Source organism: Mariniluteicoccus flavus, from assembly GCF_054776655.1.
This window is the reverse complement of the sequence record NZ_BAAHBN010000002.1, coordinates 397477-452838: the sequence shown is the minus strand read 5'-3', so window position 1 is coordinate 452838 and position 55362 is coordinate 397477. Positions and strand designations below refer to the sequence as shown.

General features: G+C 71.1%; 61 protein-coding genes, 1 tRNA gene and 1 riboswitch (3 of these 63 running past the window's edge). Of the genes, 11 read left to right on the top strand and 51 right to left on the bottom strand.

Annotation, left to right across the window (positions count from 1 at the left end):
* The 17 genes from ACYVAG_RS06120 to ACYVAG_RS06040 form a co-directional block, all read right to left on the bottom strand.
* Positions 1–455: the 5' portion of a TrmH family RNA methyltransferase gene (locus ACYVAG_RS06120; protein ID WP_460767956.1), read on the bottom strand. Its footprint begins 424 nt before the window's first position; only the first 455 of its 879 coding nucleotides appear in the window; it begins with the start codon at positions 453–455; the stop codon falls past the left edge of the window.
* A gap of 10 nt (positions 456–465) precedes the next feature.
* Entirely contained in the window at positions 466–837 is a 372-nt protein-coding gene (rplT, locus tag ACYVAG_RS06115; protein ID WP_460767953.1) for a 50S ribosomal protein L20, read from the bottom strand.
* A gap of 173 nt (positions 838–1010) precedes the next feature.
* Complete coding sequence (gene rpmI, locus ACYVAG_RS06110; RefSeq protein WP_460767950.1) at positions 1011–1205, bottom strand: 50S ribosomal protein L35; 195 nt, start codon at positions 1203–1205, stop codon at positions 1011–1013.
* A gap of 128 nt (positions 1206–1333) precedes the next feature.
* A complete protein-coding gene (infC, locus tag ACYVAG_RS06105; protein ID WP_460768047.1) occupies positions 1334–2005 on the bottom strand; it encodes a translation initiation factor IF-3 in 672 nt (223 codons plus the stop codon).
* A 292-nt stretch (positions 2006–2297) separates the two neighbouring features.
* Positions 2298–2846: an SseB family protein gene (locus ACYVAG_RS06100; RefSeq protein WP_460767947.1), complete on the bottom strand. Its 549-nt coding sequence runs from the start codon at positions 2844–2846 to the stop codon at positions 2298–2300.
* A gap of 61 nt (positions 2847–2907) precedes the next feature.
* Positions 2908–3381, bottom strand: a complete 474-nt coding sequence (locus ACYVAG_RS06095) for a hypothetical protein (protein WP_460767944.1) — start codon at positions 3379–3381, stop codon at positions 2908–2910.
* Between the two features lie 52 nt (positions 3382–3433).
* Positions 3434–3901: a PH domain-containing protein gene (locus ACYVAG_RS06090; protein WP_460767941.1), complete on the bottom strand. Its 468-nt coding sequence runs from the start codon at positions 3899–3901 to the stop codon at positions 3434–3436.
* Positions 3898–4758: an ATP phosphoribosyltransferase gene (gene hisG, locus ACYVAG_RS06085; protein ID WP_460767938.1), complete on the bottom strand. Its 861-nt coding sequence runs from the start codon at positions 4756–4758 to the stop codon at positions 3898–3900. Before hisG ends, ACYVAG_RS06090 begins: the two co-directional genes overlap by 4 nt.
* 43 nt (positions 4759–4801) lie before the next feature.
* Positions 4802–5065: a phosphoribosyl-ATP diphosphatase gene (locus ACYVAG_RS06080; RefSeq protein WP_460767935.1), complete on the bottom strand. Its 264-nt coding sequence runs from the start codon at positions 5063–5065 to the stop codon at positions 4802–4804.
* 34 nt (positions 5066–5099) lie between these two features.
* Complete coding sequence (locus tag ACYVAG_RS06075; protein ID WP_460767932.1) at positions 5100–6104, bottom strand: ABC transporter substrate-binding protein; 1005 nt, start codon at positions 6102–6104, stop codon at positions 5100–5102.
* A gap of 36 nt (positions 6105–6140) precedes the next feature.
* Entirely contained in the window at positions 6141–6905 is a 765-nt protein-coding gene (locus tag ACYVAG_RS06070; RefSeq protein ID WP_460767929.1) for an ABC transporter permease, read from the bottom strand.
* Positions 6906–7000: 95 nt separating this feature from the next.
* A riboswitch (FMN riboswitch) is annotated at positions 7001–7128 on the bottom strand.
* An 80-nt stretch (positions 7129–7208) separates the two neighbouring features.
* Entirely contained in the window at positions 7209–8516 is a 1308-nt protein-coding gene (locus ACYVAG_RS06065; protein WP_460767926.1) for an AI-2E family transporter, read from the bottom strand.
* Between the two features lie 66 nt (positions 8517–8582).
* Positions 8583–9821: a cysteine--1-D-myo-inosityl 2-amino-2-deoxy-alpha-D-glucopyranoside ligase gene (mshC, locus tag ACYVAG_RS06060; protein WP_460767923.1), complete on the bottom strand. Its 1239-nt coding sequence runs from the start codon at positions 9819–9821 to the stop codon at positions 8583–8585.
* A gap of 88 nt (positions 9822–9909) precedes the next feature.
* On the bottom strand, positions 9910–10716 hold the full coding sequence (locus tag ACYVAG_RS06055) for an SCO1664 family protein (RefSeq protein WP_460767920.1): 807 nt from the start codon (positions 10714–10716) through the stop codon (positions 9910–9912).
* The gene (locus ACYVAG_RS06050) at positions 10691–11287 is read right to left on the bottom strand and encodes a DUF3090 domain-containing protein (RefSeq protein WP_460767916.1); all 597 of its coding nucleotides are present in this window, start codon (positions 11285–11287) and stop codon (positions 10691–10693) included. Before ACYVAG_RS06050 ends, ACYVAG_RS06055 begins: the two co-directional genes overlap by 26 nt.
* A gap of 10 nt (positions 11288–11297) precedes the next feature.
* On the bottom strand, positions 11298–12053 hold the full coding sequence (locus tag ACYVAG_RS06045; protein ID WP_460767913.1) for an MSMEG_4193 family putative phosphomutase: 756 nt from the start codon (positions 12051–12053) through the stop codon (positions 11298–11300).
* Positions 12054–12066: 13 nt separating this feature from the next.
* Complete coding sequence (locus ACYVAG_RS06040) at positions 12067–12597, bottom strand: flavin reductase family protein (RefSeq protein WP_460767910.1); 531 nt, start codon at positions 12595–12597, stop codon at positions 12067–12069.
* A gap of 82 nt (positions 12598–12679) precedes the next feature.
* Between ACYVAG_RS06040 and ACYVAG_RS06035 the strand changes: the two genes are divergently transcribed.
* The gene (locus tag ACYVAG_RS06035) at positions 12680–13516 is read left to right on the top strand and encodes an undecaprenyl-diphosphate phosphatase (RefSeq protein WP_460767907.1); all 837 of its coding nucleotides are present in this window, start codon (positions 12680–12682) and stop codon (positions 13514–13516) included.
* A gap of 107 nt (positions 13517–13623) precedes the next feature.
* Here the strand turns inward: ACYVAG_RS06035 and ACYVAG_RS06030 are convergent, their stop codons facing one another.
* Positions 13624–14664, bottom strand: coding sequence for an LLM class F420-dependent oxidoreductase (locus tag ACYVAG_RS06030; protein ID WP_460767904.1), 1041 nt, complete (start codon positions 14662–14664; stop codon positions 13624–13626).
* A gap of 63 nt (positions 14665–14727) precedes the next feature.
* Between ACYVAG_RS06030 and ACYVAG_RS06025 the strand changes: the two genes are divergently transcribed.
* The gene (locus tag ACYVAG_RS06025) at positions 14728–15693 is read left to right on the top strand and encodes an aldo/keto reductase (protein WP_460767901.1); all 966 of its coding nucleotides are present in this window, start codon (positions 14728–14730) and stop codon (positions 15691–15693) included.
* 19 nt (positions 15694–15712) lie between these two features.
* On the opposite strand, the gene ACYVAG_RS06020 is transcribed toward ACYVAG_RS06025, so the two are convergent.
* Positions 15713–15955 (bottom strand): DUF5703 family protein, encoded by a 243-nt coding sequence (locus ACYVAG_RS06020; RefSeq protein WP_460767898.1) that lies wholly within the window; start codon positions 15953–15955, stop codon positions 15713–15715.
* A 13-nt stretch (positions 15956–15968) separates the two neighbouring features.
* The gene (locus tag ACYVAG_RS06015) at positions 15969–16976 is read right to left on the bottom strand and encodes a zinc-binding dehydrogenase (protein ID WP_460767896.1); all 1008 of its coding nucleotides are present in this window, start codon (positions 16974–16976) and stop codon (positions 15969–15971) included.
* 127 nt (positions 16977–17103) lie between these two features.
* Here ACYVAG_RS06015 and ACYVAG_RS06010 point away from each other — a divergent pair.
* Positions 17104–17189, top strand: a tRNA-Leu gene (locus tag ACYVAG_RS06010).
* Between the two features lie 214 nt (positions 17190–17403).
* Here ACYVAG_RS06010 and ACYVAG_RS06005 read toward each other — a convergent pair.
* From ACYVAG_RS06005 to ACYVAG_RS05995, 3 genes are all read right to left on the bottom strand, one after another.
* A complete protein-coding gene (locus ACYVAG_RS06005) occupies positions 17404–18924 on the bottom strand; it encodes a flotillin family protein (RefSeq protein WP_460767892.1) in 1521 nt (506 codons plus the stop codon).
* Positions 18925–18967: 43 nt separating this feature from the next.
* Entirely contained in the window at positions 18968–19468 is a 501-nt protein-coding gene (locus ACYVAG_RS06000; protein ID WP_460767889.1) for an NfeD family protein, read from the bottom strand.
* Between the two features lie 102 nt (positions 19469–19570).
* A complete protein-coding gene (locus tag ACYVAG_RS05995; protein ID WP_460767886.1) occupies positions 19571–19906 on the bottom strand; it encodes a putative quinol monooxygenase in 336 nt (111 codons plus the stop codon).
* Between the two features lie 89 nt (positions 19907–19995).
* On the opposite strand from ACYVAG_RS05995, the gene ACYVAG_RS05990 reads away from it, so the two are divergent.
* From ACYVAG_RS05990 to ACYVAG_RS05975, 4 genes are all read left to right on the top strand, one after another.
* Complete coding sequence (locus ACYVAG_RS05990; protein ID WP_460767883.1) at positions 19996–21273, top strand: NAD(P)/FAD-dependent oxidoreductase; 1278 nt, start codon at positions 19996–19998, stop codon at positions 21271–21273.
* 138 nt (positions 21274–21411) lie between these two features.
* Entirely contained in the window at positions 21412–21840 is a 429-nt protein-coding gene (locus ACYVAG_RS05985; protein ID WP_460767880.1) for a MarR family winged helix-turn-helix transcriptional regulator, read from the top strand.
* Between the two features lie 2 nt (positions 21841–21842).
* Positions 21843–23123, top strand: a complete 1281-nt coding sequence (locus tag ACYVAG_RS05980; protein ID WP_460768046.1) for an MFS transporter — start codon at positions 21843–21845, stop codon at positions 23121–23123.
* Between the two features lie 23 nt (positions 23124–23146).
* On the top strand, positions 23147–24550 hold the full coding sequence (locus ACYVAG_RS05975; RefSeq protein WP_460767877.1) for a glycoside hydrolase family 3 protein: 1404 nt from the start codon (positions 23147–23149) through the stop codon (positions 24548–24550).
* A 9-nt stretch (positions 24551–24559) separates the two neighbouring features.
* On the opposite strand, the gene ACYVAG_RS05970 is transcribed toward ACYVAG_RS05975, so the two are convergent.
* On the bottom strand, positions 24560–25417 hold the full coding sequence (locus tag ACYVAG_RS05970; protein ID WP_460767874.1) for a MurR/RpiR family transcriptional regulator: 858 nt from the start codon (positions 25415–25417) through the stop codon (positions 24560–24562).
* A 31-nt stretch (positions 25418–25448) separates the two neighbouring features.
* Between ACYVAG_RS05970 and ACYVAG_RS05965 the strand changes: the two genes are divergently transcribed.
* Together ACYVAG_RS05965 and ACYVAG_RS05960 are read left to right on the top strand one after the other, a co-directional pair.
* Positions 25449–26441 (top strand): BadF/BadG/BcrA/BcrD ATPase family protein, encoded by a 993-nt coding sequence (locus ACYVAG_RS05965; RefSeq protein ID WP_460767871.1) that lies wholly within the window; start codon positions 25449–25451, stop codon positions 26439–26441.
* Between the two features lie 102 nt (positions 26442–26543).
* Positions 26544–28673 (top strand): N-acetylmuramoyl-L-alanine amidase, encoded by a 2130-nt coding sequence (locus tag ACYVAG_RS05960; protein WP_460767868.1) that lies wholly within the window; start codon positions 26544–26546, stop codon positions 28671–28673.
* Between the two features lie 7 nt (positions 28674–28680).
* On the opposite strand, the gene ACYVAG_RS05955 is transcribed toward ACYVAG_RS05960, so the two are convergent.
* The 8 genes from ACYVAG_RS05955 to rplS form a co-directional block, all read right to left on the bottom strand.
* Complete coding sequence (locus ACYVAG_RS05955; protein ID WP_460767865.1) at positions 28681–29292, bottom strand: hypothetical protein; 612 nt, start codon at positions 29290–29292, stop codon at positions 28681–28683.
* 19 nt (positions 29293–29311) lie between these two features.
* Positions 29312–30430, bottom strand: a complete 1119-nt coding sequence (locus ACYVAG_RS05950; protein WP_460767862.1) for a DNA-processing protein DprA — start codon at positions 30428–30430, stop codon at positions 29312–29314.
* Positions 30427–31971: a YifB family Mg chelatase-like AAA ATPase gene (locus tag ACYVAG_RS05945; protein ID WP_460767859.1), complete on the bottom strand. Its 1545-nt coding sequence runs from the start codon at positions 31969–31971 to the stop codon at positions 30427–30429. Before ACYVAG_RS05945 ends, ACYVAG_RS05950 begins: the two co-directional genes overlap by 4 nt.
* The gene (locus tag ACYVAG_RS05940) at positions 31968–32363 is read right to left on the bottom strand and encodes a YraN family protein (RefSeq protein ID WP_460767855.1); all 396 of its coding nucleotides are present in this window, start codon (positions 32361–32363) and stop codon (positions 31968–31970) included. Before ACYVAG_RS05940 ends, ACYVAG_RS05945 begins: the two co-directional genes overlap by 4 nt.
* Before the next feature lie 106 nt (positions 32364–32469).
* On the bottom strand, positions 32470–32781 hold the full coding sequence (locus ACYVAG_RS05935) for a DUF2469 domain-containing protein (RefSeq protein ID WP_460767851.1): 312 nt from the start codon (positions 32779–32781) through the stop codon (positions 32470–32472).
* Positions 32782–32793: 12 nt separating this feature from the next.
* Positions 32794–33450, bottom strand: a complete 657-nt coding sequence (locus ACYVAG_RS05930; protein WP_460767848.1) for a ribonuclease HII — start codon at positions 33448–33450, stop codon at positions 32794–32796.
* Positions 33450–34850: a signal peptidase I gene (gene lepB / locus ACYVAG_RS05925; protein ID WP_460767845.1), complete on the bottom strand. Its 1401-nt coding sequence runs from the start codon at positions 34848–34850 to the stop codon at positions 33450–33452. The genes ACYVAG_RS05930 and lepB overlap by 1 nt, the downstream gene beginning before the upstream one ends.
* Positions 34851–35027: 177 nt before the next feature.
* Positions 35028–35378 (bottom strand): 50S ribosomal protein L19, encoded by a 351-nt coding sequence (rplS, locus tag ACYVAG_RS05920; protein ID WP_460767842.1) that lies wholly within the window; start codon positions 35376–35378, stop codon positions 35028–35030.
* 169 nt (positions 35379–35547) lie between these two features.
* On the opposite strand from rplS, the gene ACYVAG_RS05915 reads away from it, so the two are divergent.
* Positions 35548–36261, top strand: coding sequence for a hypothetical protein (locus ACYVAG_RS05915; RefSeq protein WP_460767840.1), 714 nt, complete (start codon positions 35548–35550; stop codon positions 36259–36261).
* Between the two features lie 37 nt (positions 36262–36298).
* Here the strand turns inward: ACYVAG_RS05915 and ACYVAG_RS05910 are convergent, their stop codons facing one another.
* The 18 genes from ACYVAG_RS05910 to ACYVAG_RS05825 form a co-directional block, all read right to left on the bottom strand.
* A complete protein-coding gene (locus ACYVAG_RS05910) occupies positions 36299–36874 on the bottom strand; it encodes a uridine kinase (RefSeq protein ID WP_460767837.1) in 576 nt (191 codons plus the stop codon).
* Between the two features lie 116 nt (positions 36875–36990).
* Positions 36991–37743, bottom strand: coding sequence for a succinate dehydrogenase/fumarate reductase iron-sulfur subunit (locus ACYVAG_RS05905; RefSeq protein ID WP_460767834.1), 753 nt, complete (start codon positions 37741–37743; stop codon positions 36991–36993).
* Positions 37740–39755, bottom strand: a complete 2016-nt coding sequence (locus ACYVAG_RS05900) for a fumarate reductase/succinate dehydrogenase flavoprotein subunit (protein ID WP_460768044.1) — start codon at positions 39753–39755, stop codon at positions 37740–37742. The genes ACYVAG_RS05905 and ACYVAG_RS05900 overlap by 4 nt, the downstream gene beginning before the upstream one ends.
* Before the next feature lie 59 nt (positions 39756–39814).
* Positions 39815–40501, bottom strand: a complete 687-nt coding sequence (locus ACYVAG_RS05895) for a succinate dehydrogenase cytochrome b subunit (RefSeq protein WP_460767831.1) — start codon at positions 40499–40501, stop codon at positions 39815–39817.
* 168 nt (positions 40502–40669) lie between these two features.
* Complete coding sequence (locus tag ACYVAG_RS05890; RefSeq protein ID WP_460767828.1) at positions 40670–42232, bottom strand: polysaccharide deacetylase family protein; 1563 nt, start codon at positions 42230–42232, stop codon at positions 40670–40672.
* A gap of 139 nt (positions 42233–42371) precedes the next feature.
* Entirely contained in the window at positions 42372–43361 is a 990-nt protein-coding gene (locus ACYVAG_RS05885) for an ABC transporter ATP-binding protein (protein WP_460767825.1), read from the bottom strand.
* Positions 43358–44401, bottom strand: a complete 1044-nt coding sequence (locus ACYVAG_RS05880) for an ABC transporter ATP-binding protein (RefSeq protein WP_460767822.1) — start codon at positions 44399–44401, stop codon at positions 43358–43360. Before ACYVAG_RS05880 ends, ACYVAG_RS05885 begins: the two co-directional genes overlap by 4 nt.
* Complete coding sequence (locus ACYVAG_RS05875) at positions 44401–45321, bottom strand: ABC transporter permease (RefSeq protein WP_460767819.1); 921 nt, start codon at positions 45319–45321, stop codon at positions 44401–44403. The genes ACYVAG_RS05880 and ACYVAG_RS05875 overlap by 1 nt, the downstream gene beginning before the upstream one ends.
* An 8-nt stretch (positions 45322–45329) precedes the next feature.
* Positions 45330–46295: an ABC transporter permease gene (locus ACYVAG_RS05870; protein WP_460767816.1), complete on the bottom strand. Its 966-nt coding sequence runs from the start codon at positions 46293–46295 to the stop codon at positions 45330–45332.
* 3 nt (positions 46296–46298) lie between these two features.
* The gene (locus tag ACYVAG_RS05865; protein ID WP_460767813.1) at positions 46299–47918 is read right to left on the bottom strand and encodes an ABC transporter substrate-binding protein; all 1620 of its coding nucleotides are present in this window, start codon (positions 47916–47918) and stop codon (positions 46299–46301) included.
* A 198-nt stretch (positions 47919–48116) separates the two neighbouring features.
* On the bottom strand, positions 48117–49700 hold the full coding sequence (locus ACYVAG_RS05860) for an ABC transporter substrate-binding protein (protein WP_460767810.1): 1584 nt from the start codon (positions 49698–49700) through the stop codon (positions 48117–48119).
* A complete protein-coding gene (gene trmD, locus ACYVAG_RS05855; protein ID WP_460767807.1) occupies positions 49697–50449 on the bottom strand; it encodes a tRNA (guanosine(37)-N1)-methyltransferase TrmD in 753 nt (250 codons plus the stop codon). Before trmD ends, ACYVAG_RS05860 begins: the two co-directional genes overlap by 4 nt.
* On the bottom strand, positions 50446–51009 hold the full coding sequence (rimM, locus tag ACYVAG_RS05850) for a ribosome maturation factor RimM (RefSeq protein WP_460767804.1): 564 nt from the start codon (positions 51007–51009) through the stop codon (positions 50446–50448). The genes trmD and rimM overlap by 4 nt, the downstream gene beginning before the upstream one ends.
* Positions 51010–51101: 92 nt before the next feature.
* Positions 51102–51362, bottom strand: coding sequence for an RNA-binding protein (locus ACYVAG_RS05845; RefSeq protein ID WP_460767801.1), 261 nt, complete (start codon positions 51360–51362; stop codon positions 51102–51104).
* A 2-nt stretch (positions 51363–51364) separates the two neighbouring features.
* Positions 51365–51886, bottom strand: coding sequence for a 30S ribosomal protein S16 (gene rpsP, locus ACYVAG_RS05840; RefSeq protein WP_460767798.1), 522 nt, complete (start codon positions 51884–51886; stop codon positions 51365–51367).
* Positions 51887–52098: 212 nt separating this feature from the next.
* Positions 52099–52644: a hypothetical protein gene (locus tag ACYVAG_RS05835; protein WP_460767795.1), complete on the bottom strand. Its 546-nt coding sequence runs from the start codon at positions 52642–52644 to the stop codon at positions 52099–52101.
* On the bottom strand, positions 52641–53291 hold the full coding sequence (locus tag ACYVAG_RS05830; RefSeq protein ID WP_460767792.1) for a hypothetical protein: 651 nt from the start codon (positions 53289–53291) through the stop codon (positions 52641–52643). The genes ACYVAG_RS05835 and ACYVAG_RS05830 overlap by 4 nt, the downstream gene beginning before the upstream one ends.
* Positions 53292–53347: 56 nt before the next feature.
* Positions 53348–54496, bottom strand: coding sequence for an amidohydrolase family protein (locus ACYVAG_RS05825; RefSeq protein WP_460767789.1), 1149 nt, complete (start codon positions 54494–54496; stop codon positions 53348–53350).
* Positions 54497–54609: 113 nt separating this feature from the next.
* Here ACYVAG_RS05825 and ACYVAG_RS05820 point away from each other — a divergent pair, with 113 nt between their 5' ends.
* Positions 54610–55362 carry the 5' portion of a VanW family protein gene (locus tag ACYVAG_RS05820; RefSeq protein ID WP_460767786.1) on the top strand. 45 nt of this gene lie beyond the right edge of the window, so only the first 753 of its 798 coding nucleotides appear in the window; its start codon is at positions 54610–54612; its stop codon lies beyond the right edge, outside the window.
* A protein-coding gene (locus ACYVAG_RS05815; RefSeq protein WP_460767783.1) for an SRPBCC family protein crosses the window boundary here: on the bottom strand, positions 55328–55362 show its 3' end. It continues 550 nt past the right edge of the window; only the last 35 of its 585 coding nucleotides appear in the window; its start codon lies off the right edge, out of view — the gene reads right to left on this strand; its stop codon occupies positions 55328–55330. The genes ACYVAG_RS05820 and ACYVAG_RS05815 overlap by 80 nt on opposite strands.

Here is a 55362-nt window from a genome sequence, read left to right as displayed (position 1 = left end):
TTGCCGGGGTCGCGCACCTGTGCGCAGACCACGACCAGGCGCGCGTCGGCGGGGATCGCGTCGAGCTCGGTGTCGACCGAGTGGCAGACGGCGACGATCCCCTGCGGAGTCACGGTGTCGCACACGGTCTTGAGCTCGGCGGGGGTCACCTCGAACACGGGTACGCCGGCGTCGCGGGCGGTGCGGGCGAGGCTCCTCGACTCGCTGCGCTCGCTCGGAGAACGTGAACCGGGGCGCTCGTCGCGCGCCAGGCTCCTCGACTCGCGTGAACCCTCGACCCAGACCTCCGTGACGCTGCCGTGGGCCAGGGCCTCGCGTACGGCCTGCGGGCCCTCGGCCAGGAACAGGCCCGACTCCACGCGGTGCTTGCGCTGGAGCAGACGTCGAGCCGACCGGAACCGCCCCTGCGAGGGACGGTTCGCGGCCGGCTCGGCGGCGTGCAGGTGATCAGACATCGGGCTGCGCTCAGGCAGCAGAGGTCTCACCCTGGTTGGCCTTGGCGATCTCGACCAGGGCGACGAACGCCTTGGGGTCGGTCACGGCGAGGTCGGCCATGATCTTGCGATCGACCTCGACGCCCGCGTTCTTCAGGCCGTTGATGAAGCGGTTGTAGGTCATGCCCTCCGCGCGGGCAGCGGCGTTGATGCGCTGGATCCACAGTTTGCGGAAGTCGCCCTTCTTCGCACGACGGTCGCGGTAGGCGTAGACCATCGAGTGGGTGACCTGCTCCTTGGCCTTGCGGTACAGGCGCGAGCGCTGACCGCGGTAGCCGGAGGCGAGCTCGAGAACTTCGCGGCGCTTCTTCTGCGCATTCACAGAACGCTTGACGCGTGCCATGGGTAACTCCTTGGTTCGGTGTGCCGGCCCTCATGGGTGGCACGGAAAGTCTTGGATGGTGGGGGGCTTCGACTCGCTCCGCTCGCTCAGCCAGCGTGAACCTTGAAGTTCACGCTCAGCCAGCGTGAGCCCTGAAGTTCACGCTCAACCAGCGTCACGACCCGAAGAGAGGCTCACTTGCCGAGCAGCTTCTTGGCCTTCTTGGCGTCGCCCTTGGGCAGGACGGCGTCGCCGGTGAGGCGGCGCGTACGCGTGGAGGGCTTGTGCTCGTTGAGGTGCATCTTGCCGGCCTGGCGGTGCATGACCTTGCCCGAACCCGTGATCTTGAAACGCTTCTTGGCACCGGAGTGCGTCTTCATCTTCGGCATGTTGCCGCTCCTTCAGGCGCACAGCGATCGCTGTGCTGTCGTGGCTTCCCGCAGGGCGTGGTGTGCCCTCGGGTGACCGGTCCCGCCCGGGGTCGGTCGGGGTGCCGTGTCGAGTCGATCCGGATGGATCAGAGATCGATGTCGGGGTCCATGTTGTCGGCCGGACCCTTCTTCTTCTTCTTGGGAGGCTCGGCCTTGAACTCCTCGCGGCGCGCGGCCAGCGCTGCCTCCTCGGCCTCCTGCTCGGCGGTGCGGGCCGCCGTGCGGGCGTCCTTCTCCGCCTGGACGTCGACCTTGGCCTCGGTCTTCTTCTTGGTCGGTCCCAGCACCATCAGCATGTTGCGGCCGTCCTGCTTCGGCGCCGACTCGATGTAGCCGAACTCCTCGACGTCATCGGCCAGCTTCTTGAGCAGGTTGAACCCCAGCTCGGGACGGCTCTGCTCACGGCCGCGGAACATGATCGTGATCTTGACCTTGTCGCCCGCCTTGAGGAAGCGCACGACGTGACCCTTCTTCGTGTCGTAGTCGTGGCCATCGATCTTCGGGCGGAGCTTCATCTCCTTGATCACGGTGTTCGTCTGGTTGCGGCGCGTCGCACGATCCTTCTGATCGGTCTCATACTTGAACTTGCCGTAATCCATGAGCTTCGCGACCGGGGGTCGGGCCATCGGTGCGACCTCGACGAGATCGAGGTCGGACTCGCGGGCAAGCCGCATGGCATCCTCGATCCGGACGATGCCGACCTGCTCGCCGGCGGGGCCGACGAGACGGACCTCCGGAACGCGGATGCGCTCGTTGATGCGCGGTTCGGTGCTGATGTGTCCTCCTGGTTGTCGAAAGTGATCAATCCGCCGACGGATCAGGAGCCTGGAACGAACAAAGGCCCCCGCACGCGCGGAGGCCTGAAAACCACGACACCACGCCTTCCGGGATGATGAAGCATCCCCGGCGCTGTGCCGTGACCGACCCGACGACCAGAGGTCGTGGCGGGTGGAGGATCAGGTCCCCACTTGTGGATCCGTCCGTGGACGAATCGGTCGGGGACCAGTCTAGACCAGGCGTACGCGTCGGCGAAATCGGCGCGCGGCCGCCTCACTCCCCCAGGACCAGCCAGCCGAACGAGCCGTCCTCGAGGCGGCTCAGCCGTCGGCCGAGCGCCAGCTGCTCGAGCACCACTCCCTCGATCTCCAGCGGCGCGGGGCCCTGCAGGTCGATCAGCACGGTGCCGCAGCCCGAGGACGCCGCCGACTCGGCGACGGTGTCGAGCGTCGCAGGCACGGGTCGGGCCTTCGGGTCCCAGGCGGTCAGCGCGTCCATGCCCGTGAAGGCGAGCATGGCCCGGCGGCCGTCGGCCGCCTGCAGCATCACCGCCGACATCGCCGCCTGGCGCTCGGGGTCGTGCTGCATCGTCTCGTCACCGGTGGCCACCAGGGGCACGAGCAGGCGCGACAGGCAGAGCTCGGCGACGGCGGCGAGGTAGGTCTGGGGCGACCCGTCCTGGCGTGTGCCGGCCAGGGCCCGGCGTACGGCCTCGGGCGCGGCGCCGTCGTCGTCGGCGAAGGCGTCGGAATAGCCGCCGAGCGAGCGCCCCTGGCCCAGGGAGGAATCGTGGGGATGGGCGTGGTCGGGGGTGTCGGGCATGAGGGCCAGACTAACGTGGCTTCGACTCGCTTCGCTCGCTCAGCCAACGTTGGGCCGACGACTATTCGATGCCGCGCTGCTTGAGCAGGGCCTCGATCTCGTCCATCTCGGGATCGGCGGCGCCCTTCTTGGACCCGCCCTTCGGGGTCGGCGCCCCCGAGGCTTTTCGACCCACGGCGGTAGGGGCCGCCGAGCGGCCGGCGGGCGCCGTGCCACTCGACTTCTCCACGGCCCGCCGCGTGGCGCGCCGATGGGCCAGCCAGCCGCCCACGACCCACAGGACCACCGTCAGGCCGATCAACCCCAGCCCGGTGATGGTGAGGGGGTTGAGCGCGACCTGCTGGACCCAGCGCCACGCAGCCTGGCCAAAGTCGATCACCAGTCGCAGGAGACCGCTCAGGTACAGACCCACGGGAAGGGCAGCGAGCCCCAGCCACTGCACGGCGCGGCCGCGGCGGTCGCGCACGCAGAGCAGGACGGCGAGGACGAGGGCGACGACGCTGAGGACGATGCAGACGGGGAGGACGGGATCCATGTGCCCAGCGTTCCACACCGGGGCCCCGAAACCCATGGGGGACGACCCCGAGTCAGGCCCGGTGGCGCAGCCAGCGCTCCCTGATCTCGGCGACGGCCTGGCGGCAGCGCTCTCCGTCGGTCGATTGCACGCCCAGCAGCATGGTGCGCGACGGGTCGTCGGGGTTGTCGATGTGGATCGCGTAGGCCCAGGGGTCGCCGTGGCGATAGCGGATCTCGGCGATCTCCGACCACGCGAGCGTGCGGCGGGCGATGCCGTTGCGGACGCGCAGCCCCGCACGATCGGCCGTGACCGTGCACGTGCCGAGGCCCATCATGAGCCCGATCATGAACAGCTCGAAGAAGATCAGCGTGCCGATCTGGAACCAGGTGAACTGGACGCGGATCGACCGGTCGAGCGCGAACCACCCCCACACCGACAGCGCGACCAGCACCAGCGAGAAGGCGCTGGACCAGATCAGCAGGTTGCGGGGATACCAGGTGCGGGGAGCGTCGGGACCGGCCGTCGGGTCAGCGCTCACAGTCGGCAGGCGGCGATGTCGGTGACGAGGATCGCGCGGGCGCCGAGGTCCCACAGGTCGTCCATGACGCGTTGGGCGTCCGTCTTCCGGACCATCGCGCGGACGGCGACCCAGCCTTCGCGGGCCAGCGGCGACACGGTCGGCGACTCGAGCCCCGGTGTCAGCGCCGAGGCGCGTTCGACCAGGTCGGAGCTCACGTCGTAGTCCATCATCACGTAGTTGCGGGCGACGAGGACGCCGGAGAGCCGCCGGACGAGCAGGTCCAGACCGGCCGGCGCGTCCAGGCCGGCGCGCTGGATGAGGATGGCCTCGGAATGGAGGATCGGGTCACCGAACAGCTCCAGGCCGGCCTGGCGCAGCGTACGCCCGGTCTCGACCACGTCGGCGATGACGTCGGCGACGCCCAGCCGGATGGCGGACTCCACCGCGCCGTCGAGCTTGATGAGGCGCGCGGAGACCCCCCGCTCGGCGAGGTGTGCCTCGACGAGGCCCGGATACGACGTGGCGATCCGGCGACCGGCCAGCCCCTCGACGGTGTGGTCCTCGTCGGCGGGTGCGGCGAAGCGGAACCTGGTGGCGCCGAAGCCGAGCTGGAGCACCTCGCGGGCCTCGGCGCGCGAGTCGAGCAGCATGTCGCGGCCGGTGACGCCGAGGTCGAGGGTGCCCTCCCCCACATAGACCGCGATGTCGCGCGGCCGCAGGTAGTAGAACTCGACGTGGTTCGCGTCGTCGACGAGGACGAGGTCCTTCGAGTCGGTGCGCTGGCGATAGCCCGCCTCGCGGAGCATCAGGGCGGCCGACTCGGCAAGCGACCCCTTGTTGGGGACGGCGATCTTCAGGGTGGGGCGCTCGGTCACGTCGGCCAACCCTACCCGGGTTCCGGGAATGTCATCGCCGTTCTCACAGGTGCCTGTAGACGTCGCCCGGCTCGAGGCCGAGGGCCACCATCATGACCTGCACGTGATAGATCAGCTGCGACATCTCCTCGGCCGCGGCCTCCTTGCCCTCGTATTCCGACGCCATCCAGACCTCGGCGGCCTCCTCGACGATCTTCTTGCCGATGTGGTGGACGCCGGCGTCGAGACGCTGCACGGTCGACGAGCCCTCGGGTCGGGTGCGGGCGATCTCGGCGAGCTCGGCGTACAGGCCGTCAAACGTCTTCACGCGCCCACCCTAGTCGTCCCGCCGGCACAGGCCATCATCGCGAGACCACGTCGGGTGCGACCGCCGCGGCGGGGTCGACCGGCGCCTTCGTGAGGCCCTGGTCGGCCATGAACCGGCTCATCGCCTGCCACTGGGCCGGGTCGAGCCTGCCCGACGCGCGCCCGCCGGGGACCCACAGCGGCAGTGTGGCGTCGAGTGTCGCGCGGGCCGCGGTGCGCTGCTGCTCGACGGCGAGGGTCGGCACGTGCTTCTTCGCGACCTCCACGGCGCGGGCGGGGTCGCTGCGGACCGCCTCGATGCCGTCGACCATGCCGTCGGCGACCTGCCGCACGAGGTCGGGCTTCCCCGTCAGGTTCGCGCGCGTGGTCAGCAGCGAGATGGACACCAGGGGGATCTGCGGCGCGAGCGGGACCTGGCGTACGCCGACGCCGGCCAGCCCGAACTGCACGACGTCGTTGTTCGAGAAGCCGACCACCGCGTCGACCTTGTCGGTCGTCAGCGCGGCCTGCTGGGTGTAGCCGATCTCCAGGACCTTGACCCGCTCCTCGGTCAGCCCCGCCCCCGCGAGGGCGACCCGCAGCCCGAACCACGACTCGCCGTATCGTCCGGGCAGGCCGACGGTGCGGCCCGCGAGGTCGGTCGGGGTGCGGATCGGCGAGGAGTCCTTGACGATGAGGGTCACGGGGTACGCGCGGTAGTAGGACGCGACGGCCACGAGGTCCATGCCCTGCTCTCGGGCCTGGAGGAGCTCGTCGCCGCCGGCGATCAGGAAGTCCTCCTGGCCTCCGGCGATGGCGGTGAACAGGCCCTCGTTGGCGCCGTGGTGGCGCAGCGTCGCCTGGACGCCGCGTCGGGCGAACATGCCGTCGACGTCGGCGGTGTAGAACGGCGCGAACTGGATGTTCGGGATGTAGCTCAATCCGATGGTCGCCTTCTGGGCGTCCGGGGCCGTGGGCGCGGCGGGGCCCGAGGTCCCGCAGCCGGCGAGGCCCGCCGCGACGAGTCCGGCGGAGGCGGCGAGGAGGGAACGGCGATGCATAGAGTGCCTTTCGATCGGGAACGGGCGTACGCGGGGTCACGCGCGGTTGAGCAGCGCGTTGATCGTGCGGGAGCGGCGCTCCCACAGGTGGATGAGCGAATAGACGCCTGAGGCGACGACGCAGAGGACGAGGATGCTGGCGAACATGCCGGCGGTGTCCACGGCATCGCGTTGCAGGGTGAGGATCGTGCCCATCCCGGCGCCGCCCATGACCATCTCCCCCACGACCGCGCCCGTCACCGAGAGGGTGAAGCCGTTGCGGAGGCCGGCGAGGACCGACGGCAGCGCCATGGGTCCCTCGATGTGGCGCAGCAGGGCCAGCGAGCCGGCGCCGTCCAGGCGTGCGGCCTCGACGACGTCGGCGTCGACGTGGCGCAGACCCACGACCGCCGAGATGAGGATCGGGAAGAAGACCATCAGCGCACAGAGCAGCACGATCGCGCCGAGGCCGTAGCCGACCCAGAGGACCAGCAGCGGGGCGAGGGCGATGGCGGGAATGGCCTGGGTGGCGCCGAGGAAGGGTTGGACGGCCGCCGACGCCAGCGACGAGCGGTGGATCAGCAGCGCGAGGGGCAGGGCGACGGCCACGCCGGCGGCCGAGCCCGCGAGGGCCTCGACCAGGGTCGCACCTAGATAGGGCCACGCCTCGCCGCCCACCAGGAGGTCACCGAGGCGCGCGACGACGGCGGCAGGCGACGGCAGGAGGTAGGCGGGCGCCCCCCGCGACAGCAGCCACCAGGCGACGACGAGCAGCACCCCGAACAGGGCTGGTGCGGTGATGTCGCGGCGCGACAGCCTCATGATCTCCTCCAGCCCGCACGGGGACCGGGGTCGACGAGGCAGGGGCGCACGCCACGGCGTACGCCGACCTCAGCGCACGCCGCGACCGGGCGTACGCCGTGTTCCTCCCATCCGGACTTTCACCGTCGGTAGGGGAATTCCACCCCTTCAACCGCACGCAGGCTGCGTACGGGTCGCGGACTGTCACCGCCGGCTCGGACTTGCACCGACCCCGGAACACGCACGAGCACAACTAGTGGACTCGTGTTTCGGCGAGCATAGCGCGCCCGGAGCGGGATCTGTTCCCGCATCCGGGGCGCGGGCTCAGACGTCGCGATGGGTGTGGCGACCGCGCTCGTCGGTCCTGCCGGCCTTCGCGCGGCCGTCGTCCCCGGTGTGCTGGTCGCCCTTGCCCTTGTCACCCTTGTCCTTGTCACCCTTGTCCTTGCCGTCCATCTCCTTCTCGGGCTCGACGGCCTCGGCCGTCGTCCTCGCGTCCGCCGACCGCATGTCGGCGGCGAACAGCGCGTTGGCCCAGCGGGCGTTGGGGTCGGAGTCGATGAGGACGGCCTTGGCGAGCAGCGTGCACGGCAGCGCGAGGAGCGCACCCAGCGGGCCCAGCACCCACGCCCACAGGATCAGCGAGATGAACGCGATCGTGGGCGTGACCCCGACCGCGTCGCCGGTGAACTTCGGCTGGATCACCGACTGGACGATGAAGTTGACCAGCGAATAGCCGATGACCACGGCGAGGGCGGCCCACGGCCCCTTGTCGAGCAGCGCCATCAGCGCCGGGGGCACCAGGCCGAGGATGAAGCCGATGTTCGGGATGTAGTTGGTGAGGAACGACAGCACGCCCCACGCCAGCGCCAGCGGGACGCCGATGATCCAGAGCTCGATCACGTTGATGACCCCGACGATGAGACCGAAGATCGTCGTCACGACCCAGTAGCGGCGCACGCCCTCGGCGAACGAGCGCATGGCCTCGATGATGCGGGGGTGGAACTTCGCGGCCTTGTCCATGCGCTCGCCGAAGTTCACCGAGTCCATCATCAGGAACAGGATCACGGTGACCACGACGGCGAGCAGCGAGGCGACGCCGGAGACGTTGGAGAGCACACCGCTGAGGACCGACACGATCGACTGCGGGTTGATGCCCTTGGCCTGCTGGGTCAACTGGTCCTGCGAGATGCCGAACCGGCCGAGCAGGGCGAGGATCTGGTCCCACATGCCCATGAACTTGTCCTTGTACGCCGGCAGCTCGGTCACCAGCATGGTGATCGATCCGCCGAGGGCGACCAGGAACACGATGAGGAACAGCAGCACCACGGCGCCGGCCACCACGGCGGCGAGCCAGCGGGGGGCGCGGTGCTTGACGAGGAACGACTGGAGCGGCGAGACCGCCAGCACCAGGTTGATGGCCAGGAAGACCGGTCCGACCATGTCCTTGAGGCCCTGGACGCCCTGCAGGACGAACCACGCCGCCGCGAGGCTGAGGAGGATCAGCAGGACACGCGGCAGGCCCCAGTCGGAGCGATCCGGCTCGTGCATCTCGTCGTAGGACGTGCGGTGCTCTTCGGCGTGCGACAGCGACATGGGGGTGTGGTCGTCGGCGGTCATGTCGTGGCTCACGGGGCTCCTCGGCTAGGCGTGGGCCTCAGCGTACGGCAGAAAGTCGACTCCTCGGCGGACGCGGGCTCAGAGGCGTACGCCGAGCAGGGCGTCGCAGAGCTGCCGCACGAGCGCCGGGGCGTCGGTGTCGTCGCCCTCGACGCTGAGGGCGGCGGCCGCCCAGGTGTCGACCGCGGCGAGCGCGGCCGGGGCGTCGAGGTCGTTCGCCAGGGCCGCGCGGACGTCGGCGAGCACCTGCGTCGCCGACAGGGTGGCCGGCTGGGTCACGGCGTCGCGCCAGGTCTGGAGCCGCGACCTCGCCTCCGCGAGGAGGTCGTCGGTCCACGACCAGTCGGTGCGGTAGTGGTTCGCGAGCAGCGCCAGCCGGATGGCCATCGGGTCCTCGCCCTGCTCGCGCAACCTCGACACCAGCACGAGGTTGCCCTTCGACTTCGACATCTTCTCGCCGTCCAGGCCGACCATGCCGGCATGGACGTACGCCCGGGCGAACGGCTCGCCGGTCGCGACCACGGCCTCGGCCGCGCTCATCTCGTGGTGGGGGAAGACGAGGTCGGAGCCGCCGCCCTGCACGTCGAAGGTGGCGCCGAGGAACTTCTCGGCGATCGCCGCACACTCGATGTGCCAGCCCGGGCGGCCCTCCCCGAAGGGACTGCCCCAGCTGGGCTCGCCCTCGCGGGCGGCCTGCCACACGAGGCAGTCGAGAGGGTGGCGCTTGCCGGGGCGATCGGGATCGCCGCCGCGCTCGGCGAACAGCGCGAGCATCGTCGGTTCGTCGAGCCCGGAGACCTCGCCGAACCCGCCGCTGGCGTGCACGTCGAAATACCAGTCGGGGTGGTCGCCCTCCACCTGGTAGATGGCGTTCTCGGGCATCTTCTGCAGCAGGTCGACCACGAGCGGGATCGACTCGACCGCGCCGATGTAGTCGTCGGGCGGGATGACGTTGAGGGCCGCCATGTCGGTGCGGAACAGCTCGGTCTCGCGCTCGGCGAGCTCGGCCCAGTCCACCCCGGTGGCGGTGGCGCGCTCGAGCAGCGGGTCGTCGACGTCGGTGACGTTCTGGACATAGTTCACGTTGAGCCCGCGGTCGCGCCACGCACGATTGAGCAGGTCGAAGGTGACATAGGTGTTCGCGTGGCCCATGTGGGTCGCGTCGTAGGGCGTGATGCCGCAGACATAGAGCCGGGCCGTGCCGAGGTCGGGGCCCACGGCCACGTCGTCGCCGCGGGACGTGTCGCGGACCTTCAGCCGCGGGGTGTCCTCCGCGTGCGGGAGGAGGGGGACCGGGGCCGCTTTCCATGCCTGCATGGCGACGAGCCTACCGACTCGAAACCAGTGCTCCGACCAGCGCGAGCGCGGTGGTACGCGAGGGCGCGTACGCGGGTTCTCGGCTGCGTCAGAACGGCGGCCAGGGCACCGACGGCCAGTCGTCGTTCGGTTCGGGGAGCGTCCCCCCGGCCAGCATCGCGGCGCAGCGCTCGTGGAGGGCGTCGATCTCGGCGGCGGTGACGAGGCCCTCGAGCGCGGCGTCGGCGGTCTCGATGGTGCGCTCGAGGAGGCCACGCTCGTCGGCCGTCAGCGGCTCGCCGGCCCAGCCCCACAGGAGCGTACGCAGCTTCGGTTCGACGCCGAGGCTGACGCCGTGGTCGCAGCCCCAGACCCGGTCGCCGTCGACGAGCACGTGGCCGCCCTTGCGGTCGGAGTTGTTGATGACGGCGTCGAACAGTGCCATGCGGCGCAGACGTGTGTCGTCGGCGTGCACCACGACCACCTCGCGCTCGTTCTCGTCGAGGCCCTCCATGATCGGGAACCACCCGTCGGGCGCCGCGTCGGCGGGGACGAGGTCGACCAGGCCCTCGACGGCCTCGGGATCGGAGTCGATCCACCGCTGCAGCGAGCCGGGTCCCCACGGTCCCTCGACCAGCAGGGTCTCGGGGACGACGTCGAAGCCGGCGGCCTCCGACAGGCGGAAGGCCGCGACCTCCCGCTGCGCGAGGTTGCCGTCGGGGTAGTCCCACAGCGGCCGCTCCCCCGCCACGGGCTTGTGGACCCAGTGGACCTCGTCGGGGCCGACGGCGCAGAGGAACGTGGCGTTGGAGGCCGTGACGAGCCGGCCCAGGACGCGGAAGGTCGTCTCGGCCGGTCCGTCCGCGGAGTCCCCGTCAGCCGACTCCCTGTCAGAAGAGGGGGCGTCGATAGCCATTGGCCCTCGGGCAGATGTGGCCGGCGGGATCGATCGGCTGCAGGCAGAAGGGGCAGGCAGGACGGCCCGCGGCCACGACGGCCTTCGAGCGGGCGACGAAGTCGCGGGCGACACTCGGGCGGATGCGTACGGTCAGGACCTCGCCGGCACGCTCGGCCTCCGCGCGGGCGACCTCCTCCGCGGACTCCTCGTCGGCGAGCTCGACGTCGGACTCGTCGTCGTCGGTGACCGAGAACATCTCGATGACGATGCGCTCGTCGGCGGGGTCCCAGGCGATCGTCATGGTGCCGACGCGGAACTCCTCGTCGATGGGGGCGTCGAGCGGCTCGTTGTCGTGGGCGACGTCGCGGGGCGGCGGAACCACGACCATGCCGCCCGTGAGGCGCCCGATCTCCCCGAGGATGCGGTCGAGGTGGTCGGCCAGAACCTGCACCTGCTGCTTCTCGCACACGACGCTGACGAGGCGGTTGCCCTCGCGCGCCTGCAGGAAGAACGTGCGGTCGCCCGGTTCGCCGACGGTGCCGGCGACGAAACGGTCGGGGGCGTTGAAGGTGTGCTCGACTGCGGCCATGCCCACCAGCCTAGGCGCCCGCGCCAGCCGGGGGGACCGAGCCGCCCGGCAGGTGGGCGGAGTTGGGGCCACCGGCCAGGGCCTGTGCTCCCAGCCCGCCCCCGACGGCGGCGTCGGCGGCCGTCGCGGGGTCGGCGGGGAGCACGCCCGCCAGCGACGCGGTGGTCGAGTTCATGGTCACGACGTAGGGACGCTGGTCGGTGTAGCGGATGGCCTGGATCGACGCCGGGTCGACCATGATGCGCTGAAAGCCGTCGAGGTGGAGGCCGAGTGCGTCGGCGAGGATCGCCTTGATCACGTCGCCGTGCGAGACGGCGAGCCAGGCGGCCTGCTCGCCGTGCTCGGCGGCGATGCGGCGGTCCCAGTCGCGGATCGACGCGATGGCACGGGCCGACATCTGGGTCATGGCCTCGCCGCCGGGGAACCGGACGGCCGACGGCTGGGCCTGGATCACCTTCCACAGCGGGTTGTCGGCCAGTTCGGCGAGGCGGTGACCCGTCCAGTCGCCGTAGTCGCACTCGGTCAGACCGGGCTCCTGGTGGACGGGCAGCTCGCGGCCGCCCAGCAGCAGGTCGGTGGTCTGGACGCAGCGCAGCACGGGCGAGGTGACGGCGGCGACCAGCGGCACGTCGGCGAGGCGGGCGGCGGCGTCGGCCGCCTGCTGGCGACCGGTGTCGTCGAGTTCCACGCCCTCGGCGCGGCCGGCGAGGACGCCCGCGGTGTTGGCGGTCGAGCGGCCGTGGCGGACCAGGAAGACGGTCGTCATGGTGCGAGCCTAGTCAGTGGCTCGGGGACGGTGGTCCGTCGAGGTCGCGATAGCGACCCCGCACGTGCGCCATCGGCATGGCCTCACCCGGCTCTGCATGCTCGATGCGGCCGCGCAGGAGCAGCGCCCATCCCGCGTGGTCCGGGTCGGGTTCGAGGCGTACGCCGAGCCACGACGCCCCCACCAGCCGGGGACCCCAGGCAGTGTCCTCCCACTCCCCCATCCGGAACGGTCCGCCGGGGGCAGGGGCGATGCGGGCGAAGGCGTCGGCCAGGGCGCGGTGGGCGTAGCCCAGGACGCTGATGCAGGCCGTGCCCGTGACCGCGACGGCGTCGGCCAGCTCGGAGTCCTCGTCGAGCAGCCCGAGCACCTCCGCCGGATCGCCGTCCGCGACCAGCATCGACGAGACCGTCCACCCCTCGCGCGTACGCCCCTCCCCCGTCGTCCAGACCGTCACGGGCGCGGGCAACCGCCCGCGGAGCCGGCGTACGGGGTCGCGATCGGGCTCGGGGGTGGCGAACGGGTGGTCGGAATGGATCGTCACAGCACCGATTCAACCCCACGGCTAGGGTGGTCGCCGGCCCCGCCTCCCCGCATCGCGGGCCAGCACCGACGAAAGTGACCCCATGAACTGGTTCCACTCGATCCTCCTCGGCATCGTCGAGGGCCTCACCGAGTTCCTCCCCGTGTCGTCGACCGGCCACCTGACGGTCGTCGAGAAGCTGCTGGGCTATCGCATCGACGACCCGGGCATCACGGCCTACACCGCGGTGATCCAGATGGGCGCGATCCTCGCGGCGGTGCTGTATTTCTGGAAGGACATCGTGCGGTTGGCGACGGCGTTCTTCGCGGGGGTGGCCGACAAGGGCAAGCGCGACCTGCCCGATTTCCGGCTGGGACTCGGCGTGATCGTGGCGACCATCCCCATCGTGGTCATCGCTCTGGCGTTCAGCGACCTCGTCGAGGGCGCGTTCCGCTCGATGTGGGCCGTCGCCGGCGCGCTGATCGTGTGGTCGTTCGTCATGTGGATCGCCGACCGCGTCGGCACGCAGGAGCGCGGCGAACAGACCGTCGGGGTGAAGGACTCGGTGTTGATCGGCCTGGCGCAGTGCATCGCGCTGATCCCGGGCGTCTCGCGCTCGGGCGCGACGATCTCGGCCGGCCTCCTGATGGGGCTCGACCGCGTCACGGCGACCCGGATGTCCTTCTTCCTCGGCATTCCCGCGCTGCTCGCGGGCGGCACCTACCAGGCGATCAAGGCGGCCGGCGACATCTCGGAGACCGTCGGCTGGACCGCGACCGGCATCGGCATCGTCGTGTCGTTCGTCGTCGGCTATGCGTCGATCGCGTGGCTGCTGAAGTTCGTTGCCAGCAACAACTTCACGGGCTTCGTGATCTATCGCGTGGCGCTCGGCATCGGCATCATCGGCCTGCTGGCCGGTGGGGTGATCACGGCACACTGAGGGCGGCCTCGCTCGGAGAACGTTCTCCGAGCGAGCGCAGCGAGACGAGGAGTTGCCGCCGCTTCTCGTTCTCCGAGCGAGCGCCAGCGAGACGAGGAGTTGCCGCCCTACAACGATTCCGCCGCCTTCGCCAGCGCCGTCAGCGCCGCCTTCTTCTCCTGCGTCGTGCGCCCCGTCGGCGACACCGCACACGTCGTGACGCCCGCGTCGCGCAGCTCGGCCAGGCGGTCGGTCAGCCGCGATCCGTTGCCCAGCAGGGAAGTCTGGTCGATGAGGTCGACCGGCACCTCCGCCATCGCGTCGCGCGGCTGGCGGGCGAGATAGAGCTCCTGGACGCGCTCGGCCTCGCGCTCGAAACCCATCCGGCGCGCCAGCGCGTTGTAGAAGTTCGTGTCCTTCGAGCCCATGCCGCCGATGTAGAGGGCCGCGTACGGGCGCACGGGCTCGGCGCAGGCCGCCACGTCGTCGCCGACGACCAGCGGGAACGTCGGCACCACGTCGAATCCGGTCAGGTCCTTGCCGACCTTCGCGCGGCCGGCGGCGATCGAGTCGAGCTGCTCCGACGCGTACGACGCGGCGAAGAACACGCCCAGCCAGCCGTCGCACAGCTCGCCGGCGAGCTCGAGGTTCTTCGGGCCGACCGCGGCCAGGTAGGTCGGGATGCGGGTGCTCGGCGGCCGCACCATGAGCTTCAGCGCCTTCCCGGGTCCATCCGGCAGCGGGAGGTCGTGGTGCTTGCCGTGGTGGTCGACCTTCGCCCCGGACAGGGCCTGCTCGACGACCTCGAGGTATTCGCGCGTGCGGCCGAGCGGCGAGGCGAACCGGACGCCGTGCCAGCCCTCGGAGACCTGCGGTCCCGACACGCCGAGGCCCAGCCGGAAGCGCCCGCCGGTGAGCATGTCGAGGCTCGCGGCGGTCATGGCGGTCATGGCCGGCGTACGGCCGGGGATCTGCATGATCGCCGACCCGACGCCGATGCGCTCGGTCTGGCCCGCGAGCCACGCCAGCACGCTGACGCAGTCGGAGCCGTACGCCTCCGCCGCCCAGACCGAGTCGAAGCCGAGGTCCTCCGCGTGGCGGGCGAGGGCGAGCTGGGCCTGGGGATCGTCGGCGCCGACCATGTAGCCGAGGTTGAGTGCGAGCTTCATGGGCCCATCGTGCCACTGGTTACCTGGAAGTAACAGAGTGTGGGCCCACTACAGTGATCCCCCATGGAGATGCGACAGGTCGGGGCGTCCGGACTCACGGTGTCGAGACTCGGTCTCGGCACGATGACCTGGGGGCGCGACACCAACCGCTCCGAGGCGAAGCAACTCCTGCGGACCTATCGCGACGCGGGCGGCTGCCTGCTCGACACCGCGGCCGCGTACGGGCACGGCGCCTCCGAGACCGTCATCGGCGAACTGCTGGCCGCCGACACCGCGCGCGACGAGGTCGTGATCATGACCAAGGGCGGCTTCGTGCAGCGCGACGGCCACCGGGTCGTCGACACGTCGCGACGCGCCCTGCTCGACGACCTGGACGCGTCGCTGCGGCGGCTGCGTACGGACCACGTCGACGTGTGGCAGGTGCACGCCTGGGGCGACGCCCCACTCGAGGAAACCCTTGCGGCGTTGGACTTCGCGGTCACGTCGGGCCGCGCACGCTATGTCGGGGTGTCGAACTTCATCGGCTGGCAGACCGCCCAGGCGGCGACGTGGCAGACAGCCTTCCCGGGGCGTACGCGCCTGGCGTCGGCGCAGGTCGAATATTCGCTGCTGGCGCGGCGCGCCGAGGTCGAGATCCTGCCCGCCGCGCGGGCGTTCGGCATGGGCATGTTCCCGTGGTCGCCGCTGGGGCGCGGCGTGCTGACGGGCAAATATCGCAGCGGTACGCCGCGCGACTCCCGCGCGGCCACCCATTTCGCGTGGTTCGTCGAGCCCTATCTCGAGCAGCGATCGCGCGCCGTCGTCGAGGCCGTCGCCAAGGCCGCGCAGGGCCTCGACCTGACGCCGCTGCAGGTCGCGCTGGCGTGGGTGCGCGACGCCCCGGGCGTCACCGCTCCCCTGCTGGGCGCGCGCACGGCCGCGCAGTTGAGCGAGTGCCTGGAGGTCGAGGAGATCGAGCTGCCGGGCCCGATCGCGTCGGCGCTGGACGACGTGACGGGCGGACCGGCGGCGGGGCGTACGCCGGCCTGAGCGGATCACTGGACCCACGTCAGGACCGGGCGTACTCCGACTCGATGGTCGGCCGCACCCGGATGATCTTGCGGCGCACCCAGATCTCGCGGCTGCCGTCGCGATAGCGGCGGAGCCGCTCCAACTCCCAACCGCCGTGCTCGGCACGGTCGGTCAGGAGCCGGCGTACGGCGTTCTTCGACCACGTGTGGTCCACGCGCAGGCGCTCCACCTCGAACTCGGGCGCGGGCCGGTCGCGGCGGCGGGATTCCCAGGCGGACAAAGAGATCCTCCGATCAGCGGCTGAGGACGACCTTCAGGCGGCCGGTGTTGGGGACGTTGGCGCGGTCGTACGCCTCCTGCACCTCGGCGAGGTCGTCGAACGAGTATTTGTGGGTCGTGAGGTTGTTGGCCAGCGTGGGGTCGGCCTGGAGGTATTTGTCCGCCGCGACGAGCATGCGGTGCTTGTCGCGCGTCAGGCCCGAGCGCAGCGTCAGGTCCTTGAACAGGAACGACTCGAAGTCGAGGGCGCGCGCCTCCTCGTCGGGGACCCCGAACGCGAAGATGAACCCGCCGGGGTTGACCGCGCGGATCGCGTCGTTGAGCGTGAGGGTCTGGTGGCCGACGGCCTCCACGACGATGTCGGGGCGATCGGCGTCGGAGATGTCCATGGACCACTGGGTCGAGTGGGCCTGCACGAACTCGTCCACGCCGAAGGTCTTCGCCGACTCGCTGTGGTCGACCGGGTCGATGCCCATGACGTGGGAGGCACCGGCCTCCTTCATCAGGCGGGCGAACATCACACCGATCGGTCCCTGGCCCAGCACGGCGACGCGCTTGCCGCGGATGTCGGGGATGCGCTCGACCGCGTAGATGACGCAGGCCAGCGGCTGCAGGTTGATCGCGACCTCCGGCGACCACCGTTGGTCGTACGCGAGGACCGCGTCCCCCGGCACCTTGATGTAGGGACGCAGGCCCTCGTAGGAGAGCGCCCAGCCCACCACCCGGTCGCCGACCTTGTGGTGGGGGCTCCGGGTCGCGACGACCTCGCCGAGCGTCTCGTGCATCGGCGAGCCGGGCTTGGCGATGAAGCCGGGGTTCGGCGGATCGATCTTCGCCTCGCCTCCCGCGAGCTTGCCGACGATGCCGCGGAAATAGGGCAGGTCGGACCCACAGATGCCACCGGCGAGGACCTTCAGCAAGACATCACCTTCGGCCAGGTCGGCCTCGGTCGGGCGAGGCAGCTCGTCGCGGCCGAACGTCATCGGGGCCGTGAGCGAATGGGTCTTCATCATCTCCGTCATGCGCACGATTATGAACGTACGCAGGGCTTCGCGGGAGACCTTCTTGCGCTGGTGTAGCCGATGTGCGACGCCTGCGATTCTTTGCTAAGGTTCTATGGCTGTGCCGGGGTGAACCGGCACGACCCGGGTCCGGGTGGCGGAATAGGTAGACGCGCTAGCTTGAGGTGCTAGTCCCCGTTACAGGGGGTGGAGGTTCAAGTCCTCTCTCGGACACAACGGCGAAACCCCGCCTGACTTCGGTCAGGCGGGGTTTTGGCGTTTGGTGGCTTCGACTCGCTGGCGCTCGCTCAGCCAACGTGAAGGAGCCGGGCTCGCTCAGCCAACGTGAAGGAGCCGGGCTCGCTCATCCGGCGTGAAGGAGCCGGGCTCGCTCATCCGGCGTGAAGGAGCCGGGCTCGCTCATCCGGCGTGAAGGAGCCGGGCTCGCTCAGCCGGCGTCGGTGCGCTCCACCGTCGTGGCCGGTGCGCTCGGCGTCGTGGCGGACTCCGAATATTGCGACACCAGCTTCGACAGGTCGACGCCCGTCGTGTTCTTGATCAACTCCATCGTCTGGACGACGTTGTTGGTGACCTGCTTCGGCACCGCGCCAGCCCCGTCGGTCGAGACGACCGTCAGCTTGTCGATGTTGGCCATCGGCGCCGCGACCTCGCGCGCCACCTGCGGCAGCACCTCGACAAGCATCTGCAGGACGGCCGCCTCGTTGTAGCGGGCGAACGCCTCGGCGCGCTTGTTCATCGCCTCGGCCTCGGCCTGACCTGTCGCGAGGATCGCCGACGCCTGGGCCTCGCCCTCGGCGCGGACGGCGTCGGCCTCGGCGATGCGTCGGGCCTTCTCGGCCTCACCGCGACGGGCTCCCTCGATGGCCTCGGCCTCGGCCAGCGCCGAACGCCGGGACTTGTCACCCTCACCCGTCAGGCGCGCGGTCTCGGCCTCGGCCTGGGCCCGCGCGATCGAGGTCGCCTTCGCCGCCTCGGCCTGGAGGATGTCGGCGTTCTTGCTCGCCTCGGCCTCGGTCTCGCGGCGATAGCGCTCCGCGTCGGCGGGCTTGCGTACCTCGGTGTCGAGCTGGCGGTCCTTCAGCGCGGCCTGGCGTACGGCCACCTTCTCCTGCTCGGCGAGGATCGCCTGGTCGCGGTCGGCCTGCGCCAGCGGGCCGGCGGCCGCGGCCTGGGCCGATGCGGCGTCGGTCTCGGCCTTGATCTCGGCGGTCTTCAGCGCGAGCGCGCGGTCGCTGATGGCGATCTCCTGCTCGGCGATGATGCGGGCCTGCTCGGCCTCGCGCCGCGCATCGGCCTCGGCGACCGACGCGATGCGGTTGGCCTTGGCGGCCTCGGGACGCCCGAGGTCGGACAGGTAGCTGCCGTCGTCGGTGATGTCCTGGATCTGGAAGGTGTCGAGCACCAGGCCCTGGCCCGTGAGCGAGCTCTCGGCCTCGTCGGCGACGCGCTGGGCGAACGCCGCGCGGTCGCGGATGATCTGTTCCACCGACAGCGAACCCACGATGGACCGCAGCGAGCCGGCGAGCGTCTCCTGGGTGAAGGTCTCGATCTCGTCCTGCTGGGACAGGAATCGCTGCGATGCGGCGCGGATCGAGTCCTCGTTGCCGCCGACCTTGACGATGGCGACGCCGTCGAGGTTCAGCTTGATGCCCTGGCCCGACACCGCGCCCCGGATCTGGATCATGATGCGGCGACTCGAAAGGTCGAGGACGTGGAGGCGCTGGACGAACGGCACGACGAACACGCCGCCGCCCATGACGACCTTCTGGCCGGACAGGTCGGTGGAGATCTCCCCGGTCTCGGGGTTGCGTACTTCCTTGCCCTTCGAGCCGGTGACGATGTAGGCCTCGTTGGGGCCGGCCACCTTGTAGCGGCTGATCACGAGCAGGACCAGCACGATCAGCAGCAGCACCAGGGCGCCGATGCTGATCGGGAGGGTGAGGTCCATGGAATCTCCTTCTTTTTCTGGGGTGACACCGCCGGACGGGGCGTCAGGGGTGCAGCGGTTCCTCGGTCGGGGCGACCTCGACGGCCGTCGGCGACAGCACCTGCGACACCCAGACGCGGGTGCCGGAATCGAGCGCCGTCGCCGCACGCGCCGAGTAGGTCAGGCGCTGGCCGGCGAGGCGGAGCGTGACCTGGCCGAAGCCGTCGGCGGGGATGGCGGTGAGGACGCGGCCCTCGTGGCCCACGAGGGAATCCGCGGTGATCGTCGCGTCCGTGCGGGAGTTCTTGAGGTGACGGGTGAGCCAGATCGTCAGGGCGCTGAAGGCGGCGCCACCGAGGGCCCCGGCGAGGAACGGGAGGGCTGGGAGAGTCGTGAGCGTGTCGGTGGCAGCGGCCGTGAAACCGAACGCTGCAACGAAAGCGGCGATGCTGGCGATCGAGAAGATGTCGCTGCCAAGCAGGTCACCGGTGTCGAGGACCTCGCCGGCGAACAGCGACACCACGAGGATGGCGAGGCCGATGCCCCCGATGATCAAGAACCCCACGTCGCCCCCTGTCCAAGCGGGACGAGTCTAGGTGAGGAGGGGGGCACTCCTCGTCTCGCTGGGGGTCGGCTGGTGCCCTGGAGGCTTCGACTCGTTCCTCGCTCAGCCAGCGTGATCGGGCATCTCGATCTCGCCCAGCTCGCTCCACCCGTCGCCGGGGGCCTCGACGCTGATCACCTTCGGCCGCGAGGCGGCGTACTGGCCCTGGGTCCTCATCGCCTCGGCGAAGTGACCCGACTGCACGTGCTCCGCACCGGCCCGGGCATCACGGTAGGCCTCGATCAGCACGTATTCGTTCGGGTTCTCACACGAGCGCGACCACTCGAACCACAGGCAGCCCGGCTCGGCGCGGCACGCCTCGGTGAACTCACGGGTCAGCTCGAGGAAGTCGTCGGCGTATTCGGGTTTCACGTCCCACTTCACGGTGATGGCGATCATGGCTTCAGGCTACCCCTGTGCCCTTCCCCGTCGCCCCGGTGGAATCATGAGCCAGACATCGTCGTCAGTCCCCGGAAAGCGAGCCCACCATGCAGACCGTCGCGCCCCTGCGCCCCACCGCGTCCACCACCGAGGAACGTCATGTGGTGGTCGTCGGCGCCGGCATCGTCGGGCTCTCGACGGCCTGGTTCCTGCAGGAGCAGGGCGTACGCGTGACCGTGCTGGAACGCACCGCCGTCGCCGCCGGTGCGTCGTGGGGCAACGCCGGCTGGATCTCCCCCGGCATGGCGATCCCGCTGTCGGAGCCGTCGGTGCTGCGCTACGGCGTCAAGGCCCTCATGGACCCCGACTCCCCGCTCTTCGTGCCGGTGAAGGCAGAACGCGAACTCGTGTCGTTCCTGCTCGGCTTCGCGCGCCGCTGCACGATCGGCCAGTGGCAGAAGGCCATGCGCCACTTCCTGCCGCTGAACCGCGAGGCCCTGGATGCGTACGCCGAGCTCTCGGCCGGCGGTGTCGACGAGGCCGTGCGTGACGCGCCGATCATGGCCGCTTTCCTCGAGGGCAAGGACACCCAGGGCCTGCTGCACGAGTTCGAGCTCATCCGGGAGGCCGGCCTGGAGTTGCGCGCCGAGACCATCGACGGCGACGCACTGCGCCGCGAGGTGCCGATCGTGGCCGACCGGGTCGAGGCCGCCGTACGCATCCACGGGCAGAGCTTCATCGACCCCGGGGCGTACGTCGAGGCGCTCGCGGCATCCGTGCGCGATCGCGGCGGCGAGATCGTCTGCGGTGCCGACGTGCGGCGCCTGCGCCATGGCCCGGGCGGCATCACCTGCGAACTGGTCGGGCGCGAGCCGGTCCGCGGCGACGCCGTCGTGCTGGCGACGGGCGCCTGGCTGCCGGAGCTCGCGAAGTCGACCGGCGTCCGCACCGTGCTGGTCGGCGGGCGCGGCTACTCCTTCTCGGTGCCCGTCGCGTCGCCGGTCACGATGCCGGTCTATTTCCCCGTGCAGCGCGTCGCCTGTACGCCGCTGGGCGACCGACTGCGCATCGGCGGCACGATGGAGTTCCGGGGGCCCGACGAGCCCATGTATCCCGAGCGCGTGGAGGCGATCGTCCGCACCGCACGTCCCCTGCTCGACGGCGTGGACTTCGGCGACCGGCGCGACACCTGGGTGGGTGCGCGGCCCGTGACGGTGGACAACCTGCCGCTGGTGGGCGCGACGCGCGCTCCCGGGGTCTGGGTGGCCGGCGGCCACGGCATGTGGGGCATCACGCTCGGGCCCGCCACCGGCCGGCTGCTGGCGTCGTACATCGTGAGTGGGCGCTGCCCCGAGCCGCTGCGGGCGCTGGACCCGCTGCGCTGACTCCTCGTCTCGCTGGCGCTCGCTCGGAGAACGTAGAACCGGGCTCCTCGACTCGCTGGCGCTCGCTCGGAGAACGAGTCGTCCTCGTTGGCATATAGTTAGTTACGTTGATCAACGATAAGGGGAGGCGAGGCCGTCGTGGCACGCGTGACGCAGGCCAAGTTGGCGTACGAGTTGCGGGTGGCCTGCATGCGCATTGCCCGCAAGGTCCGCTATGAGGGCTCGGGGCTCGCGCCCCATCTCTTCACGATCCTCGCGCAGGTGGAGAAGCAGCCCCGCACCGCCACCGAGCTGGCGGCGGCCGAACAGGTCAGCGCCGCCTCGATGTCGCGTACGGTCGTGGAGCTCGAGCAGCGAGGGCTGATCACCCGCGTACGCCACGAGAGCGACGGCCGTACGCGCCTGATCTCGCTGACCGGGGCGGGACACCGCGAACTCGCCGAGAACCGTCGGCAGCGCGACACCTGGATGCGGGACCGACTCGCCGCCTGCTCGCCCGCCGAGCGCGCCGTGCTGTCGGAGGCCGCCGCGATCCTCGATCGCATGGTCTGCGGTGACGCCCGGTGACGATGTTCGCCTCGCTGAGGATCCCCAACTTCCGCAACTATTCCGCGGGCGTGCTGGTGTCGAACATCGGCATGTGGATGGGACGCACGGCCCAGTCGTGGCTCGTGCTCATGGTGTTGACCGACCATGACGCCCAGGCCCTCGGCATCGTCACCGGACTGCAGTTCCTTCCGGTGCTGCTGCTGTCGACGTTCGGCGGATCGCTCGCCGACCGCTTCGCCAAGCGCCGCGTGATGATGGTGACCCAGACGGTGCTGGGGATCAACGCGCTGCTGCTCGGCACGCTGGTGATGTCCGGCCACGCGACGCTGGCGCTCGTCTATGCCTGTGCCCTCGTCGACGGCGCCGCATCAGCGATCGACTCCCCAGCGCGACAGGCGTTCGTCTCGGAGATGGTGCCCCCCACCCGGCTGTCGAACGCCATCTCGCTGAACGCCGCATCCTTCAACGCCGCACGCCTGCTGGGCCCCGGTGTCGCCGGCCTCATCATCGCCCTGTCCGGCACCGCCCCGGTCTTCCTGCTCAACGCCGCCTCGTTCGCCGTGTTCATCGGCGCACTCGCGCGCCTCGACCGCGCCGAGCTCGCCCCCGCCCCGCGCCAGACCGGGAAGGGTCGCATCCGGGAGGGCTTCCGCTATGTGCGGTCGCGGCCCGACATCATGCTGATCATGGGCATCGCCTTCATGATGGGCACGTTCGGCATGAACTTCCAGATGACCAACGTGTTGATGGCGACCGAGGTGTTCGGGAAGGGCGCGACCGAATACGGGATGCTCGGCTCCATCATGGCGATCGGCTCGCTCAGCGCGGCCCTGCTCGCCGCCCGGCGTCCGCGCCCGCGGCTGCGCCACCTGCTCATCGCCATGGCCGGTTTCGTCGCCGCCACAGGCGTCGGGGCGGCCGCCCCCAACTTCCCCTTCTTCTGCGTGATGCTCGTCGTCATCGGCCTGACCGCCATCAGCGTGCTTGTCACCGCGAACGCGCTGGTGCAGTCGAACGTCGAGGCCGAGGTGCGGGGTCGCGTGATGGCGCTCTACATGATGTTGTTCATGGGCGGCACCCCGATCGGCGCCCCGATGATCGGCTGGATCGGCGAGCACCACGGCGCCCGCTGGACGGTCTGGATCGGCACCGTGTTCGTCGGCCTGACGCTCGTGGCGGCCCTGGCGTACCTGTGGCGCAGCGAGGAACTCCGCGTCCGCGTCGACCGGAGCGTACGCCCGCCGTGGCTGGTGCTCACCAAGGGTGAGGTCACCGAACCGGAGCCGCAGAAGTTCGGCTGACGCCGTCGGCTAGGTTCGAACGCATGCCTGAACCGACCCCGATCCCCTCCGTCCTGTGGCCCGGGTTCACCGGCACGACCGTCCCCGGCTGGCTGGCCGACGAACTCGAGGCGGGCCTGGCGGGAGTGGTGCTGTTCGCCGGCAACATCGCGTCGCCGGCCCAGCTCACCGAACTCTGCGCCGAGATCCGCACCCACCGCAGCGACGCCCTCATCGGCATCGACGAGGAGGGCGGCACCGTCACGCGGCTCGAGTCCGATGGCGGGTCGACGGTGCCGAGCGCCGCCGCACTGGGCCACCTCGACGACGTCGCCACGACCCGGGCCGTCGGCCGCGAGCTGGCGCGGCGATGCCTCGAGGTCGGCGCCAACGTCGTGCTGGCCCCGGTGGCCGACGTGAACACCAACCCGGCCAACCCCGTGATCGGGATCCGGTCCTTCGGCAGCAATCCGGACCTCGTCTCGCGCCACGTCGCCGCCGCCGTCGAGGGCATGGTCGGCACCGGCGCCGCCTGCTGCCCCAAACATTTCCCCGGACACGGCGACACGACGGCCGACTCCCACCACGACCTGCCCGTCTCGGGGGCGACCGAGGTGACCCAGAGGACCGTCCACCTCCCCCCGTTCATCGCGGCGATCCGCGCAGGCGCCCAAATGGTCATGAGCGCCCACGTCGTGGTCCCCCACCTCGGACCCGAACCGGCGACCTGCAACCCGTCCGCCCTGGCGCTGCTGCGCGACACCGGGTTCGACGGCGTCATCTGCTCCGACGCACTCGAGATGAAGGCCATTGCCGACACGCTCGGCATCGGCGGCGGTGCGGCTGCCGCGCTCGCGGCGGGGGTCGACCTGCTGTGCCTCGGCAACCCGGCGCCCGGGGCCGACCGAGAGCAGTACGCGGAGGCGTACGCGGGGGTCTCCGCGGCGCTGGCCGACGGACGCCTCGCCCCGACCCGACTCCAGGAGGCGGCGGGCCGCGTACGCCGGCTCGGCGCGGAGGTGCGCGTCGGCGACCATCGCCCGGGCGACGCCGTCGTGGACCTCGCCGCGATCTCCGCACGGGCCCTGTCGGGCGGGTTCGCCCCGTTGTCCGGCACCGTGACTGTCGTGGACCTCCGCCACCGGGTCAACATGGCCGCGGGCGCGGTCGACGACCGGTTCACCGCCGAGCTCGTGCGCGCCGGGCTGGACTGCGCGTACGCGCGCCTGCGGCCGGGTGACCCGCTCCCCGACGCGACCGGGACGGTCCTGGCCCTGACCGATGACCTGGCGCCCGGCGGCTGGCAGCAGACCGTGCGTACGGCCCTGGGGGACCCGCCCACGATCCATGCGGGGCTCGCGGTCGACCTGCCGCAGGTGCTCTGCACCCGCGACGCGTCGCTGTCGGCCGCGCGCGCGGCAGCGGCGTCGGCCGTCGGGCGTCGCTGACCCGCAGCGTCAGCGACGCGCGTCGAGGATCGCGCGGCGCGTGCGTTCCAGCGCCTCCACGGAGTCGTCGTACCGCGCCTGGGCCACACCGACGAAGACACAGTCGACGAGGGCGAGTTGGGCGATGCGGGAGGCGAACGCGCCCGAGCGGAACATGGTCTCGCGCACGACCGTACGCAGGACCCAGGTGGCGTCGCGGGCGAGGTCGGAGGCGGGATTGTTGGTGACGGCCACGACCGCCGCCCCCGACGCCCGCGCACGCGATGCGAACGCGATGGTCGTGGGGGTCTGACCGGAATGGGAGAGCGCGAACGCGAGATCGTCGCCGGTCATCAGCGCCGCGGCCTCGACCGCCTCGTCGGCGTCGCGGAACGTGTGGGCGGGGTGGCCGATGCGGAACAGCTTGTGGCACAGGTCCTCCGCGACGAGACCGCTCGCGCCCGACCCATAGATCATCACGCGGCGCGCCCCACCGACGGCGGCGACCACCCGCTCGAGGTCGCGCACCTCGACGCCTGCCAGGGTCTCCTCGACCGCCATCGACTCGATGAACGCGATCTTGGCGACCGCGGTGGCCAGCGAGTCCGTGCGGGCGAGGTCGCCGCCGTAGTGCTGCTGGTCCTGGGCACCGGCCGCCTCACGGCCGAGTTCGGTCGCGAGGGCGATGCGGAGTTCGACGAAGCCCTTCAGGCCGAGCTGGCGACAGAAGCGCACGACCGAGGGCTCGGAGGTCTGGCACGCGTGGGCCAGCTCGGAGATCGTCTGGGTGAGCACGATCGACGGGTCGCGAACGATGAGTTCCCCGATGCGACGCGCCACGGGCGACATGGTCGGCAATCGGGTCTGGATGTCCGATTGAATGCTCACGAGCCCACCTCACCGATCGCTGGAGTCCTGGATGACTGACCCTACTGCCGACAACGCCCCCCTCGCCGGACTGCACGACAGCCCACGCGTCGTGCTCGCGGCCGATGTCGGCAAGACCCGCTGCCGCGTGGCCGTGTGCCGGGTCGGGGCGGACGGCAGCGAGGTCCTCGCGCAGTCCACCGTGGCCGGCGTCCCCGGCCTGGCGACAGCACCCGACACCACGCTCGACCACCTGGAACAGGCCCTGGCCGCCCTCGACCCCCGGGCGCTGCAGCAGGCGACCGCCATCGGCGTCGGTGCGGCGGGCGCGCGACTTGCACCCGGGGCGGCCACGCGCCTCGCCACCGCGCTCGGCATCGCCCACGGGCGCCCCGTCATCGTCGCCTCCGACGTCCTCGTGGCCCATCTGGGCGCCCTCGGCGGCGCACCGGGAACCGTGACGATCGCCGGCACGGGTGCCGTGGCCTACCACGTGGCGAGCGACGGGACACTCACCATGGCCGACGGGTGGGGGCCGGTGCTCGGGGACCTCGGCGGTGGCTTCTGGTTCGGGGCGGCCGGGCTGCAGGCCGCCCTGGCGGCCGATGACGGCCGCGGACCCGCGACAAGGCTCACCGAGCGGGCGCGCACCTGGGCCCCGGACGGGTCCCTGCAGCGCCTTCCCTCGGTGATCGCGGGCGAGGGCTTCTCGCGGCACGTCGCAGACTTCGCCCGGGCGGTGCTCGAGGAGGCCGAGGCCGGGGACAGGGTCGCGCTGGCGGTGCGCGAGACCGGCGTACGCCACCTCGTGACCACGACCGCGGCCGTGGCCGACGCCGCACTGCCGGTGGCCGTCGTGGGCGGGTTGGCCGACAATCCCGGCCTGGCCGCCGCGTTGACCTCGGGCCTCGCTGAGCGCGGCCTCAGCACGCGCACGCCACTGGGCACGGGCCTCACCGGGGCGGCGCTCCTGGGCGCGTACGCGGCGTCCCACGGACCGCGTCTGCCCCACGAGCCACACCTGCATCGCCCGTCCTGCGCGTGAATGATCCTCAACCCGCGCTTGAAGGATCAGGGGCCCGGGCGTGACATCGGCGGTGGGTGCCACTTAATGTCGGCGCGAAGCTTCCCCCGAAAAGGATCTGCCATGCCCTTGCCGCACGTGCCCCTCCCCCGACGACCGCTCCCCCAGCGGCTCCGCCGCGCCCTTCCCGCCGCGGGCCTCGCCCTCGCCGTCACCCTGGGATCGGCGGCCCCCGCGTACGCCGCCCCCACACCGACGCCCTCTGCCACGACGTCGACCGCCATCGTCGCGAAGCCCGGCATCGTCGAGTTGTCCGTGCCGTCCGCGACGCGCACCACCGTCGACGGACGCGAGCTGGTCGCGAGCCTGGGGCCGCGGACCACCGCCCCGTTCTCGATGGCCGGCGTCACCTGGGCGCCGGGCACCGCCGCCCCCACCGCGCCGATCGTGCAGGTGCGCACCCGGACCGGGACGACCTGGAGCACCTGGTCGACCCTCGCCACCGAGGCCAAGGCCACAGACGACGCGCGGGCACGCCCCGGCACCTCCCCGACGTTCACCGGCGAGGCCACCGGCGTCGAGGTGCGGGTGCTGGTCGCCCCCGGAACATCGGCTCCGACCGATCTCAAGCTCTCCCTGATCGATCCGGGCCGCCTGGCGAGCGACGCCGCTCCCACGGCGACGCGCCCCCAGGCCGAGACCCGCGCCGCGGGATCCACCCAGGCACCGATGCCGTCGATCATCAGCCGCGCCGCCTGGGGCGCCGACGAGAACCTCAAGGCCAAGTCGGGCGCCGACTGCATGGCGCCGAAATATGACGAGACCGTCAAGGCCGTCGTCGTCCACCACACCGAGGGCTCCAACACCTACACCCCCGAGCAGTCCGCGGGCATCGTCCGAGGGATCTACGCCTACCACGTCACCGGCAACGGGTGGTGCGACATCGGCTACAACTTCCTGATCGACCGCTACGGCAAGATCTTCGAGGGCCGCTTCGGCGGCGTCACGAAGCCGGTGCACGGCGCCCACGCGTACGACTGGAACACCAACACCATGGGCCTGTCGATCATGGGCAACTTCATGGGCGAGGTGCCGCCGGAGGCGGCCCTCAACGCCGCGACGCGACTGACCGCCTGGCGCCTCGCCGCCTACTATCGGGAACCCGTCGGCAGGCTCACCATCGGGCGCTACACCTCGGACGTGATCTCGGGCCACCGCCAGGTGGGACAGACCGACTGCCCCGGAGACGCCTTCTTCGCCTACCTGCCGACGTTCCGTCAGCGCGTCGCAGCCCTCATGGGCAGTTACCAGACCCCGATCTGGAAGCGCTGGCAGGAGCTGGGTGGCGCGGCCGGTGCGGCGGGACAGCCCTACGTGGGCGAGGCCGCGTACGCCGGGGGCCGCGTCACGCGCTTCGCGAAGATGGACATCTACCAGACCCCCGACGGCCGCGTGCAGGCCGTGACCGGGCCCATCCGCACGAAGTACGCGGCCCTGGGCGATGCGCTGGGACCGCTCGGCTTTCCCGGAGCAGACCAGAACTGCAGCGACACCGGCTGCTGGCAGCTGTTCCCCGGCGGGGTCATCATCTCCTCGCCGTCGACCGGTGCCCACGCGAACTGGGGTGCCATCCGCGACAAGTACGCCGAGTTCGGCTTCGAGCACGGCGCGCTGGGTTATCCCACCACTGACGAGGTGTGCGGGGCGACCGGCTGCTACCAGGGATTCCAGGGAGGTTTCATCCTGTTCTCCGGCGCGACCGGGGCTCACGTGAGCCGCGGCGCGATCCGCGACAAGTACGCCACGCAGGACGTCGAGCACGGTTGGCTCGGCTACCCGACCACCGACGAGAAGTGTGATGCGGCGGGGTGTTGGCAGGACTACCAGGGCGGCTCGATCGTGTTCAGCCTCGAGCGCGGCACCCACTTCACCCGCGGGGCCATCCGCCTGAGCTACCTCGCCCTCGGCGGCCAGCACGGCTTCCTCGGCCACCCCAGCAGCGACGAGATCTGCGGCCTCCGCGACCGCGGCTGCGTCCAGCTGTTCGGTCACGAGGCCATCTTTTTCTCCCCCGCGAGCGGCACGTTCGAGAACCGCGGCGCGATCCGTGACGCGTACGCCGCCCAGGGCTTCGAGACCGGGCGCCTGGGCTATCCCACGACGGGCGAGCGGTGTGACACCGTTCGCTGCGTGCAGCGGTTCCAGGGCGGCACCATCACCTTCACGTGGGGTGGGGGCACCACCGTCAGCTGACGGTCGCTCACACCCCGGGCGGAAGCCGGAGCCCGCTGCGCCGCAGCTCGAGATCGGCCAACGCCCGGATGACGTCCCGGTCGCCGGCACGCCAGTCGGCGACCGGGTCATCGCTCACCCCGGCCAGGAGATGCATGGGCTGGTTGGCCATGGCCCGCAGGGCGAACAGGTCGAGGTCGGCCTGGGCGTCGATGAAGCCACGCGCCGCCACCGACTCGGAGCGGAACCGGAGTCGGCGCGGGAGCCAGACGGCCACGGCCAGCGAGACCGGGATGGCGACCACGAGCAGGCCGACCAGCGTCGCGACCTGCTCGATGGTCTGCACCTGCTGACCCGCGGCGGTCGCCACGTCAGCCATCGAACCGGCCGCCGACTCGAAGGGTTTGCGCAGCTCGCCGCCGACCAGCGGCACGTCACCCGCACGCTGGCCTGCCGTCGCGAAGTCGCCGCGCAGCCGGTCGGCGGCCTCGGCCGTCTCGCGGGCGGGGGTCGCGAGCGCCAGGATCGACCCGTCGACGAACCGCGACACCTGCCACCACAGGACCGCCCAGGCCACCATGAAGGCGTCGGCGGTGATCTGTCGAACCAACTGCCACGACGGTCGCGCATAGAAGCCCATGGCGACCAGTCTGCCGTCCTCACCCCACCGACCCGGGGACGAGGCGCCACAACCCGTGGTCGCCGCCCTCCACGATGCCGATCTCGGTCAGTTCGTCGAGCGCCGCGAGCACCACGCCGATCGCCACGCCGCTGCGGAGCGCGATCTCACTCGCACTGCGGCCGCCCCGGCCCGGCACGGCCTCGAAGACGTCCCGGACGTCCGGCTCCAGGGAGTCGAGGACCCGGTCCCTCCCCCGCTCGAACGGGAGGAGGTCCTGGCCCATCGGTGCGAGGATCTCGCGCACGTGGGCCGGTGAGGCGACCAACTCGGCCTCGCGCGACCGGATCAGCTCGTGCGGGGTGAAACTCTGGGCCGAGAACGCCGAACCGGGCACCGCCATGAGGTGGCGCCCCAGGAGTACCGCCCAGGTGGCGGTCGAGCGGGCGCCTGACCGCACCGCCGCCTCCACCACCACGGTGCCGAGCCCGAGCGCGGCGATGAGCCGGTTGCGCGCGAGGAACCGCGCCCGCGTCGGGGTCTCCCCCGGCGGCACCTCCGCCACCACGACATGGTCGGCGATGATGCGGTCGAACAGGCGCGTGTTGCCCCGCGGATAGGGACGATCCACGCCGCCCGCCAGCACGGCCACGGTGGATCCGCTGACCAGCGCACCCTCGTGGGCGGCCGCGTCGATGCCGTACGCCCCGCCAGACACCACGGCGTGCCCCGCGCCCGCCAGCTCCGAACCGAGGCGCTGGGCGGCCTCGTGGCCGTACGCCGTGGCCGTGCGGGAGCCGACGATCGCGACGGGCCGGTCGCCCACCGCCGCCGCCAGCCGCGCGCGACCCCGCAGCCACAGCCCGAGCGGGGCGCCCCCTCGGCGGTCGTGCTCGACCGCGTCGAGGTCGCCGAGCAGGGTCGGCCACTCCTCATCACCGGGCATGACGAACCGCGCCGCACACGCGTGGGTGCGGGCCTTGACGTCGGCGAGATGGATCGCGCGCGAGCGCCTCCCCCATGGGGTCTCCGAGCGCTCGTCGGCCAGGGAGGCGGCGACCCGCTCGGCGCCCTCGAGCGCCACGTGGCGGGCCAGGACGGGGTCGCCCGGCTCGGAGGCGCAGCACAGCATCATGCGGGCGTCGCGCTCGGCGGTCACGACGCCGCCCCCATCGTGGCCAGGCCGTCGCCGCGCCGCATCATGATCGCCTGGCGCACGTCGCTCCTCGACGGGACGTCGTGACCGTGGAGGTCGGCCAGTGTCCAGGCGAGTCGGAGGCACTTGTCGACCCCCCGCGCGCTCACCTGACCCCGTGCCACTGCGTCGTCGATCAGGTCGGAGCCGCCACCGGTCGGCAGGTGGCTGCGCAGGAACGGTCCGGGCACCTCGCCGTTCATCCGCCAGCCCGTGCCCGTGAGCCGACGCGCGGCGCGCGACCGCGCCTCCACGACCCGCGCCAGGATCGCCGCCGACCCCTCGGTCTGGCCGAGGGCCTCCCGCAACAGCGAGGAGCGCAGCGGGTGCAGCGTCTGGTGGATGTCGAGCCGGTCGAGGATCGGCCCGGACAGGCGCTCACGGTATCGGTGGACCGTGTAGGGGCCGCACCGGCAGTCGGCCCCCGGTGTCAGCGACAGCCCACAGGGGCACGGGTTCGACGCCAGCACGAGTTGGAACCGGGCCGGATAGGTCGCGTGGACCCCGCTGCGGCCGATCGTGATGCTGCCCGACTCCAGCGGCGTCCGCAGGGCGTCCAGCACCCGCGGCGAGAACTCGGGCGCCTCGTCCATGAAGAGCACCCCGCGGTGCGCGAGGCTCACCGATCCCGGACGGGCGATGCGCGTGCCCCCACCGACGATGCTCGCCACCGAGGCCGAGTGATGCGGATCGGCGTACGGCGGTCGCCGGTCGAGGTCGGACCGCACGTGGAGGCCGGCCAGCGAGCGGACGGCCGCGACCTCGAGGGCCTCGGCCGTCGGGAGCTCCGGGAGGATGCCGATCAGGCGCTCGGCCAGCATCGTCTTGCCGACGCCCGGAGCGCCGCGCAGGGAGAGGTGGTGGCCCCCGGCCGCCGCGACCTCGATGGCGTGGCGCGCCTCCGCCTGACCCACGACGTCGGCCATGTCCTTGGTCGCCGCGGGTGGTTCGTCGTCGGGGGGTGCCGGTGGGTCGGCGACCAGATGAGCCGCCCCCCGCAGCACATTGACCAGATCGGTCAGGGAGTCGACCCCCTGCACCGCGATGCCGTCGACCAGCGAGGCCTCGGCCACCTGTCGCAGCGGCACGATGGCCCGGGGGAACCCCGCGTCCCGGGCTGCGAGCAGGGCGGGCAGGACCCCGCGGACCGGGCGTACGCGGCCGTCGAGGCCCAGCTCACCCAGCAGCGCGCGTTCGGCCAGGCTGTCGAGCGGCACCGCCCCGGCGGCAGCGAGCACCGCGGCGGCGATGCCGACGTCGTAGTGGGACCCCGCCTTCGGCAACGCGGCCGGCGTGAGGTTGATCGTGACCAGCGACTGGGGCCAGTCGTGCCCGCTCGACGCGACGGCGGCCCGGCAGCGGTCGCGCGACTCGTAGAGGGCGGTGTCGGGCAGGCCGACCAGCACGGTGCGGGGCAGTCCGCCGCCGACGGCCGCCTCGATGCCGACGACCTGGCCGTCGAGGCCGCTGAGCGCCACGGAGAAGGCCCTCGCCATGCGGCTCATCGCTCGATCCCCCGCACGTGGGTGACCCGGGGCGTCTCCCCGGGCACCGCGAGCACCCCGACGGCGTCGAGGCGCACCGCCGAGCGCCGCGTCGAGGGGTGGGCCCGCAGCCACTCCCCAGCGAGCCGCCGCAGCCGGCGCACCTTCGCTTCGGTGATGGCGTCGAGCGGCGAGCCGAAACCCTCGCCGGAGCGCCACTTCACCTCGCAGAACACGAGGGTGGGTGCGCGGCGGTCCCCCTCGAGGGCGACGAGGTCGATCTCGCCGGCCCGGCACCGCCAGTTGCGATCGATCACGACCAGGCCCGACGCCGTCAGGACGGTCTCGGCGAGGTCCTCACCCCGGGCACCGCGGCGCTGATTCGCGCCCGACGGATGGCTGCTGTCTGTCATGGGCGCACCATGGCGGCGCGCTGCGCGGACGGTTCACCCGGAACGCGATCTGTGGACAGAGAAACCGATCACGATTCAGCCTGTGGACAACGTCACAGGCGACGACTCACTCCTGGCCGGGCACCTTCAGGTCGTTGTGCACGATCTCCTCGATCGACACGTCGCGGAAGGTCAGCACCTTCGCGCTCTTGACGAAGCGGCCCGGACGATACATGTCCCACACCCAGGCATCGCCCATCGAGACCTCGTAGTAGACGTCGCCGCCCTCGGTGCGCACCTTCAGGTCGACCGCGTTGCACAGGTAGAACCGGCGCTCGGTCTCGACCGCGTACTTGAAGATGCCCACGACGTCCTTGTATTCGCGATACAGCTGCAGCTCGAGGGCGGATTCGTACTGCTCAAGGTCTTCGGCGCTCATGGTGGGACCACTCTAGCCGCGAACGCGGCGGTCTGCGTGCGCCTGCGCGGCCCGGCGCACGTTGTCGAAGCGCCACCGGTGGACCGGGCTCGGGCCGTGCTCCTCGAGGAGGTCCTGGTGGACGCCGGTGCAATAGCCCTTGTGGACCCCGAACGCGTACGCCGGGTAGTCCCGGTCCAGGTCAGCCATCAGGCGGTCGCGCGTCACCTTGGCGATGACCGACGCCGCCGCCACGCAGGCAGCGACCCGGTCGCCCTTCCAGACGGCCAGCCCCGGCGTGCCGAGGCCGTCGACGGGGAACCCGTCGGTCAGGACGTACGCGGGCTCCACGTCCAGGCGCAGCAGCGCGCGGCGCAGGGCCGCGATGTTGGCGACGTGCATGCCGAGTCGGTCACACTCCCCCGGCTCGACCACGACCGCCGACCAGGCGACGGCCTTGCGCACGATCTCCGCATAGCATCGCTCGCGGGCCGCCTCGGTGAGCAGCTTGGAGTCGCGCAGCCCATCGATGCGCCGGCCGCCGAGCACGACGGCCGCGGCCACCAGGGGCCCCGCACAGGCGCCCCTGCCCGCTTCGTCGGCCCCCGCGACGGGATCGAGCCCCACGCGTCCGAGGGCGCGCTCGTAGCCATAGAGGCCGGAATCGCGCCGCACCACGACCCGCCCCATCAGCAGGGTTCCGGCGACTTCACGACCAGTGGCTGCTTCGGCGGGGCCTGCTGTGGAGGTGGCACGGCGCGATAGATAGGAGGATTCTCCAACCTCCGCAGCCGGTCGAAGGGCAGGAAGATGGCGGGCACCGTGCCGACCACGGCGTCGAGCGGGATGAACGCCGCTCCCCCCGGGCCCGCCAGGCTGACGTCGCCCAACTTGCATCGCGAGTCTGAGGACGCATTGCGGTGGTCGCCGAGGACGAAGATGTGGCCCTCGGGCACCACGACCTCGTAGTCGAAGTTCGACGCCCTCACCATGCCCGCGGCATCGGAATAGAGGTAGGCGCTCTCGTCCAGCACCATGCCGTTGACCGACATGCGGCCCTGCTTGTCGCAGCACTTCACCCGATCACCCGGCATGCCGACCACCCGCTTCACGAGGTGTTCGTCGGCCGAGTCGGGGGCGAGCCCGATCACCTCGAAGAACTTCCGGAGGGCGGTCGGCTTCTGTTTGGCCTCGCCCTGGAGCCAGTGGTTGGCGTCGCGGAAGACCACGATGTCTCCGCGCTCGACGGCGGTGATCTTCTCGGCCCAGATCTTGTCGCCGATGCGCAGCGTGTTCTCCATCGACCCGGACGGCACCTCGAAGGGCTGGGCCACGAACGTGCGCAGCAGGAACGACAGGACGAGCGCCATGGCCACGATGACGACGAGCTCGACCGCCGTGCCCAGCAGCGTCGCCGGCTTCTTCTCGGCCTTCTCGCCTGCCGCGCGCCGCCGCCGGCGCCGCCGGGGCGGGCCGGTCCGCGACGGGCGGGCGGGCGCCGGTCCCGTCGTCCGCTGCACCTCCGTGGCGCTGTGGGCTGTCGTGCCGGTGCGCGGGGTGAAGGACGAGCGGACCGGGGCGGCCACCGGCCCACGCGGCTGCGGCTGCGGTTCCGGAGGGCGGGGATGCGCGTACGACGCCGGTCCCGCCACGGGGGCGGGCGTCTGCACGCGGGACTCGCCCCGCTGGCGGTAGAGATCGGGCCGGGCGTTGGTCGGGGGCCGGACGTCGCCGCCGCTCACCCAGCGTCGGTGGGGCTGCAGCACCGTCCCCTCGTCGTCGGCGGGCGGCCCCGGCGGCACCGTCGGGCGTGGGACAGCGGCGCGGGGCACCGTGTCCCCGGCGGCGTCCCCGCGCGGGCGCGGCACGGTGTCGCCCCCGCGGGTGGCGGCTGGACCCGTGATCGTGCGGGGCGCGAACGGCGACGGCGCGGGCACGGCGGGTCCGCCCTGTCCGGGGGGCGGCAGCGTGGCCTCGTCACCGGCCGGGCGTCGCTGCACGGGACGCACGGTCGTCGCGTCGGGGTCGTGGCCCGGTGTGGTCGCGTCGTCCTCGGGGCGTCCGGGACCGCCGTAGCGACTCAACGGCATCCGTCCTCTCCGAGTTCGCTGGCCCGACGCCGCGTACGCGCGTGATCGGGTGCCCCGAGTGGGGCAGGGTCAAAGGTACGCGCTCCGGGAGCATCTGCCCGAACGCCGGGCAGGATCGCCGCGGAAACGCGGAACGCGTCCCCGGCCGAGGCCGTGGGACGCGTTCGGGAGCAGCGCTCAGTTGTCGCGCTTCTCCTTGATCTTGGCCGCCTTGCCGGACAGGCCGCGCAGGTAGTACAGCTTCGCGCGGCGGACGTCGCCGCGACGATCGACCTCGATCTTCTCGATGATCGGCGAGTGCACCGGGAAGGTGCGCTCGACGCCGACGCCGAAGCTGACCTTGCGCACGGTGAAGGCCTCCTGGATGCCACCGCCGTTCTTGGCGATGACGACACCGGCGAACACCTGGATTCGCGAGCGGTTGCCCTCGACGACGCGCACGTGCACCTTGACGCTGTCACCCGCGCGGAAGGCGGGGATGTCGTCGCGCAGGGCGGTCTTGTCGAGATCGGTGATGAGCTTGTGCATGATGGAGTCCTTTGTCAGTGCCACAGGTCACCGCGTAAGAGTCGATGTGGGTCACCGTCCCGGACGAACCCCCTGTGGCAGGAGCCGGGTGGGCAACGAGGAGCCATTCTGCCAGAACGGGGCGCGCCCGACCAAGTCGGCGTATTGTCCGGCTCGCTAGGCTTCCGGCATGGTCACCACCCGCGCACCCATGTACGCAGCCCTCGCCGTCATGGTCGCGGCCGCGGGATGCACGTCGACACCGGGGGCCCCGGTTCCGAGCGGTCCGGCGGCCACGGCGCCCCAGGCGCCCCGCAGCGAGTTGCCGGCCCCGGACGCGCCCACCGCTGCCCCGTCCGGGGCCGTGACGTCCGACGACCTGCCGCGTGCCTCCGACCTCGGGACCCTCGGGGGCGTGACCTGGGCCGAGGGGGAGACGACCGCGGCGAGCCCGCGTACGCCGATCAGCGCGTGCCAGCGCTCCAAGTGGGAGTCCACCGGGGCCACCGCCCTGCAGGTGCGCACATTCACCGGACCGGGCGGTGCCACGGCCGGCGCCGTCGTGTTGAGCTATCCCGATGCGGCCACCGCCGAACAGGCGATCACCACGCTGACCACCTGGGCGCAGTCGTGTGGCGAGGTCATCTCGTCGAACGGGGGAACCGACGCGATGACCCCCCTGGCCCCCACACCGGTGAGGGTCGACGGGGCGCAGGCGCAGGTCAGCGAGACCGCCTGGAAGTCGGATCGCGGTCCCCGCACCGAGAGCCAGGGCCTGGTCAGGCGCGGCGATCGCGTCGCGTTCGTGGCGTACGGCAGCGGGGCCCGCACCGACGACGGAGACGTCGCCGAACATCCGATGACGCGTACGCTGCCGCTCGTCGCCCAACGCCTCGCGCCCTGAGCCGGGCGTTCGCCGCTCCGACCCAGCAGGCGGGTCCTCAGGCCCGCTGACGCACCAGCCGCAGCGCCGCCCGCATCGTCAGGGGCTCGAACCCGGCCGCGATCGCCCGTCGCCGCATCTGCGGTTCGGTGCGCCACAGCGCCGCGCCCCGGCTCACGAGCACGGGGAGTCGCTTGCGCTTCTCGCGCACGTCGCGGGCGAACCTGAGCGCCGCCACCAGCGTGCGTGGCCTGTCGAGCCAGATCGGGACCACCTGGACGCCGCGGTCGCGCAGCGGGCGGAGTGCATCGACGGCGAAGATGCCCTCCGACACGACGGCCTGGACACCCGACAGGTCGAGGCGACGGGTTCCGGTGCGGGCGTTGCCCGCGATCGAATAGATCGGCACCTCGATGGCCTGGTCCGTGGCCGCGGCGACCAGCGCGGCCACGGCCCCCGCGAGGTTCCAGGACGCCACGTCGTCCCAGTCGACGATGCCGAGCGTGTGCGGCAGGCCGGGTTCGTCGCCGTCGCGGTAGAACTCGTCCAGCCCGACGTGGGGGCAGCCGGTCTCGTGCGCCAGGCGCGACTTCCCACTGCCCGAGGGCCCTGCCACGAGGATGATCGTCCGCACCCGCGCAGTGTACGGGGATTCGCGGGCCCCGGACGCCGGACGGCGCCGGCCCCCCGAGGGGACCGGCGCCGTGGCGTACTGCTGTGGTCGGCAGGCCTGGGTCGCGTACGCGGGCCTCAGCCCTTGCGCAGCGCGGTGAACAGGTCGCGGTTGAGCCGCGAGATGCTCTCCAGCGGGATGCCCTTCGGGCAGACCGCGGTGCACTCACCGATGTTGGTGCAGTTGCCGAAGCCGCTCTCGTCGTGCTCGGCGACCATGCCGAGGACACGCGACCAGCGCTCGGGCTGGCCCTGCGGGAGCAGGCCGAGGTGGGACACCTTCGCCGAGGTGAACAACATCGCCGAGCCGTTCGGGCACGCCGCCACGCAGGCGCCGCAGCCGATGCAGGTGGCGTTGTCGAAGGCCGCGTCGGCGTCCTTCTTGTTCACCGGGGTGGCGTGGGCGTCAGGCGCGGTGCCGGTCGGGGCGGAGATGAAGCCGCCGGCCTGGATGATGCGGTCGAACGCGGTGCGGTCGACGACCAGGTCCTTGAGCACCGGGAAGCCCTTGGCCTTCCACGGCTCGACGGTGATGGTGTCGCCGTCGCGGAACTCCCGCATGTGGAGCTGGCAGGTCGTCGTGGGGTAGGTCGTCTCGCCGCGGCCGTGGGCCGCACCGTTGATGACGACACCGCACGCCCCGCAGATGCCTTCGCGGCAGTCGGAGTCGAACGCGACCGGGTCCTGGCCCTCGACGGTGAGCTGCTCGTTGAGCATGTCGAGCATCTCGAGGAAGGACATGTGGTCGCTGACGCCGTCGAGGGCGTAGGACTCCATGCGGCCCTCGGCCTCGGTGTTCTTCTGGCGCCAAATGCGCAGGGTGAGCTTCACTTGTAACTCCGTTGCTTCATCTCGACGAACTCGTATTCGAGGGGCTCCTTGTGGAGGATGGGCTGGTTGCCCGCCCCGGTGAACTCCCACGCCGACACGAACGCGAACTCGTCGTCGTGGCGCAGCGCCTCGCCCTCCTCGGTCTGGGACTCCGACCGGAAGTGGCCACCGCAGGACTCGCGACGCACCAGGGCGTCGACGCACATCAGCTCCCCGAGCTCGAGGAAGTCGGCGACGCGACCGGCCCGCTCGAGCGCCTGGTTGAGTTCCTCGGCCTCGCCCGTCACGCGGACGTCGGTCCAGAACACCTCGCGCAGCTCACGGATGAGGCCGATGGCCTTGCGGAGACCCTCCTCGTTGCGCTCCATGCCGCAGTATTCCCACATGATGTTGCCGAGCTCCTTGTGGATGGAGTCGACGGTGCGGGAGCCCTGGATGGACAGGAGCCTGTCCACCCGCGCCTGCACGTCGGCCACGGCCTCGGTGACGGCGGGGTGGTTCGCGTCGATGCGGCCATGCTTGGTCGCGTCGGCGAGGTAGTCGTTGATGGTGTTGGGCAGGACGAAATAGCCGTCGGCCAGACCCTGCATGAGCGCCGAGGCGCCCAGACGGTTGGCGCCGTGGTCGGAGAAGTTCGCCTCGCCGGCCACGAACAGGCCGGGGATGGTCGACTGGAGGTCGTAGTCGACCCACAGCCCGCCCATCGTGTAGTGGACCGCCGGGTAGATGCGCATCGGCACCTCGTACGGGTTCTCACCGGTGATCTGCTGATACATGTCGAAGAGGTTGCCGTACTTCGCCTCGACGGCCTTTCGCCCCAGGCGCTGGATGGCGTCGGCGAAGTCGAGGTAGACGCCTCGACGACCCTGCCCCGGCACCTCGGGCCCGACGCCGCGACCCTCGTCGCACATGTTCTTGGCCTGGCGCGACGCGATGTCGCGCGGCACCAGGTTGCCGAAGGACGGGTAGATGCGCTCGAGGTAGTAGTCGCGGTCGTCCTCGGCGATCTGGCGCGGGTCCTTGTCGCAGTCCTCGACGCGCTTCGGCACCCAGATGCGGCCGTCGTTGCGCAGCGACTCCGACATCAGCGTCAGCTTCGACTGGGTCTCGCCCGACACCGGGATGCAGGTCGGGTGGATCTGCGTGTAGCAGGGGTTCGCGAACAGGGCGCCCTTGCGGTGGGCACGCCACGACGCCGTCACGTTGCAGCCCATGGCGTTGGTCGACAGGAAGAACACGTTGCCGTAGCCGCCGGTGGCGAGCACCACGGCATCGGCCACGTGGGCCTCGACCTTTCCGGTGACCATGTCGCGCGTCACGATGCCGCGGGCGACCCCCTCGTCGACGATGACCTCGAGCATCTCGTGGCGCGTGTACATCGCCACGGTCTTGGCGGCGATCTGGCGCTCGAGCGCCTGGTAGGCGCCGATCAGCAGCTGCTGGCCGGTCTGGCCGCGCGCATAGAACGTACGCGAGACCTGGACGCCGCCGAACGAGCGGTTGTCGAGCAGGCCGCCATATTCGCGGGCGAACGGGACGCCCTGCGCGACGCACTGGTCGATGATGTTCACCGACACCTGCGCGAGGCGATAGACGTTCGACTCGCGCGAACGGTAGTCGCCGCCCTTGACGGTGTCGTAGAACAGCCGGTAGATCGAGTCGCCGTCGTTGCGGTAGTTCTTGGCCGCGTTGATGCCGCCCTGGGCCGCGATCGAGTGGGCGCGGCGCGGGCTGTCCTGGTAGCAGAAGTTCTTCACCTGGTAGCCGGCCTCGCCCAGGGTGGCGGCTGCGGCACCGCCGGCCAGGCCGGAGCCGACGACGATGACCGACAGCTTGCGCCGGTTCGCCGGGTTGACCAGCTTCGCGTTGAAGCGGCGCTGGTCCCACTTCTCCGCGATCGGGCCGGCCGGGGCCTTGGTGTCGTGGATCGGCGCGCCCTCGATGTAGACGGCGTCGGCGTCGAGGCTGGTGTGGCCCGCGCTCGCGTTCTGTGACCCCGTGTCGGGGTTCATGAACTCGGCGTCGGCCTGGACCGCTTCCTGCTGGGCGTTCTGGGGTTCGAGCTGGTCGGTCACAGTGTGATCCCTCCGAGGATGATGGCGATCGGGCCGGCGACGAAGCCGACGAACAACAGCACGGCGATGACGGCGGCGACCAGGTTCCACGTCGAGCGCGACTTGGCGCTCGTGTTCGCGCCGAGGGTGGCGAAGGCGCTCCAGAACCCGTGACGGACGTGCAGGGCGACCGCGACCATGGCGATCAGGTAGCTGATCAGCACCAGCGGGTTCTTGAAGCTCTCGACCACGCGCACCATCGGGCTGGCCGCACCGGGCGCGGTGTCGATGACAGGCACCGTGAAGTGCAGGATGTGGTAGATCACGAACAGCAGGATCGTCACGCCGCCCCACCGCATGGTGTAGCTCGCGTACGAGCGCTGCAGCGAGTTCACCTTCGTGTAGCGCTTGGCGCCACCGGCCGCCGACTTCGCGCTGGACCAGAGGGTGAAGGCCGACCAGGCGTGTACGAGCAGCGCGGCCAGCAGGACGACGCGGGTGATCCACAGGGCGCCCTCGTGGGGCAGGATCGGCTCGCCCATCACACGGAGGTGGTGGGCGTACACGTCGAACGCGTACTGGCCCTGCTCGGGCCCCGCCTCGGTGACCCGGCCCGAGAAGAGCTTGAGGTTGCCGTACATGTGGATCAGCAGGAAGCCGATGAGGATCAGGCCACTGATGGCCATCGCGTACTTGCGCACCACGCTGGATCGTGCGGCGCGTTGGTGAACGGTGAGAGTAGGTGTTGTTGTCGCCACGAGCGACACCCTATTCCTCGAACTCCGATCGCGTGTAGTAAGGCCCGCCAAAGTGGCACAGGTCTCAGAAACGTGACCTTTCGACGCGGTCCCGAACGATCCGTACGCGGGACGTCAGCCGGCGCAGCCGAAGCCCGACTGCTTCTGGTTGGTGGTGGTGCAGTACGCGTGCCCGGCCTCGTAGGAACCCGAGTTCAGGGCCAGCTCCGAGACGGTGACCAGGGTCAGCCCCTTGGCCTGGAGGTCGCGGACGATTCCGGGCGCCGCGGCGACGGTCGAGGGGTGGATGTCGTGCATGAGGACGATCGAGTCGGCCCTGGCCGCGCTGGCCGACGCCTCGGTGGACGCGGTGTTCTTGGTCTTCCAGTCGTTGGTGTCGGCGTTCCACTGGATGATGCCGAGTCCGTTGCGGGCGGCCAGGTCGTCGACGGCCTTGTTGTGGGATCCGTACGGCGGCCGCAACAGCATCGGCGATCGCCCGTAGGTCTCCTTCATGATCGCGCTGGCACCCTCGACCTCGCGCTTGAGCTTGTCGGCACCGATGCGGGCGAGGTCGGGGTGGGACATGGAGTGGCTGGCCACCTCCATGCCGGACGACGCCACCTGCCTGGCGACCTTGGGGTTGGCCCTGATCATGTCGCCGAGCTGGAAGAACGTCGCGGCGGCGCCGGCCTTCGTGAAGGCCTCGAGGACCTGCGCCGTGTCCGCACCGGGTCCGTCGTCGTAGGTCAGGGCCACACACTTGGCCTTCGTGCAGTCGACGCCCACGGCGGTCGACGGCCGCGGGACCTGGTTGCCGGGCGTCGCCGAGGGAGAGGCGCTCGCACTGGGGGTGGGGGCGGCGCCCGAGGGGGCCGCTGACGGGTCGAAGGCGGACGGCGCCTTCGCCGCGGCCTGGGCCGAACGGCCGAACGTCGACAGCACCGGGTCCACGTCCTTGGCCGCGACGACCAGCCCGATCGGCTGGTCGGACACCGCCCCGGCACCGAAGCGCGCGACGAGGTTCCCCTGGGCGTCGAAGGCCAACGCCGGGCCGATGCCCTGGGGCGCGGCCTCGGCGTCCAGCGCCTGCGACAGCTTCTTGGGGTCGACCGCCTTGTCCTTGGCGACCGTCTTCGCGACCGCCTGCTTGAAGGCACCCCACTGCTGGGCGTCGACGAGGATCGGCGAGCTGTGGACACGTCGGGTCGCCGCGTCGTACCAGACGATCACGGGCTCGGTGCGCTCGCCCTTCGGCGAGGTGATCTTCCGCGTCACCTGGATGCCCACGGCCTGCGGGGAGGCCGCCACGACCGAGGTCGTGACCGAGACGGCGGTGGCCCCCTCCTGGGCGGCAGTGCGCAGCGTACGCTCGCGCACGACCTCCATGGCGCTGGAGAGCGTACGCGCGCCCGGCACGACCGGGACCTCGGCACGGATGCCGCGGGAGTCGTCGGCGTACGTCGTCATGGTCCAGCCGGCCACGGTGCCGGGGTCGACCCGCGCGAACTCGGCCCTGGGGGCGTCGGGGGCCTTCGTGGTGGCGCCGCCCTTCGGCGCGTCACCCCCGGGCTTCGACTTCGACGGGTCCACGCCGCACGCGCTGGTCGCCAGCAGGGCGACCACCGACAGCCCGATGCCGATCCGGACGGGCCAGGCGGCTCCGGCGGCGCGATCGGTCTGTTGGCGTGCGGTCATGCTTCCCCCTGGGTGATTCTAGACGACGAGGTCAGCGTAGGCAGCCGACGCTCCGAACCGAAATCCCACCGACGTGCGTCGCCGAGAATTCATCCCTGGGGCTGACGCGGCCCGACCCCGCGGGCGGAATGGGGTCGGCTCAGGACGCGTCGGCCTCGGGGCCGGGGAAGTGACAGGCGGCCTCCGCGCCCGACGGCATCGGCTCCAGCGGTGGGCGCTCGGTCGCACACACCTCCTGGGCCCTCCAGCACCGGCCGCGGAACGGGCAGCCGGTGGGACGCGTGGTCGGTGAGGGCAGGTCCCCCACCAGCAGGCGCCGCCTCCCCATCGCACGGACGCGGGGGTCCGGCACGGGGACCGCCGACAGCAGGGCCTGCGTGTAGGGGTGCTGCGGAGCGGTGAAGATCTGCTCGGCCGCACCGTATTCGACGATCTCGCCGAGATACATCACCGCGATGCGGTCGGCGATGTGGCGGACCACGCCCAGGTCGTGGGCGATGAACACATAGCCGAGGTCGAGCTCGGCCTGGAGCCGCTCGAGCAGGTTGACCACCTGGGCCTGCACCGACACGTCGAGGGCCGACACGGGCTCGTCCAGCACCAGCATGCGGGGTTCGAGCGCGAGCGCGCGGGCGATCCCGATGCGCTGGCGCTGGCCGCCGGAGAACTCGTGCGGATAGCGCGCCGCCAGTGACGGCCGCAGGCCGACGAGGTCGAGCAACTCCCTCGCGCGGGCCGTGCGCGAGGCCCGGTCACCGATGCCGTGGATCTCGAGGGGCTCGGTCAGGATGTCGGCGACGGTCGAGCGCGACGGCAGCGAGGCGTACGGGTCCTGGAACACGTACTGCATGTCCCGGCGTACGCCGCGCAGCTCGCGTCGCGACAGCCCGCCGACATCGCGCCCCTCGAAGCGGACGTGCCCCGAGGTCGGGCGGTAGAAGCCCATCAGGGTCTTGCCGACCGTGGTCTTCCCGCAGCCCGACTCCCCCACCAGGGCCAGCGTCTCGCCGCGGCGGAGGTCGAAAGACACGTCGTTGACCGCATAGACGGTCGACGCCTTGGCCAGAAAGCCTCCGCCGACCTCGAAATGCTTGACGAGGTGGTCGACCTCGAGGAGCAACTCGCTCATCGGCTTCCCTCCCGGGCGGTCGTGGCGGGGTCGAGGCCCTCGAGCTCGGCATGGAAGTGACAGGCGGTCTCGTGGTGGGGCCCCACCCGGACCAGGGGCGGCGGGGTGCCGCACTCGGCCCGCCCGCGGCTGGTGCGGCAGCGCGGCTGGAAGGGACAGCCCTCCGGCAGCGACCGCGGGTCGGGCGGCTGGCCGGCAATCGCGGTCAGCTCGTCGCGGCGGTCGTCGACCCGCGGCAGCGACTCGAGCAGGCCGAGGGCGTACGGGTGCCGGGGGGCGTGGAAGATGTCATCGACCGGGGCCGATTCGACGACCTTGCCCGCATACATGACCACGACGTGGCGGGCCACCTCGGCGATCACGCCGAGGTCGTGGGTGATCATGACCAGGGCCGAGCCGTTCTCGTCCTGCAGCCGCTGGAGCAGCTCGAGGATCTGGGCCTGGACCGTGACGTCGAGCGCGGTCGTGGGCTCATCGGCGATGATCAGCCTGGGCCGGTTCGCGATGGCGATCGCGATCATGGCGCGTTGGCGCATGCCGCCCGAGAACTGGTGGGGATATTGACCGACGCGCTCGCGGGGGGCGGGGATGCCCACCTCCGTCAGGAGCTCGATGACCCGGTCTCGGCGCGCAGCCTTCGTGCGCAGGTCGGGCGAGTGGCGACGCAGCGTCTCGTCGATCTGGGCACCGATCGTCATCACGGGGTTCAGTGCGGTCATGGGGTCCTGGAAGATCAGGCCGATCTCGCCGCCCCGCACCTCGCGCAGGCGGCTCGGGGCCATGGCGAGCAGGTCCTCGCCGTCGAACCAGGCGTGACCGGACACGACGCGGCCCGACGGCGGCAGGAGCCCGAGCGCCGACATGACGGTCACCGACTTGCCGGATCCCGACTCCCCCACCACGCCCAGGGTTTCGCCCGGTCGCACGTCGTAGGTGGCGCCGTTGACACCGCGTACCACCCCGTTCAGGGTGGCGAACTCGGTGACGATGCCGTCGAGGCGGAGCAGGGGCTCGGCACGATCGATGCGGCTGCTGCCCATCACCGCACCTGCCTCGGGTCGACGGCGTCGCGCAGGCCGTCGCCCACGAAGTTCACCGCGAGGACGGTGAGGGCGATCGCGATGCCGGGCGGGAGCCACATCCACGGCATCGACCGCAGGATGCGCAGGCTCTGGGCCTCGGAGATCATGGATCCCCAGCTCGCCGTGGGCGGGGGCACGCCGAGCCCCAGGAACGAGAGCGCGGCCTCGGTGCCGATCACCACTGCGGTCAGCAACGTGAAGGCCACCGCCGCGTGTGGGAGCACCGAGGGCAGCATGTGGCGGACGAGGATGTGCAGCGGCGTGCCGCCGAGTCCCTCGACGGCCTGGACCGAGTCCTGCTCGCGCAGCTGCATCGTGACGCCCCGGGTGACGCGGAACGCCTGGGTCCACTGGAGGCACCCCAGCATGACGATGATCATCAGCACGCCCGAGCCGAAGAAGGCCACCACGACGATGATCACGATCAGGGTCGGGAAACTCTGGAACACCTCCGCGACGCGCGTCAGGATCGAGTCGATCCAGCCACGGAAATAGCCCGCGATGACGCCGAAGACCACGCCGATCAGCGTCGCCAGCGTGGCAGCGGCCAGGCCGATCGTCAGCGAGAGCCGGCCGCCGTGGAGGAGCCGGGCCAGCACGTCGCGACCGGCCGAGTCGGTGCCGAGCGGATGGCCGGGCCCCGGCGGCAGGCGGTAGTAGGCCGTGTCCACCGCGTACGGGTCGACGCGGTGGACCAGCGGGCCGAGGAAGGCGAGGAGCACCATGACCACAAGGATGGCGGCGCCCACCATCGCCATCCGGTGGCTCCGGAACCGGCGCCACGCGAGTTGGCGGGGCGTGAGGTCGGGGGCGGCGGCCCCGGGTGGGCCGGGCACTCCCTCGGCTGCGGGCTCGAGGTCGAGTCGGGAATCGGTCATGGCGCCTCCTAGACCCTGATCCGGGGGTCGACGACCGCGTACAGCACGTCGGCGACGAGGTTGCACAGGACGACGAGGATCGCGATGAACATCACGAACCCCATGAGCATCGGGTAGTCGCGGCCGGTGATCGAGTCCACGGCCAGGCGTCCCAGACCCGGCCAGGCGAAGATCTGCTCCACGATGACGGCACCGCCGAACATCGTGGGGATGTTCATGGCGATGATCGTGATGATGGGGATCAGCGCGTTGTGGACCGCGTGACGCCACGTGATGCGTCGATCGGTGAGTCCCTTCGAGCGCGCCGTGGTGATGAAGTCCTGGCCGAGGACGTCCAGCATCGACGAGCGCGTCCACCGCTGATAGGTGGCGGCGCCCTGCGCGCCGAGGATGAGTGCGGGCAGGATCAGGTGGCGCAGGTTCTCGAGGAAGGTGGGGTTGGCCGGGTCATACATGCCGGAGGTCGGCAACCACTGGAGCTGCAGGCCGAACACGTAGATCGCGATGAGGGCCGTGAAGAACACCGGCACGCAGATGGCCACCAGCGACACGAACGACAAGGCGTAGTCGGTGGGACGGTTGCGTCGCATCGCGGCCCACACCCCGCCCAGCAGACCCAGCACGACCGAGATCACCAGCGACGGGACGATCAGGGCCAACGAGTTCTGCAGTCGCTGCCCCAGCACCACGGCCACCGCGCGCCCGTCACCGGGTGCGAGCGATCGGCCGAGGTTCCCCTGCAGGGCCTGGGTGAGCCACGTCCAGTACTGGACGACCAGCGGCTGGTCGAGTCCCAGCTGGCGCCGGGCGTCCGCCATCATCTGCTCCCGGTCGGGCCCGGCGAACGTCATCGGGTCGAAATACATCTCCACCGGATCGCCCGGGGCCGACCTGATCAGCAGGAACAGCAGGACACTGATCAGCAGGAGCGTGATGACGCTGACGCCGAGGCGCTTGAGGACGAATCTGACCATCCGTCACTTGCCCCAGCTGGCGGCTGTGGCGGTGATCGGGTTCGCGGAGGGATCGAAGCCGGTGACGGTCTTGCCGGTGCCCCAGTTCAGCGTGGCGCTGTAGAGCGGGAAGTTCATGACCTCCTCGTTGAGGATCGCGTATGCCTTCTGGTAGGCCGCCACGCGCTGCGCCTGGTCGGAGGTCGTCTGGCCCTCGGCCATGGCCCCGTCCAGTTCCGGATTGCAGAACCGGGCGATGTTCGGGCCGGCCGGCGAGGCCTGGGCACAGGTGACGCGGGTCGCCAGGAGCGACGGCTCCGGCACCGCCATGGTCAACGGGCTGATCAGGAGGTCGAACCTGCCCTCGGTGACCCCCTTGCCGATCTCCGCGGCCGAGTGGGGGGTGATCTTGGCCTTGATGCCGGCCTCGGTGAGGTTGCCGACGATGATGCGCATGACGGCGTCGCGGTCAGCCTGCCCCGGGACGATGTCGAGGTTGACCTCGGTGTTCGCGTCCCAGCCGGCCTGCTGCAGGAGCGCCTTGGCCTTCGCGACATCGCGCGGGTAGGTGTTCGCACCGGCCGGCACGACCCAGTCGGGCGAGAAGAGGTACGCGTTCACCGGCTTGCCCTGCCCGGCCAGCACCGAGTTCACGATGCCCTGGCGGTCGATCGCATACATGATCGCCTGGCGTACGCGCTTGTCCTTGAGCTTGCCGGACTCGCTGAACGGGGTGTGCAGTGTCATCACCTTGTTGCCGGGCTTCTGCACCAGCGTGACCTTCGGGTCACCCTGCATCGACTTCACATCGGTCGCGGGAACCTCGGCGGCGTCGATCTCGCCCGTCCCGAGCTGGGCCGCGGCCACGTCGCCGGTCAGGTATTTCGCGTACACCTTCGCGAGCTTCGGCTGCGGCGCGTACGCCGGGTTCGCGACGAACTCGATCTGGTCGTCGGACACCCATTTGCTGAACAGGTAGGGGCCGCTGCCGACCTTGGGCTCGCGGAACAGCGGGTTGCCCTTCCACTGGTCGCGCGGGATGGAGCCATAGATGTGCTTGGGGGCGAGCGCCGCCTCGGTGAGCAGCGCGGGGAATCCGACGTTGGCCGCATCGAGCTCGATCCTCAGCGTCGAGGCGTCGGGCGCCGTGATGCCGGCCACCTCGGGCGCCTTGCCGTCCCGGAAGTCCTTCGCGCCCTTCACGTTCAGCAGGTAGCCGCTGATGTAGGACCCGGTCAACTTGTCGAGGTGCCCCTCGAGGGCCCACTTGAGGTCGGGCGCCGTCACGGGCGTCTTGTCGCTCCACTGCATGTTCTTGAGCTTGAAGGTGAACGACTTGCCGTCCGGGGCGAACTCCCACGACTCGGCGAGCCGCCCCTCGAACTTTCCGTTGACCCACGTGAGCAGTGGCTGGAAGTGGAGGTGGACGACCGTGGAGTCGGCGCCGCCGCCGGCGTCGTAGGGGTTCAGGCCTGACGCCTTCTGGTAGAGGTAGAAACTGAAGTTCTTGCCCGCGCCCCCCGATTGACCGGGCTGGCCCGGTTGGCCAGCCTGTCCCGACTGGCCCGCAGGCGTGCACGCGGAGAACCCCACCAGCGCGACGGTCAGGGCCGACGCGACGGCCCACTTCTTCGAAACGCCCACGGGGTCCTCCTTGATCATCGCCGGCACGGGGCCGTTCTGTGGTGCGGGGACGGGCGAGCACGCCACGGTCCACGAGTAGGGAACACACTCGGGCCGCACCCCCGCGGTGTCAAGCCGAACCGCCAAGCCGTGACTGCTCTGAGACCCACGCCGCCCGGTGATCATGGTCGCCACGGGTCGCCGGTCAGGGCCGACGCGTCACTTCACGCGGACCCAGAAGTCGATCAGGCCGGTGACGGGCACCAGGGCGGGGTCGACGGGGCCCATGGTGGCGCTCTCGGCGATGACCGCGTCGGGGACGAACAGCGGCAGGACGGGAAGGTCGTCGCGGAGCGTCGCGCTGACGGTCCGCCACCGTTCGGCCTGCTCGGCCGCGGTGGTCGAGGCGGTCGCCCGGGCCAACTGGTCGTCGAGCGCGGGGTTGCAGTATTGCCCGGTGTTGGTCTCCTTCGACCCGTCACAACGCACCAGCGCGGTGACCAGCGACGGCTGCCGGGTCGCCGCCGTCCACTGGCCCGCGAGCAGGTCATAGTCCCGTCGCTCCGCCAGGGCTGCCTGCTCGGACGGGTCGAAACGTGCGATCTCGGCGTTGATGCCGGCGGCCTTGAGCTGGGTCGCGACCCGGTCCCACAGGCGTACGCGCCCGGACTCGGCCACCACGGCGATGCGCACCACGCGGTTGGGGTCCCACCCCGCCTCGCTCAGCAGGCGCCGTGAGGCGGTCGGGTCGAACGGCGCCTCCGCGGGCGCTCCCGGCTCCTGGGTCCAGGCCGACTGGAAGAGCAGCGAGTTCGCCACGCGGCCCCGTCCGCCGAGGTCCTCGGCCACGAGCGCCTGGCGGTCGATGGCCATCAGGATGGCGCGGCGCACGCGGACGTCGGGCAGTTTGCCCGGCGCGGGCGTGAGGGTCACCAGGGTGTTCCCCGGGGCCCGCTCGAGTCGCACGTTCCCCGGCAGGGCGGCCGGGTCGAGCGTGTGGGAGTCGGCGATGTCGAGGCGGCCGGCAGCCATCTCGCGGGCGACGTCATCCGGCTTCACGGGGCGGGCGATGACACCCTGCAACCGCGTCTTGACCCCACGTGCGGTCAGCTCGGGGTTGGGCCGGAACGACACCGAGCCGTCGCTCTCCCAGCGGTCGACCACATAGGGACCCGACCCGACCGTCGCCTGGCGATAGTCGGCGGTCGCCATCGCCGTGTGATCGGGATAGACGTGCTGCGGCATGATCGGGATCTGCGTGAGGTGTTCGACGAAATGGGGATTGGGCCGCTCGAGCGTGATCACCGCGTGGCGAAAGGCGTCGGAAGTGAGGCCGACGACGGTTTCCGTCTTCCCCTCCCTGAACTCACGGGCGCCCTTGATCGCCAGGAGCTCGTTCGCGTACGGCGACTCGCTGCGGGGGTCGAGATGGGCCTCCAGCGACACGATCATGTCGAGCGCCGAGAACCACCTGCCGTCGCTCCACCGGGCACGGGGGGCGACCAGGGCCAGCCGCGAACCCTCGTTGAACGGGACCCAACTTCCCGCGAAACGGGGCACGAGCTGGCCGTCGCTGCCGGCGAGCAGGGGCCCGAACTGGATCTGGGCGAGGCGCTGTTCGGCGCTGCCGATGGGTGCGAAGGGGCTGATCGTGCGCGGGGACTCGGGCAACTGAAGTTGGACGGCGGCGCCGTCGACCCCTCGCTCGAGGTCGCGGGCCCGGGCTGCGACCTCCGGCGTGACCGGGGCGCAGCCGGCGACCAGGGTCGTCGCGAGCGCCAGTCCGGCAAGCAGTCGCCTCATCGGCCACGTCCTTCCTCGGCCTCCGCGGGCCCTCGTTCTGGGTCGCCGGCCATCATAGGGCGACCGCCCAGGATGTCGGGGCGGCGACGCCGCGTCAGCTCCAGCGACTGCTCGCGGCGCCATTGGGCGACACGCCCGTGATGGCCCGACATGAGCACGTCGGGGACCTCGAGACCGCGCCACACGGGAGGTTTGGTGAACACCGGATATTCCAGCAGCCCCCCCTGGCCCTCGGAATGGGACTCCTCGGTCAGCGACTCGGGGTTGCCGATCACGCCGGGGACCAGACGCACGATGGCCTCGGCCATGGCGAGAACCGCCACCTCTCCCCCGTTCAGCACGTAGTCGCCGAGGCTGACCTCCTCCACGTGAATCCGGGTGCGGGCGTGGGCGACGACGCGCGCATCGATGCCTTCATAGCGTCCGCAGGCGAAGAGCAGGTGCGGCCTTGCCGCCAGTGCGTACGCCGTGGCCTGCGTGAAGGGGACCCCCGACGGCGTCGGGACCACCAGGGTCGTCTCGTCCGTGGCGAGCGCGTCGATGGCCTCGCCCCAGGGCTCGGGCTTCATCACCATGCCGGCGCCACCGCCATAGGGGGTGTCGTCGACGGTGCGGTGGCGGTCGTGGGTCCAGCCACGGAGGTCGTGGACACCGACGTCGACCAGGCCGGATTCGATGGCCTTGCCGACCAGGGAGAGGCGCAGCGGCGCGAAGTAGTCGGGGAAGATCGAGACGACGTCGAGTCTCACGAACGCCCGCCCTCCTCCGGCTCGTCGTCGTCGAGGTCGGTGAGGAGACCGTCGACGTCAGCCAGTCGGACGGTGCGGGCGGCCAGGTCGACCTCGGGCACCAGGGCCTCGACGAACGGCACCAGGCGTACGCCCCCCGGGGTGTCGACCTCGAGCAGGTCCTGGGCGAGGTGGACGACCCCACGGACCGTGCCGGCGACCTCACCCGCCGCCGTCAGGACCGTCAGGCCCACCAGTTGGCGGTCATAGAACTCGTCGTCGGCCTCGGGGACCTCGTCGGCGGCGGCCACTGCGACCAGGAGGACCCCACGGACGCCCTCGACCGCGGTGCGGTCGGCGTATTCCTCGAACGTGACCAGGAGGCGCTCCGAGTGCCAGCGCGTCGCGGCCACGGTGAACGTCCGGCGTCCGCCCTCCTCCCGCAGGACCGCACCCGGCGAGAACCGTCGATCGGGCTCGTCGGTGCGCGGCTCGACGGCCACCTCACCGCGGATGCCGTGGGGCCTTCCGATGCGACCGACGATGACCTCGATGGTCGAGCCGGGGGCGGCCTCGGGCATGCGTACTCCTGACGGGTGTGAGGTCCGGGGCGGAACGGGTGAAGCACGACCGCCCCGCTGCGGGGCAACGGGGCGGTCGGGGTGGTCGGAGGTCAGCGAGGGCCGCGACCGCGGGGCCGCTTGTCGACGTCGACGAAGTCGACGCGGACCTGCTCGTGGCCCGCGAGGGCAGCGAGCACCGTCCTCAGCGACTGGGCGGTGCGGCCGTTGCGGCCGATGACCTTGCCGATGTCGGACGGGTCGACGCGCACCTCGAGCATGCGCCCACGACGGAGGTCCTTGTCCTTGATCCGGACCTCGTCAGGGTTGCTGACGATGCCGCGGACGAGGTGTTCCAGCGCGTCGGCGAGCACGATCAGGCCTCGTCGGACTTCGCGTCGGCCTTGGCCTCGTCAGCCGCGGCGTCGTCGGACTTGGCCTCGTCGGACGAGGTCTCCTCGTCGGCCTTGGCCTCGAGCTCGGCGTCGTCGGCCTTCGCCTCGGGCTTGTCGCCCTCGGAGGCCTTCTTCTTCGAGAAGGCCTCGACGGTCGGCTCGTCCTTGGTGTCGGCGAGGGCCTTGTTGAAGCGCTCGGTCTTGTCGGCCTTCTGCTTCTGCGGCTCGATGCCGGACGGGGTCTTGTCGCCCGTGAACGCCTGCCAGTCGCCGGAGCGCTTCAGGATGGCGACGACGGCCTCGGTCGGCTGGGCGCCGACGGACAGCCAGTACTGCGCGCGCTCGGAGTTGACCTCGATGAACGACGGGTCGTTCTTCGGGTGGTATTTGCCGATCTCCTCGATCGCACGGCCGTCACGCTTGGTGCGCGAGTCCATGACGACGATGCGGTAGTGCGGGGTGCGGATGGCGCCCATGCGCTTCAGACGAATCTTGACAGCCACGTGTGTGGGTTCTCCTTGGGATGTCCCCGAACGGTTCGGGGGGTATCGGGTGAGCGGTCGGCGTCGATGTGGGGCATCGGCCGCCTCGGCTCGGATGGATCCGCGCCCCGCGGCGTAGAGAGGGCACCACCGGGCACAGAAGCAGCGGCCATTCTGCCACGGATCCCCGGGCAACGCGAACCTGCGTCGCTGCGACTCGCCGGCCTCGCGCGTCAGGCGATCCGCACCAACCAGTACGCCAACCCCGCGCCGGCGGCGGCCACGAGGATGCTCGCGAAGGTGCCCAGGATGAACCGTTCGGCGGTGCCGTCGGAACCCTTGAGGTCGGGATAGCGCGCGAGGCCCTTGACGGCCACGATCGCCGCGATGCCCATCGGGAAGGCGGCGAGGATGCAGGCATACACCGCGATGCGCTCGAGCCATCCGATCACCTTGCCGCCGCGGAGCTTCGCCCCGGCGGCCTCGACCTGGGTCTGGCCCGGCACCGCCGCGGGGCGGTCGGCCTCCAGGACGGCGAACTCACCGAGGTCGGCGCCGGCCATGACCCCGGCCGCCTCGACCGCGGCGCGGGCCTCGGCGTCCGCCGCCGCATCCTGCGCCGCGCGGCTGGCCGCCACCTCGGCGGCCGACGGCACGTCGCCCGCGAGATGGAAGATGCGCCGCACCACAGGATCACCCAGCCATGTGACGAGCAGGCCGAACACGGTGACGATCGCCGCGTCGATGACCGGCAGCACCACACCCCAGACCGTGATCACCCGCCACTCCCCTCCCCCATCGCCAGCCCGAGGTGGTGGCGCGCCAACGCCTCGGCGTGGCGCACCTCGCGCCACAGCGCCCGGTCGAGCCGCTGACTGACGGCCGACTCGGACCTGCCGAGCGTAGCCGCCACCTCCGACTGCTTCTGGTCACCGCTCCCGGCCATCGCGTCGACGACCTCCCACCCCTTGGCCGTACGTCGCTCCAGGAGGGCCCGCAGGACCACCAGGGCGGACTCCGCGTGGGCGAGGTCAGACCCCACGCCGTCGAGGGCGAGGCGCGTGGGCGCAGACCCTGCCCGTTCGACGGCCTCGCGCGCCGCCAGGTACGCGGGGCCGCGTGCCTCGCGGGTCGAGTTGATGCCGGCGAGATCGTCGACCGGTCCGATCCCGATGCCGATGCGCCAGCCGGGCGCCGTCCCCGGCGGCAGGTCGAGGTCGAGGCGCGTCAGCGCCGTCACGGCGGAGACGATCGCCTCGGGGTCATGCGCGAGCGCCTGGACCTCGTCCCCCGCGGTCCGCTCGAAGGGGAGCGTGAGACCGCCGATGGCTGCGAGCGCGGTGAGGGCCGCGCCCACCCGGTCGGCGCCGCGTCGCGAACCGCGCTGGTCGGCGTCGATGACGGCGTACGCGGGGGAATCCTTCATTCGCCCACATTAAGTCAGAAACCTGAATCTTGCATCCTTTAGGCTTTTCTCTTAACTCACGCCACGACTCGTCCCCGCAGCACGACGCGGACCGGCGTACGCACCACCGCGATGTCGGAGCGGGGGTCGCGATCGAAGACCACGAGGTCGGCCGGGGCACCCTCGTCGAGGCCGGCGAAGCCCAGCCAGTTGCGCGCACGCCACGATGCGGCGCCGAGGGCGAACTCCGCGCCGCCGATCTCGGCGAGCAGCTGCACCTCCTGCCCGATCAGGCCGTGCGGCAGCGCTCCCCCGGCGTCGGTCCCCGCATAGATCGGGACGCCCGCCTCGTACGCCTTGCCGAACGTCTCGCGGCGCCGGGCGTACAGGTCACGCATGTGGGCGGCGTACGCGGGGAACTTCGCCTCGCCCGAGGCCGCGATGTCGGGGAAGTTCTCGAGGTTGACCAGCGTGGGAACCAGCGACACCTGGTCGTCGGCCATGCGCTGGATGGTCGTGTCCGTCAACCCGGTGCCGTGCTCGATGCCGTCGATGCCCGCATCCAGCAGGTCGTCGAGGCCCTCTTCACCGAAGTGGTGGGCGGTGACCTTCGCGCCGAGATCGTGGGCCCGGGCGATCGCGTCGGCGACGACCGGCGCCGGCCACAACGGCTTCAGGTCGCCCAAACCCCGGTCGATCCAGTCGCCGACGAGCTTGACCCAGCCATCACCCGCCGCGACCTGCCGCTCGACCGACTCCACCAGCCCCTCGGGCTCGACCTCGTCGGCGTAGTTGCGGATGTAGCGCTTCGGCCGTGCGATGTGGCGGCCCGCCCGCACGACGCGCGGCAGGTCCTCGCGCTCGTCGATCCAGCGGGTGTCCGACGGCGACCCGGCGTCCCGCACCAGCAGGGTCCCTGCCGCGCGCTCGTCGAGGGCCTGTTCCTCAGCCTGCTCGCGCGGCACCGCGCCGTCGGCGTCGAGGCCGATGTGGCAGTGGGCGTCGACCATGCCGGGCAGGATCCAGGCGTCGCGGCAGAGGGTCTCGGCGCCCGCGACCTGGGTGAACGTGACGTGGCCGTCGACGACCCACAGGTCGACGGGCTCGGCCTCGGGCAGCACCACGCCGTGCAGGTGCAGCGCCGGAGCCGGCGTACGGGTGTCGATCTGGCGGTGCGGCTGGGCGTGGGAGTGGAGGTGGCCCGGCCCGTGGCTGTGGAAACCCATGACGTCATCCTCACACGCACCCGGAGGCGCCGCGCGGAGAGTCGCGAGCCCGGGAACAAAACCCCTCCGGGTGGAATCGAGTGGGGTGTACGCAGTCCCCACCCCCCAAGGAGATGTCGATCATGCGCCTCGTGCCGCCGCCCGAAGGATTCGTCCCGCCGCTCCGCGCGGTCGCGCCGCCCCGCCTGACCCAGCGCATCCCCGCGCTGTACCCGCTGGCCGTCCGCGCCCACCAGCTGCGCCAGAACCTGCGCCTGGCGGTCGCCGAGGTCGATCGCATCCTCATTCGCCCGGGCGAGACGTTCTCGTTCAACAAGACCGTGGGCGAATGCACGCGGGCGAAGGGCTATGTCGAAGGCATGCGCCTGTCGAACGGCCGCGCGATCTCGGGCGTCGGCGGCGGGATCTGCCAGCTGGCGAACCTGCTGCACTGGATGTTCCTCCATTCCCCCCTGACCGTGACCGCGCGCTCGGAGCACTCGTTCGACCCGTTCCCCGACAAGGGCCGCGTGCTCCCGTGGGGCGTGGGCTGCTCGATCGTCTACAACTATGTGGACCTGATCGTCCGCAACGACACCGACACGACGTTCCAGATCTTCGTGGGTGTCGGGAACCGCTATCTCGAGGGTGGACTGCGCGCCGACGCCGAGATGGCCCACTCCTACAAGGTGTTCGCGCGCGATGAGCAGTTCATCCGCTCACCCGAGGGCTATTTCCGCCGCAACGAGATCTGGCGCCGCGTCATCGACCGCCGCACCGGGAACCGCGTCGGCGAGGAGGTGCTCAAGAAGAACTGCGCGAGGGTGACCTATGAGCCCGGCGACGTCGACGTCATCGACTGGGCGGCGGGGCGACACCCTCGAACG

Excerpts from the sequence above, each read along its gene's own strand:
- ACYVAG_RS05995 (WP_460767886.1), bottom strand. The coding sequence starts at position 19,906 with ATGATCGCCATCACCGTGAAGTGGGACGTGAAACCCGAATACGCCGAC.
- rplT (WP_460767953.1), bottom strand. The coding sequence starts at position 837 with ATGGCACGCGTCAAGCGTTCTGTGAATGCGCAGAAGAAGCGCCGCGAA.
- ACYVAG_RS06045 (WP_460767913.1), bottom strand. The coding sequence starts at position 12,053 with ATGACGACCGTCTTCCTGGTCCGCCACGGCCGCTCGACCGCCAACACC.
- ACYVAG_RS06075 (WP_460767932.1), bottom strand. The coding sequence starts at position 6,104 with ATGCATCGCCGTTCCCTCCTCGCCGCCTCCGCCGGACTCGTCGCGGCG.
- ACYVAG_RS05870 (WP_460767816.1), bottom strand. The coding sequence starts at position 46,295 with ATGGTCAGATTCGTCCTCAAGCGCCTCGGCGTCAGCGTCATCACGCTC.
- ACYVAG_RS05975 (WP_460767877.1), top strand. The coding sequence starts at position 23,147 with ATGCCTGAACCGACCCCGATCCCCTCCGTCCTGTGGCCCGGGTTCACC.
- mshC (WP_460767923.1), bottom strand. The coding sequence starts at position 9,821 with ATGCAGGCATGGAAAGCGGCCCCGGTCCCCCTCCTCCCGCACGCGGAG.
- ACYVAG_RS05960 (WP_460767868.1), top strand. The coding sequence starts at position 26,544 with ATGCCCTTGCCGCACGTGCCCCTCCCCCGACGACCGCTCCCCCAGCGG.
- rimM (WP_460767804.1), bottom strand. The coding sequence starts at position 51,009 with ATGCCCGAGGCCGCCCCCGGCTCGACCATCGAGGTCATCGTCGGTCGC.
- ACYVAG_RS05875 (WP_460767819.1), bottom strand. The coding sequence starts at position 45,321 with ATGACCGATTCCCGACTCGACCTCGAGCCCGCAGCCGAGGGAGTGCCC.
- ACYVAG_RS05935 (WP_460767851.1), bottom strand. The coding sequence starts at position 32,781 with ATGAGCGCCGAAGACCTTGAGCAGTACGAATCCGCCCTCGAGCTGCAG.
- rplS (WP_460767842.1), bottom strand. The coding sequence starts at position 35,378 with ATGCACAAGCTCATCACCGATCTCGACAAGACCGCCCTGCGCGACGAC.
- ACYVAG_RS06025 (WP_460767901.1), top strand. The coding sequence starts at position 14,728 with ATGGAGATGCGACAGGTCGGGGCGTCCGGACTCACGGTGTCGAGACTC.
- ACYVAG_RS05880 (WP_460767822.1), bottom strand. The coding sequence starts at position 44,401 with ATGGGCAGCAGCCGCATCGATCGTGCCGAGCCCCTGCTCCGCCTCGAC.
- ACYVAG_RS05955 (WP_460767865.1), bottom strand. The coding sequence starts at position 29,292 with ATGGGCTTCTATGCGCGACCGTCGTGGCAGTTGGTTCGACAGATCACC.
- ACYVAG_RS05945 (WP_460767859.1), bottom strand. The coding sequence starts at position 31,971 with ATGAGCCGCATGGCGAGGGCCTTCTCCGTGGCGCTCAGCGGCCTCGAC.
- ACYVAG_RS05940 (WP_460767855.1), bottom strand. The coding sequence starts at position 32,363 with ATGACAGACAGCAGCCATCCGTCGGGCGCGAATCAGCGCCGCGGTGCC.
- ACYVAG_RS06035 (WP_460767907.1), top strand. The coding sequence starts at position 12,680 with ATGAACTGGTTCCACTCGATCCTCCTCGGCATCGTCGAGGGCCTCACC.
- ACYVAG_RS05890 (WP_460767828.1), bottom strand. The coding sequence starts at position 42,232 with ATGACCGCACGCCAACAGACCGATCGCGCCGCCGGAGCCGCCTGGCCC.
- lepB (WP_460767845.1), bottom strand. The coding sequence starts at position 34,850 with ATGCCGTTGAGTCGCTACGGCGGTCCCGGACGCCCCGAGGACGACGCG.
- ACYVAG_RS05915 (WP_460767840.1), top strand. The coding sequence starts at position 35,548 with ATGGTCACCACCCGCGCACCCATGTACGCAGCCCTCGCCGTCATGGTC.
- ACYVAG_RS05990 (WP_460767883.1), top strand. The coding sequence starts at position 19,996 with ATGCAGACCGTCGCGCCCCTGCGCCCCACCGCGTCCACCACCGAGGAA.
- rpmI (WP_460767950.1), bottom strand. The coding sequence starts at position 1,205 with ATGCCGAAGATGAAGACGCACTCCGGTGCCAAGAAGCGTTTCAAGATC.
- ACYVAG_RS06030 (WP_460767904.1), bottom strand. The coding sequence starts at position 14,664 with ATGAAGCTCGCACTCAACCTCGGCTACATGGTCGGCGCCGACGATCCC.
- ACYVAG_RS06070 (WP_460767929.1), bottom strand. The coding sequence starts at position 6,905 with ATGAGGCTGTCGCGCCGCGACATCACCGCACCAGCCCTGTTCGGGGTG.
- ACYVAG_RS05900 (WP_460768044.1), bottom strand. The coding sequence starts at position 39,755 with ATGAACCCCGACACGGGGTCACAGAACGCGAGCGCGGGCCACACCAGC.
- ACYVAG_RS05930 (WP_460767848.1), bottom strand. The coding sequence starts at position 33,450 with ATGGGGCGGGTCGTGGTGCGGCGCGATTCCGGCCTCTATGGCTACGAG.
- ACYVAG_RS06055 (WP_460767920.1), bottom strand. The coding sequence starts at position 10,716 with ATGGCTATCGACGCCCCCTCTTCTGACAGGGAGTCGGCTGACGGGGAC.
- ACYVAG_RS05860 (WP_460767810.1), bottom strand. The coding sequence starts at position 49,700 with ATGAGGCGACTGCTTGCCGGACTGGCGCTCGCGACGACCCTGGTCGCC.
- ACYVAG_RS06100 (WP_460767947.1), bottom strand. The coding sequence starts at position 2,846 with ATGCCCGACACCCCCGACCACGCCCATCCCCACGATTCCTCCCTGGGC.
- ACYVAG_RS05965 (WP_460767871.1), top strand. The coding sequence starts at position 25,449 with ATGACTGACCCTACTGCCGACAACGCCCCCCTCGCCGGACTGCACGAC.
- ACYVAG_RS06095 (WP_460767944.1), bottom strand. The coding sequence starts at position 3,381 with ATGGATCCCGTCCTCCCCGTCTGCATCGTCCTCAGCGTCGTCGCCCTC.
- ACYVAG_RS05980 (WP_460768046.1), top strand. The coding sequence starts at position 21,843 with ATGTTCGCCTCGCTGAGGATCCCCAACTTCCGCAACTATTCCGCGGGC.
- ACYVAG_RS06050 (WP_460767916.1), bottom strand. The coding sequence starts at position 11,287 with ATGGCCGCAGTCGAGCACACCTTCAACGCCCCCGACCGTTTCGTCGCC.
- ACYVAG_RS05830 (WP_460767792.1), bottom strand. The coding sequence starts at position 53,291 with ATGAAGGATTCCCCCGCGTACGCCGTCATCGACGCCGACCAGCGCGGT.
- ACYVAG_RS05825 (WP_460767789.1), bottom strand. The coding sequence starts at position 54,496 with ATGGGTTTCCACAGCCACGGGCCGGGCCACCTCCACTCCCACGCCCAG.
- ACYVAG_RS06015 (WP_460767896.1), bottom strand. The coding sequence starts at position 16,976 with ATGACGGAGATGATGAAGACCCATTCGCTCACGGCCCCGATGACGTTC.
- ACYVAG_RS05885 (WP_460767825.1), bottom strand. The coding sequence starts at position 43,361 with ATGAGCGAGTTGCTCCTCGAGGTCGACCACCTCGTCAAGCATTTCGAG.
- ACYVAG_RS06005 (WP_460767892.1), bottom strand. The coding sequence starts at position 18,924 with ATGGACCTCACCCTCCCGATCAGCATCGGCGCCCTGGTGCTGCTGCTG.